This window comes from Canibacter zhuwentaonis, from assembly GCF_018531145.1.
Classification (GTDB): domain Bacteria; phylum Actinomycetota; class Actinomycetes; order Actinomycetales; family Microbacteriaceae; genus Canibacter; species Canibacter zhuwentaonis.
The window spans coordinates 1-57399 of record NZ_JAHDSZ010000005.1; the positions used below are offsets into that span (position 1 = coordinate 1).

59 protein-coding genes and 1 riboswitch (1 of these 60 only partly in view) are annotated in these 57399 nt (G+C 53.6%); of the genes, 45 read left to right on the top strand and 14 right to left on the bottom strand.

Translation table 11 applies throughout. The annotated features are described in order from the left end of the window. The 4 genes from KJY78_RS03780 to tatA all read left to right on the top strand — a co-directional run. A partial coding sequence (locus tag KJY78_RS03780) for a DUF5979 domain-containing protein (RefSeq protein ID WP_214337283.1) occupies positions 1-1174 on the top strand: 1174 nt, incomplete at its 5' end. A 212-nt stretch (positions 1175-1386) separates the two neighbouring features. Then, on the top strand, positions 1387-1779 hold the full coding sequence (locus tag KJY78_RS03785) for a sterol carrier family protein (RefSeq protein WP_214337284.1): 393 nt from the start codon (positions 1387-1389) through the stop codon (positions 1777-1779). 16 nt (positions 1780-1795) lie between these two features. Next, the gene (locus tag KJY78_RS03790; protein WP_214337285.1) at positions 1796-2275 is read left to right on the top strand and encodes a hypothetical protein; all 480 of its coding nucleotides are present in this window, start codon (positions 1796-1798) and stop codon (positions 2273-2275) included. Positions 2276-2303: 28 nt separating this feature from the next. Further along, a complete protein-coding gene (gene tatA, locus KJY78_RS03795) occupies positions 2304-2549 on the top strand; it encodes a twin-arginine translocase TatA/TatE family subunit (protein WP_214337286.1) in 246 nt (81 codons plus the stop codon). A 124-nt stretch (positions 2550-2673) separates the two neighbouring features. Here tatA and purF read toward each other — a convergent pair whose 3' ends face one another. After that, on the bottom strand, positions 2674-4137 hold the full coding sequence (gene purF / locus KJY78_RS03800; RefSeq protein WP_214337287.1) for an amidophosphoribosyltransferase: 1464 nt from the start codon (positions 4135-4137) through the stop codon (positions 2674-2676). Between the two features lie 209 nt (positions 4138-4346). Between purF and purM the strand changes: the two genes are divergently transcribed. Next, positions 4347-5450 (top strand): phosphoribosylformylglycinamidine cyclo-ligase, encoded by a 1104-nt coding sequence (gene purM / locus KJY78_RS03805; protein ID WP_214337288.1) that lies wholly within the window; start codon positions 4347-4349, stop codon positions 5448-5450. A 68-nt stretch (positions 5451-5518) separates the two neighbouring features. On the opposite strand, the gene KJY78_RS03810 is transcribed toward purM, so the two are convergent. After that, positions 5519-5746, bottom strand: coding sequence for a DUF3073 domain-containing protein (locus tag KJY78_RS03810; protein ID WP_214337289.1), 228 nt, complete (start codon positions 5744-5746; stop codon positions 5519-5521). A gap of 599 nt (positions 5747-6345) precedes the next feature. On the opposite strand from KJY78_RS03810, the gene KJY78_RS03815 reads away from it, so the two are divergent. Beyond that, entirely contained in the window at positions 6346-8340 is a 1995-nt protein-coding gene (locus KJY78_RS03815) for a DEAD/DEAH box helicase (RefSeq protein WP_214337290.1), read from the top strand. Positions 8341-8535: 195 nt separating this feature from the next. Continuing rightward, the gene (gene pip / locus KJY78_RS03820; protein ID WP_214337291.1) at positions 8536-9507 is read left to right on the top strand and encodes a prolyl aminopeptidase; all 972 of its coding nucleotides are present in this window, start codon (positions 8536-8538) and stop codon (positions 9505-9507) included. A gap of 3 nt (positions 9508-9510) precedes the next feature. Here the strand turns inward: pip and KJY78_RS03825 are convergent, their stop codons facing one another. Then, positions 9511-9729, bottom strand: a complete 219-nt coding sequence (locus tag KJY78_RS03825) for a hypothetical protein (protein ID WP_214337292.1) — start codon at positions 9727-9729, stop codon at positions 9511-9513. Between the two features lie 16 nt (positions 9730-9745). After that, on the bottom strand, positions 9746-10468 hold the full coding sequence (locus tag KJY78_RS03830; RefSeq protein WP_214337293.1) for a VIT1/CCC1 transporter family protein: 723 nt from the start codon (positions 10466-10468) through the stop codon (positions 9746-9748). Between the two features lie 417 nt (positions 10469-10885). Here KJY78_RS03830 and KJY78_RS03835 point away from each other — a divergent pair, with 417 nt between their 5' ends. From KJY78_RS03835 to KJY78_RS03855, 5 genes are all read left to right on the top strand, one after another. Further along, on the top strand, positions 10886-12466 hold the full coding sequence (locus tag KJY78_RS03835; RefSeq protein ID WP_214337294.1) for a four-carbon acid sugar kinase family protein: 1581 nt from the start codon (positions 10886-10888) through the stop codon (positions 12464-12466). Between the two features lie 14 nt (positions 12467-12480). Then, positions 12481-13362, top strand: a complete 882-nt coding sequence (locus KJY78_RS03840) for an NAD(P)-dependent oxidoreductase (protein ID WP_214337295.1) — start codon at positions 12481-12483, stop codon at positions 13360-13362. A gap of 20 nt (positions 13363-13382) precedes the next feature. Continuing rightward, entirely contained in the window at positions 13383-14777 is a 1395-nt protein-coding gene (locus KJY78_RS03845) for a GntP family transporter (protein ID WP_250544165.1), read from the top strand. A 116-nt stretch (positions 14778-14893) separates the two neighbouring features. Next, positions 14894-16366, top strand: a complete 1473-nt coding sequence (gene mqo, locus KJY78_RS03850) for a malate dehydrogenase (quinone) (RefSeq protein ID WP_348771187.1) — start codon at positions 14894-14896, stop codon at positions 16364-16366. 3 nt (positions 16367-16369) lie between these two features. Further along, positions 16370-17296 (top strand): lytic transglycosylase domain-containing protein, encoded by a 927-nt coding sequence (locus tag KJY78_RS03855; RefSeq protein WP_214337296.1) that lies wholly within the window; start codon positions 16370-16372, stop codon positions 17294-17296. 117 nt (positions 17297-17413) lie between these two features. On the opposite strand, the gene KJY78_RS03860 is transcribed toward KJY78_RS03855, so the two are convergent. Beyond that, complete coding sequence (locus tag KJY78_RS03860; RefSeq protein ID WP_214337297.1) at positions 17414-17686, bottom strand: hypothetical protein; 273 nt, start codon at positions 17684-17686, stop codon at positions 17414-17416. Next, the gene (locus KJY78_RS03865) at positions 17686-18681 is read right to left on the bottom strand and encodes a serine hydrolase domain-containing protein (protein ID WP_214337298.1); all 996 of its coding nucleotides are present in this window, start codon (positions 18679-18681) and stop codon (positions 17686-17688) included. The genes KJY78_RS03860 and KJY78_RS03865 overlap by 1 nt, the downstream gene beginning before the upstream one ends. A gap of 324 nt (positions 18682-19005) precedes the next feature. Here KJY78_RS03865 and KJY78_RS03870 point away from each other — a divergent pair, with 324 nt between their 5' ends. From KJY78_RS03870 to KJY78_RS03890, 5 genes are all read left to right on the top strand, one after another. Beyond that, positions 19006-19239, top strand: a complete 234-nt coding sequence (locus KJY78_RS03870; RefSeq protein WP_214337299.1) for a hypothetical protein — start codon at positions 19006-19008, stop codon at positions 19237-19239. A gap of 20 nt (positions 19240-19259) precedes the next feature. Further along, positions 19260-21011, top strand: coding sequence for a site-specific DNA-methyltransferase (locus KJY78_RS03875; RefSeq protein ID WP_214337300.1), 1752 nt, complete (start codon positions 19260-19262; stop codon positions 21009-21011). After that, positions 21011-23758, top strand: coding sequence for a DEAD/DEAH box helicase (locus tag KJY78_RS03880; RefSeq protein ID WP_214337301.1), 2748 nt, complete (start codon positions 21011-21013; stop codon positions 23756-23758). Before KJY78_RS03875 ends, KJY78_RS03880 begins: the two co-directional genes overlap by 1 nt. 247 nt (positions 23759-24005) lie before the next feature. Continuing rightward, complete coding sequence (locus KJY78_RS03885; protein WP_214337302.1) at positions 24006-25931, top strand: site-specific DNA-methyltransferase; 1926 nt, start codon at positions 24006-24008, stop codon at positions 25929-25931. A gap of 3 nt (positions 25932-25934) precedes the next feature. After that, entirely contained in the window at positions 25935-28910 is a 2976-nt protein-coding gene (locus KJY78_RS03890; RefSeq protein WP_214337303.1) for a type III restriction-modification system endonuclease, read from the top strand. 131 nt (positions 28911-29041) lie between these two features. Here the strand turns inward: KJY78_RS03890 and KJY78_RS03895 are convergent, their stop codons facing one another. Continuing rightward, entirely contained in the window at positions 29042-29350 is a 309-nt protein-coding gene (locus KJY78_RS03895; RefSeq protein ID WP_214337304.1) for a hypothetical protein, read from the bottom strand. A gap of 514 nt (positions 29351-29864) precedes the next feature. On the opposite strand from KJY78_RS03895, the gene rpsL reads away from it, so the two are divergent. The 5 genes from rpsL (at position 29865) to KJY78_RS03920 (ending at position 37168) form a co-directional block, all read left to right on the top strand. Beyond that, positions 29865-30239 (top strand): 30S ribosomal protein S12, encoded by a 375-nt coding sequence (gene rpsL / locus KJY78_RS03900; protein WP_214337305.1) that lies wholly within the window; start codon positions 29865-29867, stop codon positions 30237-30239. Next, complete coding sequence (gene rpsG, locus KJY78_RS03905) at positions 30239-30709, top strand: 30S ribosomal protein S7 (protein WP_214337306.1); 471 nt, start codon at positions 30239-30241, stop codon at positions 30707-30709. The genes rpsL and rpsG overlap by 1 nt, the downstream gene beginning before the upstream one ends. An 83-nt stretch (positions 30710-30792) precedes the next feature. Further along, entirely contained in the window at positions 30793-32907 is a 2115-nt protein-coding gene (gene fusA / locus KJY78_RS03910; RefSeq protein ID WP_214337307.1) for an elongation factor G, read from the top strand. 158 nt (positions 32908-33065) lie between these two features. Continuing rightward, complete coding sequence (tuf, locus tag KJY78_RS03915; RefSeq protein ID WP_214337308.1) at positions 33066-34259, top strand: elongation factor Tu; 1194 nt, start codon at positions 33066-33068, stop codon at positions 34257-34259. Positions 34260-35239: 980 nt separating this feature from the next. Beyond that, the gene (locus tag KJY78_RS03920; protein ID WP_214337309.1) at positions 35240-37168 is read left to right on the top strand and encodes a hypothetical protein; all 1929 of its coding nucleotides are present in this window, start codon (positions 35240-35242) and stop codon (positions 37166-37168) included. Positions 37169-37243: 75 nt separating this feature from the next. On the opposite strand, the gene KJY78_RS03925 is transcribed toward KJY78_RS03920, so the two are convergent. The 4 genes from KJY78_RS03925 to KJY78_RS03940 all read right to left on the bottom strand — a co-directional run bounded on the left by KJY78_RS03925 (position 37244) and on the right by KJY78_RS03940 (position 41129). Then, positions 37244-37585 (bottom strand): cupin domain-containing protein, encoded by a 342-nt coding sequence (locus tag KJY78_RS03925; protein ID WP_214337310.1) that lies wholly within the window; start codon positions 37583-37585, stop codon positions 37244-37246. A 9-nt stretch (positions 37586-37594) separates the two neighbouring features. Then, the gene (locus tag KJY78_RS03930) at positions 37595-38182 is read right to left on the bottom strand and encodes a hypothetical protein (RefSeq protein WP_214337311.1); all 588 of its coding nucleotides are present in this window, start codon (positions 38180-38182) and stop codon (positions 37595-37597) included. A 25-nt stretch (positions 38183-38207) separates the two neighbouring features. Continuing rightward, a complete protein-coding gene (locus KJY78_RS03935) occupies positions 38208-40655 on the bottom strand; it encodes a leucine-rich repeat domain-containing protein (RefSeq protein WP_214337312.1) in 2448 nt (815 codons plus the stop codon). Between the two features lie 240 nt (positions 40656-40895). Next, positions 40896-41129: an Rv0909 family putative TA system antitoxin gene (locus KJY78_RS03940; RefSeq protein ID WP_214337313.1), complete on the bottom strand. Its 234-nt coding sequence runs from the start codon at positions 41127-41129 to the stop codon at positions 40896-40898. Positions 41130-41330: 201 nt separating this feature from the next. Between KJY78_RS03940 and KJY78_RS03945 the strand changes: the two genes are divergently transcribed. From KJY78_RS03945 to rplO, 22 genes are all read left to right on the top strand, one after another. Next, the gene (locus tag KJY78_RS03945) at positions 41331-43121 is read left to right on the top strand and encodes a polysaccharide biosynthesis protein (protein WP_214337314.1); all 1791 of its coding nucleotides are present in this window, start codon (positions 41331-41333) and stop codon (positions 43119-43121) included. A 3-nt stretch (positions 43122-43124) separates the two neighbouring features. Then, positions 43125-44174, top strand: a complete 1050-nt coding sequence (locus KJY78_RS03950) for an MraY family glycosyltransferase (RefSeq protein WP_214337315.1) — start codon at positions 43125-43127, stop codon at positions 44172-44174. A gap of 254 nt (positions 44175-44428) precedes the next feature. After that, complete coding sequence (gene rpsJ, locus KJY78_RS03955; RefSeq protein ID WP_214337316.1) at positions 44429-44737, top strand: 30S ribosomal protein S10; 309 nt, start codon at positions 44429-44431, stop codon at positions 44735-44737. Positions 44738-44744: 7 nt separating this feature from the next. Beyond that, positions 44745-45401, top strand: coding sequence for a 50S ribosomal protein L3 (gene rplC / locus KJY78_RS03960; protein WP_214337317.1), 657 nt, complete (start codon positions 44745-44747; stop codon positions 45399-45401). Between the two features lie 3 nt (positions 45402-45404). Next, a complete protein-coding gene (gene rplD / locus KJY78_RS03965) occupies positions 45405-46058 on the top strand; it encodes a 50S ribosomal protein L4 (protein ID WP_214337318.1) in 654 nt (217 codons plus the stop codon). Beyond that, positions 46058-46357: a 50S ribosomal protein L23 gene (gene rplW, locus KJY78_RS03970; protein WP_214337319.1), complete on the top strand. Its 300-nt coding sequence runs from the start codon at positions 46058-46060 to the stop codon at positions 46355-46357. The genes rplD and rplW overlap by 1 nt, the downstream gene beginning before the upstream one ends. 22 nt (positions 46358-46379) lie before the next feature. Further along, entirely contained in the window at positions 46380-47216 is an 837-nt protein-coding gene (gene rplB, locus KJY78_RS03975; protein WP_214337320.1) for a 50S ribosomal protein L2, read from the top strand. Between the two features lie 20 nt (positions 47217-47236). Further along, positions 47237-47518, top strand: a complete 282-nt coding sequence (rpsS, locus tag KJY78_RS03980) for a 30S ribosomal protein S19 (RefSeq protein WP_214337321.1) — start codon at positions 47237-47239, stop codon at positions 47516-47518. Positions 47519-47546: 28 nt separating this feature from the next. After that, a complete protein-coding gene (rplV, locus tag KJY78_RS03985; RefSeq protein WP_214337322.1) occupies positions 47547-47930 on the top strand; it encodes a 50S ribosomal protein L22 in 384 nt (127 codons plus the stop codon). Next, on the top strand, positions 47931-48698 hold the full coding sequence (rpsC, locus tag KJY78_RS03990; RefSeq protein ID WP_214337323.1) for a 30S ribosomal protein S3: 768 nt from the start codon (positions 47931-47933) through the stop codon (positions 48696-48698). It begins immediately after the preceding gene. Next, positions 48699-49118, top strand: a complete 420-nt coding sequence (rplP, locus tag KJY78_RS03995) for a 50S ribosomal protein L16 (protein WP_214337324.1) — start codon at positions 48699-48701, stop codon at positions 49116-49118. It abuts the gene before it with no gap. Beyond that, positions 49118-49411, top strand: coding sequence for a 50S ribosomal protein L29 (rpmC, locus tag KJY78_RS04000; RefSeq protein WP_214337325.1), 294 nt, complete (start codon positions 49118-49120; stop codon positions 49409-49411). Before rplP ends, rpmC begins: the two co-directional genes overlap by 1 nt. A 2-nt stretch (positions 49412-49413) precedes the next feature. Next, complete coding sequence (gene rpsQ, locus KJY78_RS04005) at positions 49414-49686, top strand: 30S ribosomal protein S17 (RefSeq protein WP_214337326.1); 273 nt, start codon at positions 49414-49416, stop codon at positions 49684-49686. Positions 49687-49715: 29 nt separating this feature from the next. Then, positions 49716-50084 (top strand): 50S ribosomal protein L14, encoded by a 369-nt coding sequence (gene rplN, locus KJY78_RS04010; RefSeq protein WP_214337327.1) that lies wholly within the window; start codon positions 49716-49718, stop codon positions 50082-50084. Positions 50085-50087: 3 nt separating this feature from the next. After that, positions 50088-50462, top strand: a complete 375-nt coding sequence (gene rplX, locus KJY78_RS04015; RefSeq protein WP_214337328.1) for a 50S ribosomal protein L24 — start codon at positions 50088-50090, stop codon at positions 50460-50462. Next, the gene (rplE, locus tag KJY78_RS04020) at positions 50452-51036 is read left to right on the top strand and encodes a 50S ribosomal protein L5 (protein ID WP_214337329.1); all 585 of its coding nucleotides are present in this window, start codon (positions 50452-50454) and stop codon (positions 51034-51036) included. The genes rplX and rplE overlap by 11 nt, the downstream gene beginning before the upstream one ends. A 147-nt stretch (positions 51037-51183) precedes the next feature. Further along, positions 51184-51582, top strand: a complete 399-nt coding sequence (gene rpsH / locus KJY78_RS04025) for a 30S ribosomal protein S8 (protein ID WP_214337330.1) — start codon at positions 51184-51186, stop codon at positions 51580-51582. Positions 51583-51587: 5 nt separating this feature from the next. Beyond that, positions 51588-52124: a 50S ribosomal protein L6 gene (gene rplF / locus KJY78_RS04030; RefSeq protein ID WP_214337331.1), complete on the top strand. Its 537-nt coding sequence runs from the start codon at positions 51588-51590 to the stop codon at positions 52122-52124. 3 nt (positions 52125-52127) lie between these two features. Then, positions 52128-52502 carry a 50S ribosomal protein L18 gene (gene rplR / locus KJY78_RS04035; protein ID WP_214337332.1) on the top strand — a complete coding sequence of 125 codons (375 nt, stop codon included), beginning with the start codon at positions 52128-52130 and terminating at the stop codon, positions 52500-52502. Positions 52503-52525: 23 nt separating this feature from the next. After that, positions 52526-53218, top strand: coding sequence for a 30S ribosomal protein S5 (gene rpsE, locus KJY78_RS06720; protein ID WP_214337333.1), 693 nt, complete (start codon positions 52526-52528; stop codon positions 53216-53218). A gap of 2 nt (positions 53219-53220) precedes the next feature. Then, positions 53221-53409: a 50S ribosomal protein L30 gene (gene rpmD, locus KJY78_RS04045; protein ID WP_214337334.1), complete on the top strand. Its 189-nt coding sequence runs from the start codon at positions 53221-53223 to the stop codon at positions 53407-53409. Beyond that, a complete protein-coding gene (gene rplO, locus KJY78_RS04050) occupies positions 53409-53864 on the top strand; it encodes a 50S ribosomal protein L15 (RefSeq protein WP_214337335.1) in 456 nt (151 codons plus the stop codon). The genes rpmD and rplO overlap by 1 nt, the downstream gene beginning before the upstream one ends. 243 nt (positions 53865-54107) lie before the next feature. On the opposite strand, the gene KJY78_RS04055 is transcribed toward rplO, so the two are convergent. From KJY78_RS04055 to KJY78_RS04065, 3 genes are read right to left on the bottom strand one after another with little or no spacing between them, the layout of a single operon-like run. Continuing rightward, positions 54108-55136: an EamA family transporter gene (locus tag KJY78_RS04055; RefSeq protein ID WP_214337336.1), complete on the bottom strand. Its 1029-nt coding sequence runs from the start codon at positions 55134-55136 to the stop codon at positions 54108-54110. A 7-nt stretch (positions 55137-55143) separates the two neighbouring features. Continuing rightward, positions 55144-55599: a GNAT family N-acetyltransferase gene (locus tag KJY78_RS04060; protein WP_214337337.1), complete on the bottom strand. Its 456-nt coding sequence runs from the start codon at positions 55597-55599 to the stop codon at positions 55144-55146. Positions 55600-55639: 40 nt separating this feature from the next. Further along, a complete protein-coding gene (locus tag KJY78_RS04065) occupies positions 55640-56008 on the bottom strand; it encodes a DUF2568 domain-containing protein (RefSeq protein ID WP_214337338.1) in 369 nt (122 codons plus the stop codon). A 383-nt stretch (positions 56009-56391) separates the two neighbouring features. After that, positions 56392-56473: riboswitch (ZMP/ZTP riboswitch) on the top strand. Between the two features lie 43 nt (positions 56474-56516). On the opposite strand from KJY78_RS04065, the gene glyA reads away from it, so the two are divergent. Next, positions 56517-57399, top strand: the 5' portion of a protein-coding gene (glyA, locus tag KJY78_RS04070) for a serine hydroxymethyltransferase (protein ID WP_214337339.1). Its footprint extends 398 nt past the window's final position; the window shows 883 of its 1281 coding nt (coding positions 1-883); the start codon lies at positions 56517-56519; the stop codon falls past the right edge of the window.

Below are 57399 nucleotides of genomic sequence, written 5' to 3' on the forward strand. Positions count from 1 at the left end.
TGTTCCTAATACGGTTGTTGTTGTGGTGACAGGTGATGTTACGTGTACTGTTCGTGGGCAACAGACTAAGCGTAATATTATGTTTACTCTGAAATACAGTGAACGGGTAAACGGTAAATGGGATCGAGTGTTAAACAACATGGTTGATGTGGGTAGTAATTGTGTGATAACTCTTAACAAGGGTATGGTTTCTGCTGGTTGGAGATGGAAAACGAATACACCTATTGTGGTAACAGAATCAAATATCATGTCTGAGCGTACTGTTCAAATACGGTTGGAGGTTGAAAAAATACCAATCGAAGTATCCACCGAAACAACTGCCACACCAACAGTAGCCGCAGGCCAACCAGTACAAGTAATATCAACAATCAAAGCCAGCGGAAACCCAGCGCTTAACGTACCCGTTACTATTCAACTACCAAAGGACGGGTTTGTAAACACCGCCGCCACAGTAAACTCGGCATGCCAGGCTACAGGGCGTGGTGCTATGTGTCCTGCCCGGTGGGTGTACAACGCAGCTAGTCACACGGTAACAGCAACCATACCGCAGATTCCAGCCGGAGGCAGCGTTAAAGTAACCGTTACAGGCAAAGCAGGGTTCTTTGATGCTAACAGGCGTAGTTTCACTGCAACCACTAGCGCGACGTTTACAGACGCTAACCAAAACAATAACACTTCAAGAGCAAGTTTTAATGTCACAAACAAAAGGGTCACAGTCTCACTTGTTGTCAGACCCGAAGGGGAACGCCCTGCTAGTGGTGTTGTGACCGTGACGGGTAGTATCGACTGCGTAACACCGTTTCAACATAACAATACTTTCACGTACAGGCTCAACTATGCTCGGCTTGTTAACGGCGCAGGAGCGCCCCAAGTTATACATAAAATAGTATGGGCTGGAAGCAACTGCACAGTAACAGTACGCAACACAACAGCCCCTGATGGCTGGGAGTTCACCAGCCAAACCCCGTCGGTGTATCAACTGCAACAGGTTATGATGGACGAAACAGTTCAACACACAGTTCGTTTACAACGCAAATTCATGGCCGTAGCACCACCACTACCACTCACCGGAGGTGTCGCGTCCGACTGGCTATACCTAACAGGAGCAGGTGTACTGATAGTTGGTGTTGCGGCCGGGATTGTGGCACGCCGACGGCTACAGGCTCGCGTGTAACACCCACAAGCAGAAGCAACAGGCGGGTGGTTTGACCGCTCGGGTGTCAGCCCCCTGCAGGCTGGCTAACACCGGCGGGTGGTGTTGTGTTAACGCTGTCCGCGCCAGTTAAAGCACACCAACCGCGCCAGTTAAGACACACCACCCCATGCGCCAGCTGCACTTTCGCTTTAGTTGCGTCCTTACGCCGTGGGGGCTATAGTAGAGGCAGGATGGCACGAAGAAAAATAAGCGAAACGGGCGGATTCGCCGCGCTTCGAGCATTTCTGCAAAACAGCGGCATCAGCCCGCAAACGCTCGCAACAGCGGTGCGGTTTTCGCTACAAGAGTTATCCGCCATAGCGCCTGGCGAGGCGGTTGAAGTGCGTGTTCCGCCGTACGGCGCGACCCAGTGCCTGCAGGGTGGTCAGCACCGACGGGGCACACCACCAAACGTGGTCGAAACAGACGCGCTAACCTGGCTCGCTCTGAGCTGTGGCAAAACCACCTGGGAGCGGGCGGTACGCGACGGCAAAATCCTTGCGTCTGGATCCAAAGCGGAGGATCTCGCGACCGTGCTACCCGTGTTCTCTACGAGTTTTTGTGCAAGACTTAGCGCAGAATGAGATAATTAATACAGCTATGAGCGATTCAAACAGCACGCAAAACTCGCATCCGAGAGGTGAGAGCAGCAGGAATACCCCGCAGAATAGGAGTCTCCTGGGCGGTGGCAATGCTTCGACCCCGAGCGTTTCGAATAGTGGAGGCGAAGCGAGTAACACGGGCGGAAATCTAGGCGCAAGTAATCCAGGCGGCACGGGCGAACAGAGTAACAAAAATACTCCAAACACCCCGGTCATGGTACGGGTGCAGCGTGCTGTGCATATTAAACGGCTGCTGCTTATTGGTGTGGTCATGGGCGCGATGTGCGGCGCAGGCGTGGCGTTGCTGTTCGACGTGAAGCCCGAGGGTTTCTACACGCTCGGGCAAATCGTGGGCTTTACTGCTGTGCTCGGAGGAGCCGTAGGACTGTTGCTGGCGGCCATGCTCGCCCTGTTGCTGTCGCTCGCGGTTAAGCGCAAAAACGGCATGGCAACGGCTGTTCAGGCTAGTGTGAAATAATAGAGAGAACTAGGAACGGAGACACACTATGTTTGGAAACGCTTTAAGCGGCACACACCTGATTATTCTATTAGTTGTTGTGCTGCTCTTGTTTGGTGCTCCAAAACTCCCCGGGCTGGCTAAAAGCATCGGGCAGTCCATGAAGATTCTAAAAAAAGAGGTTAGTGATCTGAGCGACGACAAGCGCCCGGCTAGCCCGCCAGCAGGGCAGGCTGCGCCGAGCAAGCAGCTAAATAACGCGAATCTCGCCAATGGTGAGCAGCCTGATAAATAGCTAAAGCAAGCACACAACAGACGCCCCAGTCGCGGCAGTAGCTTTTTTGCACGCGATCCACCAGGGCGCGTGCTGTGCTATATAACCTCCGCAGCCTGTATTTTTAGCGGATCAAAACTATGAACTAGCTCTCTTGATTGGTAGCAACCCAGCTGAGATACTCGTCGCTCACATTACCGGCAATATATTCCCCGGTAAAACAGCTCTGCTCAAGCTGCGTAATCTCCTGTTGCCCGGCGAGAATAGCAGTGTTCATTCCCTTAACTGTCTGGTACACAACCCGATCCGCCCCGATTGCCTCCGCAACCTCAGCAGCAGAACGATTGTGCGCGATCAGCTCGCTCTGCGTCGGCATATTAATACCGTAAACGTGCGGATACATAACCGGCGGCGCTGCGCTCGCAAAAATCACCTTTTTAGCGCCCGCAGTGCGTGCCATCTCAACTATCTCTTTAGAGGTTGTGCCGCGCACGATCGAATCATCAACAATCAAAACCGTTTTGTCGGCGAACTCCGAGCTGAGCGCGTTCAGCTTCTGCCGCACACTGCGCTTGCGCTCCTTCTGCCCGGGCATAATAAAAGTGCGTCCTACATAGCGGTTCTTATAAAAACCCTCGCGGTAGCTCAGTTGCAGGTTAGCCGCAACCTGCATTGCGCTCGGCCGTGACGAGTCAGGAATCGGCATCACCACGTCGATTTCGCTAATATCGAGCTGCTTTTTAATCTCCTCGGCGAGCATATTTCCCAGCCGTAGCCGCGCCTCGTAAACAGAAATACCGTTTACAATTGAGTCGGGGCGGGCCAAATACACGTACTCAAACGCGCACGGTATGTACGGCACCGCGTCGGGCGAGCACAGCTGTGAGCGCAACTGTCCGTCAGAGGTGATAAAAACCGCCTCGCCCGGCGCAATATCGCGCACTAGCCGGTAGCCGCCAGACTCGAGCACGAGTGATTCTGACGCGATAATCCACTCGTCGCACCGGGCTTCGCTCAAGCGATGCCCGAGTACCAGCGGGCGAATCCCGTTAGGGTCACGAAACGCGAGCATACCGTAGCCGGCAATCAGTGCGATTGCCGCGTATGACCCGGCAACTCGCTGGTGCAGTTTGGCGACGGTGTCAAACGCGATTTCGGCGGTGAGGTCGGTGTCTTTTGTGCGATGCCACAGTTCGTTGGCCAGCACGTTGAGCAGTAGCTCGGTGTCGCTGTTGGTGTTGAGGTGGCGGTGATCCGCCCCCGACATTTGTGCGGTCAGCTCGCGAGTGTTCACAAGATTGCCGTTGTGCACAAGAATTATGCCGTACGGCGCGTTCACGTAGAAGGGCTGCGCCTCGGTGACAGTTTGCGCGTTGCCGCGGGTGGCGTAGCGCACGTGCCCGAGCCCGATATTGCCGAGCAGGTCGCGCATATCGCGGGTGCGGTAGGCTTCGCGCACCTGACCCTGCTTTTTAACTGTGTGTAGGCGAGTGCCGTCGGCGGTTGCGATGCCGGTTGAGTCTTGACCGCGGTGTTGCAACAGTAGCAGGCTGTCGTAAATTTGCTGGTTTACCGGATCTTGAGAGACTATGCCAACAATTCCGCACATACGCTGGTGCTCCTGTTTTGTTTGTGAACGATATAAATACCCATTGTAAGTCTCTCACTTTTTAGCTGAGTAATCAATTTAGCGGTGCGGATACGACGGCGGGCTGTGCTTGATTGCGCAGTGGTCTTAGCGGTGCTGGCGCGCGCATTTTTTAAGCTGTGCGGTTAGTTTATCGGCGCAAGCTTGCTTGTTTGCAGTATCGTTGTAGTGTGAATAAGAATAATCCTTATGCAAACTCCGGTGTTGACACCAAGGCTGGAGATCTCGCTGTTGAGCTTATGCGTAAAGCGGTTTCCCGCACTCATGGCGCTGAGGTTCTGGGTGGTGTTGGTGGGTTTGCCGGGCTTTACGATGCGTCGGAGCTGCTGCGCTACAAGCGCCCGCTGCTTGCGAGCGCAACAGACGGGGTTGGCACGAAGGTTGCCATCGCGCAGGCTATGGATAAGCACGACACTATCGGGCAGGATCTGGTCGCGATGATTGTTGACGATATTGTTGTGGTTGGCGCGAAACCGCTCGCGATGACTGATTACATCGCATGCGGCAAGGTTGTGCCCGAGCGTATCGCGAGCATTGTTGCAGGCATTGCAAACGCCTGCGCGGCCACCGGAACAGCGCTTGTCGGGGGAGAAACAGCCGAGCATCCGGGGTTGCTGGGCGAGCACGAGTACGATGTGGCGGGCGCGGCTTTTGGGGTTGTTGAGGCGGATCAGCTGCTCGGGCCCGACAGGGTGCGTGACGGTGACGCAGTTATCGCGTTGGCCGCGTCGGGGCTGCACTCTAACGGTTTTTCGCTGGTGCGTAAAATTATGGCGGATCGCGCCCTGCAGTACACCGCTCACGCAGCAGAGTTGGGCACCAGCTATGGCGAGGTGCTGCTCACGCCAACCGCGCTTTATGCGGGGGAGCTGTTGCGGGTGTTTGCGGCGCTGCCGGAGGCTGTGCACGCGCTAAGCCACGTTACGGGCGGGGGAATAGCTGCTAATCTTGCGCGCGTGCTGCCGCGCGGTAGTTGGTGTGAGGTGGATCGCGCCAGCTGGCGTCCGCTGCCTGTGTTTGAGCATCTGGCTGAGCTGGGCGGATACGAGCTGCCGCAGCTCGAGGGCGCGTGGAACATGGGAATTGGCATGACAGCCGTTGTTGCGGCGGATAAAACCGCGCAGGTTTTAGAGATGCTTGAGTGCCAGCAGCTGACGGCGTGGCAGGTTGGTAACGTGAGTTTTGGTGCGCGCGATCTCGCCGGGTTTGACACCGAGGCTAAGGGTGTTAAGGGCGGCGCTGTGCGACTCGTCGGGGAGTATTCTGCGGCATAAGTGATGAAACCGTGACCGGCGGCGGTTTAACGCGCGCGAATCAACACCGAATGGCTGCGAGGTGTGTTTTAGCTCTCGTTATCTTCTGGATAGTTGGAATCGTCAATCGCGTTGTATTTTTCGGCGTACTCTTCCCACGGGTCGCTCTCAGCTGCTTGTTCAGCCTCTTTTTCTACCGCGAGCGCGTTTTTAGCTGCCAGCTCGCGCTCTAGCTCTGACAGGTCAGTTGTGGGAGTTGAATATTTAAGTTGCCTTGCAACTTTTGTGTGCTTTGCTTTTTGACGGCCACGCCCCATGCGAGCCCCCCTTAACACTCTAGGCTGCTTGTGTTTGCAGCAAAATATCTTACATAATTGACGTATCCGTCTATAATACCATGCTAGCGGCGGGTTTTCTAGTCTTTTTATGCGGTGCGCGGATCTGCCAGGGCTGTGTAGTTGGTGCTCGAGAGCTGTGCGGTAAGGGGTTACGGGTGATGTGTTTGTGGCGCGCCTGTGCTCCTCTACGGTCGACCAATCTGCGGGGGCGCGAATCCAGCCCGCAGGGGGTCTGGATCTAACCCGGGTGGGACAAGGATTCAACCTACGCTGTGCGTGGATTCAACCGTGACATGCCTGTGCCCTTCAATAGGTGACCAACCTGCGGGGGTGCGAATCCGTTTAAAAAACAAGCGCGAGCAAGTTTTGTGCGGCGCACATCCGCCCTCTCAAAATAAGTGTGCTATACTCGTTATGTTGGCTGCAGCGGTAGCAAGGTGAAACGCAAGCGGTCAGATGCCCTTAACAGGGCAGGTTATTTAGTAACCGTCGTATTTGATTCATCTAGCTACAGGCGCAGCGGCAATTTTTGTTGCTTGTTTTGTGGCGTTTTCAAACAAGAAAAGCGAGAGCACACAATGTCACGCAGTCCTAAACGCGGGTTTAAGACTCCTAAAAATTACGCTCCTAAAAAGGGCAAAAAATCTAAACACGGTAATCGCGGTCACGATCAAGATTTTCGAGAAGGATTCAAAAACAGCCGCAACCAGCAGGGTTTCGGCGTAGGCGGCGGAGAAGATTTCGTCCCGAGACACAGTACTTATAGCAGAAAAAGTGGTGCCAGAGTGCATATATTCGATGACGGTGCAGCACGCGATTTCCGCGGCGACCGTAAAAACTTTAAACAGCACGACCGTGATTTTGGTCGCGGCGATCGTGCCGAACGCGGCGGATCGGTTCGCTTTGAGCGTGATGCAAGTGAGGTTCGCTTTGAGCGTGGTGACAAGCGTGACCGTTTTGAGCGCGGCGCGGGCGGCGGTCGTTTTGACCGCAGTGATAGGCGCGGTGGTTTTAACCGTACAGGCAGAGGCGGTGATCGTTTTGACCGTGGTAATCGCTATGATGGTGCAGAGCGTGGCGAGCGCGCACCGCGCGCCGAGGGAGCTGCGCGCGGTTTTGACTGCGGCGGCGGTAGGTTTGATCGTGGCGATAGGCGCGATCGTTTTGAGCGTGCGGGCAGAGGCGGTGATCGTTTTGAGCGTCGCGGCGGCGATCGCTTCACAGGTCGGGGCGAGCGTGCAGATCGCGGTCCAAAACGCGGCTACGATTCGCGCGCAGAGGGTTTCAGCTCGCAGGGCGGATACACCCCCCGCGAAGACACAGTGCTTGACAAGTTAGAAGCGCAAATCACTAGCGCGGCAGATGTTGCCGAGCTAACTTTCGCCGATCTCGGGCTTGGCGAAAGGCTCTGCGCTGAGCTGCACAAAATGGGCGCAACAGCTCCTTTTGCAATTCAGGCAGCAACTATTCCAGATGTGCTTTCGGGCAGCGATGTGCTCGGCAGGGGTCGCACCGGCTCTGGTAAAACCATCGCCTTTGGCGCCTCACTCGTAGAGCGTTTGCTCCGGCTTAAAGCCGAGGGCGCGTTTGAGGCCGATCCGCCGCAACCAAAGCGGGAGCGGGGTCGTCGCCGCAACGAAACACCGGGGCGCGCTCCGAAAGCTCTGATTATGGCGCCAACTCGCGAGCTGGCTTTGCAAATTGATCGCACAGTGCAGCCGCTGGCGCGCGCGGTTGGTCTGTTTACAACCCAGCTTGTTGGCGGCGCGCCGATTGAGCGCCAAAAGCTGGCGCTGCGGCGCGGTATTGACATTGCGATTGGCACGCCCGGGCGGATTGAAGATCTTATTGAGCGTGGCGAGCTGCACACAGGGCAGGTTGTAATCGCGGTGCTCGACGAGGCCGATCACATGGCTGAGCTGGGTTTTATTGAGCCGGTGCAAAGAATCTGGCGGTCACTGGCTCCGGGCGCGCAAAAGCTGCTGTTTTCGGCAACTCTTGACTCGCAGGTTGCAAAAGTTGTGAAAGAGTTTTTGGTTGAGCCGGCTGTTCACGAAGTAGCGGATGCGCAGCAGGGCAACACCGACCATCACGTGCTCGTGGTGATGCGCGAAGATAAAAACGAGGTGCTCACAGAGCTGATCACCGGCGCGCAGGGTCCGACCATTATGTTTACTCGCACCCGTGCATACGCTGAGACGCTCAGTGAAATGTGCGAAGACGCGGGTATTAGCGCGGTTGATCTGCACGGCAACCTAAATCAGGCCAAGCGCGAGCGCAACCTGAAACGGTTTACGCAGGGCAAAGCCCAGGTGTTGGTTGCAACCGATGTTGCTGCCCGCGGTATTCACGTTGACGATGTGGCGCTTGTTGTGCAGGCTGATCCGCCTGACGATTACAAGAGCTACCTGCACCGTGCCGGTCGTACGGGTCGCGCCGGTAATGACGGGGTTGTTGTGACGGTGATTCCGCGCAACAGGCAGAAGCGCACGCGGCAGCTGTTTGACAATGCGCAGCTTAAGCCGGTTTATTTCGGTAATTTCGAGCCGGGAGCGGCGCAGCCCTGGAATTAATCCAGCCGCGCAGCTTCCGTGGCTGGCACGGAGAATCACCCTGAGGCTAGCCACGGTGTGACTCTGGGTTAGCCCGGTTGGTGCAGCCCGGAGTTGTTCCGGTCGAGCTACTCCGGAGTCAATCTGGCGGCGCGGAAATCTTGTGCTCGCTTGCAGCTGATACTACGCTCATAAAAACAGCGTACGATATTAACCATGAGTGAGCACAAAGATTTTTACCCTGAGATTGAGCCGTACGACAGCGGAATGCTCGCTGTCGGTGACGGTCAAGAAATCTACTACGAGCAGGTTGGTAACCCGGCAGGCAAGCCCGTTGTTTGTCTGCACGGCGGACCCGGTGGCGGGTGCACAACCGATATGCGCAGGTTTTTCGATCCGCAAAAATACAGAGTTGTGCTGTTTGACCAGCGCGGCGCTGGGCGATCACTGCCGCACGCCAGCGAGCCGACTGCCGATATGAGCGTAAACACAACCTGGCACCTGGTTAGCGATATTGAGAAAATACGCGAGCATCTGGGCATTGCCGCGTGGCAGGTTTTTGGCGGATCGTGGGGATCCACGCTCGCGCTCGCGTACGCGCAAACCCACCCCGAGCGGGTGACGGAGCTTGTTTTGCGCGGCATTTTCACACTGCGCAAGAGCGAAATTGACTGGTTTTACCAGGGCGGCGCGGCGCACGTTTTTCCCGAGATTTGGCAGGAGTATCTGGATGCGATCCCTGTGGGCGAGCGCGATGATCTGGTGGCGGCTTACCACCGGCGTCTAAACGACCCGGATCCTGCTGTGCACACTCCGGCAGGGGTTGCGTGGAGCGTATGGGAGAGTGCGACCGTGCGGCTTTACCCGGACGCGCAAGATATCGCCGCAACCCGCGCCGATAAAAAATGGTCGGTTGCTTTTGCGCGCATCGAAAATCACTATTTTAAGCACGGCGGCTGGTTTGAAGAGGGGCAGTTGATCGCCAATGCCCACAAGCTCAGCGAGATTCCGACCGTGATTGTGCAGGGGCGCTACGATATATGCACCCCGGCGCGCACCGCCTGGGATCTTTACCAGCAGATGCCGCACGCGGAATTCGTGATCGTGCCGGATGCTGGCCACGCATCGGGCGAGCCGGGTATTAAAAGCGCTCTGATTCGCGCCACCGATAAGTTTGCCGGGCGTTAGTTTTTAGCGGATCTGCCCGCGCGAGCTTTGCGAGCCGGGCAGTTTTGCTAGCCGGGCGCGGTGTGGGTGTTGTGCGGCGGTGTGGGTGTTGGCGCTCGTGGCGCTGGCACTGCGGGCGCAAGCGGTGGCGCTGCTGCGTGCTGCTGTGCTGGCGTCGTGGCGGGCTGCGCTAGCGGTGGCAACTACGTTGGTATCGGCGCTGGAGGCACTCGGGGCGGACACCTGGTGCGGCAATTTGTTACCCCATTTCGGAGATGCCAAAAAGATTACCAATAAAATATGTTGCGCCAACGGCAATACCGCCTAAAACCAGCTGCCTGAGCGCGCCACGAATAAAGTTTTTGCGGGTGAAATACGCGGCAACACCGCCGGTGAGCAGCAGCCCTGCAGCGCCAAAACCGAGCGCCCAAAAGAGCGTTTTAAGCCCGATTATATAAGGAATCAGTGGAATTATTGCGCCCGTAGAGAAGGCAGCTATTGAGGATAAAGCCGCTGTCCACGGCGACGGGTGCTTATCCACAGACAATCCCATTTCTGTGGAGAGGTGGATTTTCAGTGCCGCACTGGGGTTCTGGTGTACTTCATATGCGGCCTGCGCCGCGGTTGCCGGGGTCATACCCAGATTTGTGAACTCGCGGGCGAGCTCGAGCTGCTCGCCGCGGGGATTGCGCGCGAGGGCGGCGGTTTCCACAGCGATTTCGGAGTCGAGCTGCTCGTTAGCCGACTTTACAGAGGTGTACTCGCCGAGCGCCATAGAAAGCGCCCCTGCGCACAGCCCAGAAACGCCGGTGGCAAGAATTATTGCGGGGTTTGCTCCTGCCGCAGCAATGCCGGTGATCAGCCCGATGTTAGAAACTAGTCCGTCCATCGCCCCAAAAACTGCCGCGCGTAGCCAGCCTGAATTAACGTTGGCGTGCACGTGGTCGTATTTGTGGGGGCTTGAGGGGTCAATTGCTATCATCTGTGTTTTCTGCGACGCTGCGACTCGTCGGCTGTTTCTTGTTTATCGCAGCACTTATAAATTATAGCTCTGCGGCGCGCGCGGCGGTGTGGATCGGCTAACAGCGAGGTGTGCTGAATAACGCGGGGGCGGCGGATCAAAGAGCAGCGAGGTGTGCTGGATCGCGCGGTGCGTATTCAGCACGTGCCGCTAGGTGGACTTAGCTCCTGCAGCGGCGGCGGCAGTGCACAGCGCCCTGCGCTGCGCCCTGCACAGTACCCCGCGCCCTGCGCGGCGCACCGTTTCAAAATGCGGGTGCAACACACCGCAGCAGCTGATCCGCCCCTAAATTGTGAACAAAATGTGACGAAACTTAAAATATTGGATACACTGATTAATTGAATACGGTTAAACACTTAGGAGCTGAATAAGGAGGTTTTGTTGGGCTATAAGCTCCAAGAAATACTCGCGAACTCGTCAGAGGCGTGCAATATTTCAGCGGATGCGGTGCTCCGGGCAAACAGAGCACACGCCGCGCCGGTGCTGGTGGTGCTTGATGACGACCCCACCGGCACGCAGTCTATTGCTAATCTGCCAGTGCTCACATCGTGGAGTGTCGCAGATTTTGAGTGGGCATTTCAGCTGGGAGCGCCCGCCGTTTACGTGCTCACTAATTCGCGTTCGCTCGCGCCAGCTGAGGCGGCGCAGATAAACCGCGAGGTTGTGCGTGCCGCGTACAGCGCTGCGGGCAGTACGAAAATAAGCTTTGTGTCGCGTGGCGATTCTACGCTGCGCGGGCATTTTCCGCTTGAGCCAGAGACGCTCGCGGGCGCTGTGCGAGAGCATACCGGAACAGAAATTGACGCAACTGTGATCGTGCCAGCTTTCCCAGATGCTGGTAGAATAACGGTTAATAGCGTGCACTATGCCGCCAACAAGGCGGGCGAGTTCGTGCCCGTTGGTGAGACCGACTATGCACAAGACGCGACTTTCGGATACGAAAACAGCGATCTTGCCGCCTGGGTTGCCGAGAAAACCCGGGGCAAAGTTGCCGCAGCGGATGTTATCCGCATTCAGCTCAGCGAGCTGCGGCACGCCGGCGGCGCGGCGGTGCTCGAGCTGTTGCGCGGTGCCCAGCGCGGCGCGGTTATTGTTGCCGACTGCGTCACCGAGAGCGATTTAAGAAGTCTCGCGCTGGCGCTCAACACGGCAGAAAAAGAGGGTAAGAACTTTATTTACCGGGTCGGGCCGCCATTTGTGCGGGCGCGTTTGGGGATGGATCCACCCCCGCCCTGTGATGCCGCGCAACTGCGGGCAATTTTTGACGCGCAGTCGCAAGCACTGCCGCACGGGTTAATCGTTGTTGGTTCGCACGTTGAGCTTACGAGCAGGCAGCTTGCGCACCTGCAAAACTCGTGCGATTTGGCGCGGTTTGAGCTAGATGTGCGCCGGGTGCTGGGCGTGGGCAGGGATGAGTATCTTGTACAGTTGGCGACGAGCGTGTCTGACGCGCTGCGGCATGGGGAAGCTGTTATCGCAACGAGTCGCGAGCTTGTGCGCGGAACAGATGGGCAGAGTAGCCTTGAGATTGCGCGTAGGGTATCCGCCGCCATGGTCGAGGTTGTGAACAAGATTGTGCACCGGAATCCGCCGAAATTTGTGATCGCTAAGGGCGGTATTACCTCGTCTGACACCGCTTCGCTGGGGCTTGAGATCAGGCGCGCGCAGGTTATAGGGCCGATGCTGCCGGGGCTTGTTTCGCTCTGGGTTAGTGCGAGTGGAGTTGCCGCGAACGTACCGTATATCGTATTCGCGGGCAATGTTGGCGACGAAAGCTCGCTCAGCGAGGTTGTTGCTAAGTTGCAGGATGCTGCGGGCGGCGCGGTGGCGGATGCGGCGGGCACTGCGTCAGCGGCAGTGGTTGCAACTGCCGCGACCGCAATTGGCACGGTTGCATCCGCAACAAATCCCGCTGGCGCAGCATATCCCGTGGCAGATTCAACAGGTTCAGTAAGTTAGAAAAGGAGACAAATATGATTACTGCAGTTATTGGGCTCGGCGCTATGGGGCTGCCGATGGCGTCCAATCTCGCCAAAACCTTTGAGGTGCGCGGCTACGACATAGCGCCCGAGCGGGTGCGGCTTGCTATTGAAAATGGGATTGTTGCCGCAGAATCGGCAGCCGCGGCGGTCAGCGGCGCTGACACGGTGCTGCTCGCGGTGCGCAACCAGGCGCAGCTCGAGCAGGTGTTAACCGGAGCAGATCCGATCCTGCCGCAAATGGAGTCGGGCGCAACACTGATTCTAATTTCAACGGTCGGTGACGAAGCCATCGCCTGGGCCGATCCGCTGCTCGCCGAAAAGGGTGTGCACCTTGTTGATGCGCCGGTTTCTGGCGGTCCGGTGCGGGCTGGTAACGGAGATTTACTGACGGTTGTGGGAGCGAGTGATGCCGCGTGGGAGCGGGCGTATCCGGTGCTCGACGCGATGAGCAGTACCCTGGTGCGCGTTGGTGACACACCAGGCAAGGGGCAGGCGATGAAAACGGTAAACCAGCTGCTCTGTGGTGTGCACATCGCGGCCGCGGGTGAAGCGCTCGCGCTCGCCAATAAGCTCGGGCTCGATCAGGAGCAGGCACTGCAGGCGCTAATGGCCGGCGCGGCTTCGTCCTTTATGCTGGGTGATCGGGGTGAGCGGATGCTGCACGCCTACGATGAAACAGCTCCCGAGGTGAAATCGCGGCTCGATATTTTCGTGAAGGACATGGGAATAGTGCTTTCCGCCGCGCAGCGAGCACAGCTCGCAACCCCGCTGGCGGCAGCCGCGGCACAGTCTTACTTACTGGGTGAAGCGCAGGGGCTTGGCGCGCAGGATGACTCGGCTGTTATCCGCGTGGTTGCCCCGCGCAAAAACTAAACTACTATAAAAAGGAGAAGATGATGCCCGTTGAGGTGTTATTAGGAATTGCTATCGGTGCCGTTGCGCTGCTGTTGCTGCTTGTTATTAAGCTAAAAGTTCCGGCGTATTTGGCGCTGTTAATCGTTGCGCTCGGCACGGCTCTTGTGACACCGATTCCGCTCGCAGAAACGGTGCCAACGCTGATTGAGGGCATGGGTAAAACCCTCGGCTCGGTGATGATTATTGTGGGCTTGGGAGCGATGCTCGGTCGTGCAATTGAGGTTGCGCGTGGCGCAGAATCGCTGGCAACATTTTTCACCGGCAAATTCGGTGTTAAAAGGGTTGTTAGCGCGGTTACCGTAGCGGCTTTTGTGCTGGGAATACCCGTATTTTTTGACGTTGGGTTTTTGATTTTTGCGCCGATTATTTTCGGATTCGCGCTGGTTGCAAAAATTAATCCGCTAAAAATCGGGCTGCCAGTTGCCTCGGTGCTGATTATTGTGCACGTTGCGCTACCACCGCACCCGGGACCCGTTGCGGCCGCTGAAATTTTGGGAGTTGACTCAGGGTTCATGCTCATAGTGGCGCTGCCTCTGTGCGCGGTAACCTGTGTGCTCGGGTATTTGGCCGTGCGTAAATTCAAGCTCGAGGGCATCGAGATGCTTGATTCGCCAGCCGCGCGGGCCGTTAAGGCAAATGGCGCGCAGCCTAAAATCGGTTCAGGCGCTGTTGTGGGAGTGGATCCTAAAGCCCCTTCAGCAGGGCTTGTTTCTGTTTTGATTCTGCTGCCTATTGCTTTGATTATGGCAGGTACGGTGGGCACAATGCTTATTGCAAAAGAATCTATTGCGAACACGGTTTCGGGAATTATCGGTTCTTCCTCCGTGGCGCTGCTAATCGCGGTTATTTTTGCCTATATTGTGCTATCACGGCAGCAGGGGTGGAACGCGCAAAAACGTTCTGAAATATTTGAGGGCGCTTTGCCGTTGGTTGCAATTATCGTGTTTGTAACCGGCGCGGGCGGTGTTTTTGCGAACGTGCTCGTTAAATCGGGAATTGGCAGTGCGCTGTCGAACGCGCTAATTGCGAGCAATATGCCGGTTATTCTTGCGGCGTTTGTAATTGCCGCAGCGCTGCGAATTTCGCAGGGATCGGCAACCGTGGCGATTCTAACAACCGCCGGGCTGATTACCGCACCGGTTGCGGCCGCCGGGTACACACCTCTGCAGGCCTGCCTGGTTACGATTGCGATGTGCTTTGGCGCGGCTGGCTTCTCGCACGTTAATGACTCAGGATACTGGATCGTAACCCGTTATCTGGGGCTTTCGGTGAAAGACGGTTTGCGCACCTGGACGCTCTACTCGACTATTTTCGGAGTTATTGGGTTCCTGTTAACCTGGGCAACGTTCGGAATTGTTACAGCAACCATGTAGCACGGCAATAAAAAGTGGTCGGAGAAATTCTCCGACCACTTTTGTTTTCTTGTTGTATATAGAGCCGGTAATATACATAGTTAATAAGTATCATCAAACAGGAGTAACATTAAACCGTGAAGAATATCCTTGACGTAGCTCTTATTGGCGGCGGTATTATGAGCGCGACTCTCGGCACTATGTTGCAAGAGTTTGAACCCGAATGGAAGATCGGGGTTATCGAATCTCAGACCGACCCTGCAACAGAAAGCAGTAATGCCTGGAATAACGCTGGCACAGGGCACGCGGCTCTGTGCGAGCTGAACTATATGCCAGAGGGGCCGGCGGGCAGGCTCTCGGCTGAAAAAGCGATCAGCATCAACGAGCAGTTTCAAATGTCGCGCCAGTGGTGGTCAAAAAAAGTTGCTGACGGGGTGCTCACCAACCCCGAAACCTTTATTAATACGATGCCGCACATAACCTTTGTTAACACCCCGGAAAATATTTCCTATCTTAAACGCCGCTATGAAATACTGAAATCTGAGCCGCTCTTTGCCGATATGGAATACAGCGAAGATCCGTTAGAAATTGCGGATTGGGCGCCGCTGCTAATAGATCGGCGCGATAAATCACAGCGCGTTGCCGCCACCAGATCAGCGGCGGGCACTGACGTTAATTTTGGCGAAATAACCCGGCAGCTGCTCGCGAAAATGATCGCAAACGGCGCTGTTGCGCGCTATAACACCTTCGTTACAAAAATTGAGCGGCTAGGTGGCGTGTGGCAGTTGACGCTCAAAAACAAGCAGGGCACGTGCCGTGAAACAGTGCGCGCAAAGTTTGTTTTTGTGGGCGCGGGAGGCGGCGCGCTGGAGCTGCTGCAGAGCGCGAGAATCCCCGAGATTAAAGGCTATGGCGGGTTTCCCATAAGCGGTAAATTTTTGCGCTGTACCAATCCCGAGGTTGTGAAACACCACCACGCCAAGGTTTACGGCAAAGCCAAGGTTGGTGCGCCGCCGATGTCGGTGCCGCACCTCGACACGCGCATTATCAACGGCAAACAGGAGCTGTTGTTTGGTCCGTACGCCGGGTTTAGCACTAATTTTTTGAAATACGGCTCACCGCTGGCGCTGTTCAAATCGATCCGACCGCACAATATCGGCACGCTGCTCAAGGTGGGTCTCACGCAGTGGCAGCTCGAGAAGTACCTGCTTTCTGAGTTGCTGGCGGATCGCGACAAGCAGATTGCAACCCTGCGCGACTATTTTCCCGCGGCGGATGCCGACGACTGGGAAATGATCACCGCGGGGCAGCGCGTGCAAATTATGAAAAAAGACCCTGAAAAAGGCGCTGTTTTACAGTTTGGCACGGAGATTATTGTGAGCGAAGACCGCAGCATCGCCGGGCTTTTGGGTGCGTCACCCGGTGCTTCGGTGGCGGTTTACGCGATGCTCAACGTTTTGAAGCAGTGTTTCCCCGAGAGCTTCGGTAAAAAATGGAGCAGGGCGATTAATGATGCTGTGCCGTCTTACAAGCTCGGTTTAAACTACAGCGCGCCGGTTACGGCCGAGGCAATGCGCACCACGGCTGAGGCTCTGGGGCTTGAGTCTTAGCGGATGACTGTTTTGCGCAATGATAAAAACCGTGACGGGGTCGGGCTTGAAACCTCTGAGATAGAGACGCACCTCGGGGTGCAGTTTAAAACCGAGCCGATATCGACCGGGTTTAATTTTGAGCGCCCGCCTAAAGAGTCAATTATTACCCCTGCGGTGCGCAAGATGATTACGGTTTGCGTTGTGGGGCTTGCGCTGCTTGTAATAGTCGTGGGTGTTATAACCCTCGTTAATATTGCGCAGTTGCGGGCGGAAAAAGCCGCGCAAGAAGAGGCGGCAAAGGCCTCTGAAGAGGTTAAAATATTGCCCGAGCCGGTGGGGCCGGCAGAGTCCTTACCCAAATCTGAACTCGCTGCGGCGGATGTTAAAAAAGCCGATGCCGACTGGGTGCGCGCAACTGCCGCATCCGCTAATATTTCGGTGACAGCGCTTGAAGCTTACGCCTCTGCCGCGCTCACGCTCGAGCACGAGAAGCCAAACTGCGGCATCGGGTGGAACACGCTCGCGGCGATCGGGCAGGTTGAGACCGCGCACGGCACAATTGACGGCGCGCAGCTTGACAGCACGGGGCGGGCGTATCCGCGTATTATTGGCGTGGCGCTTGATGGCAGCCGTTTTACTGCAACGCCCGACACTGACGCGGGGCGCTACGACAACGACCGGGTGTGGGATCGCGCGGTAGGGCCGATGCAGTTTACGCCTGAAACCTGGGAAAAATACAAGCGAGACAGTAACGGCGACGGCAAAATCGACATTGACAATATTTATGACCAGTCGCTGGCTGCGGCGACTCTGCTGTGCACAATCGGGGGTGATTTGCGTGAGGGCGGTAACTGGATTCGGGCGATCGCCGCGTATAATCCGAGCGTCGCATACAATAACAGTGTTGCGGAGGTGGCGGATCGCTACGCGGCTATTGCTGCGGGCTGATACGACCGATTGTGGCTGGCTAGCGGTGGCAGCGGGCTGACGCGATCGACTGCGGCGGGCTAGTGGTAGTTGCGGGCTGACGGAAGTGCCGGCGTAAGTTATTTTGCGCTTAGACTTTTATTCCGCGCCGCGAGTTTGCCGGCGACGCCCGAGGTTAAAAGCGGTCGCTGCCGCGTGCGCTGCGGTGGCTGCGACAAGCAGATACCACCAGGCAATATGCACCGAGACATACCAGGGGGTTAATATTCCAGTAAGCGCAGTAATTGCAAGCGTTACTGCCAGGTTAAAAAGCTGTGTTGCGGCGCTTTTTGTTGAGCGGCACGATTTCCACGCAGACCATGCGGTGAGCGCGATGAATATAACAACCAGTATTAACGATAAATTAGGCATTATTGCAGCTCTTTTTTTAAGGTGCGGGCGAGGGGCTCTACGCCGATGCGGGTGTCGTTACTGACAAAGACGGCCTGCCTGTTTTCGGGGTTGATTATCAGCATTGTGGAGTAGCCGTAGGTGCCGCCGTTGTGCCAGTATCCGCCGCCGTCTTCGGGTGAATTAGCAAGCCAGCCGTAAGAAAAATCGCCGTTATCCATCATCCAGCGCGCAAATTTAGATATATCGTGCGCGTTTGAGCGGATGCCGCCAGCGGGTGCGTATCCGCTCATTTCCCAAGGATCGGCAGCCCCGCCGCGCACGAGGCGTCCACGTGGGGCATCTGCGGGCACAGAACCCGGAGTCATAACGTATGTTTCGGTCATGTTGGCGGGAGAAAAAATGCGTTCTCGAACAAGCTCAGCGTAGGGCTTACCGGTGGATCGCTCCAGCAGGTGGCCTAAGAGGGCGTAGCCCAGGTTGGAATAGCTGCGTTCGCCGCGGCCTGTGAGATTGGATTGTGTAGCTGCCCGAACAATATCTGCCACGGTTTCTCCCTGATAGGGGTTTGAGCTTGTGAAGGCACTGGTCACGCCAGCGAACGGGTTGTTGTTGGCTAGGCGGGGTAGACCTGAGGTGTGATCCATGAGCTCGCGCAGTGTTACTGCAGAAACGGGTGTATTGCCAGCCTCGATAAGCTCACCCACCGTGGTGTTTAGCCGCAGGTTTCCGCTCTTAATTTCCTGGTGGAGCAGCTCTGCGGTGAACATTTTGCTTACTGAGCCGATTTCAACTTCTGTGTTTTTGTCACTGCCCAGCCCGGCGAAGGTTGTTTGGTCGCCGCTGATTGTAAACGCGGTGAGGTTGTGCTGCCCGGCTTTGTGATTGCGGATGAGAGCCGCTGTCAGTGTGGCATCTCCGGTGGCGGGCGTGCCAGGTTGAATGTGCTTGGGGCCTAACGCTAAGAGCCCTGCGGCAACGATGATTGCGGCTATACTTGCGGAGCAGAACTTCATCAGTGTTTATTTCTTGCGGGGATATCTGCGGTAAGGGTTCTCTGAGAGTCGGAGCTTGTTCAGTGTTTTGGCGTGTTCTTCTAGCGCCAAGGGACGCGACTCCAGATTGACGTTATTCACACAATCTAGAATTCCAGAGTTTTATAAATTCAGCAACCCGGGTGTGGAATCTTTCAATAAATTATCGCCCAGGCAGCAGAAAGCCTCGCGGCTACGCCGTGCCGTTTCGTGAGGTGCTAGTTTGCGCGGTAATTAGGCGCTGATTTTATGGTATATTTTGTAGAATACACAATTCATATTCCACCCTGGGGAGGCACTAAGTAGATGGCGGCGCAACGCTTGCAGCTCACCTGGTATAACAAAGACAAGGCGCTTATTCCCACTGAAAAGGGTAAGTACGGTTATACCTGGGTTGATCCGTCTGATCCGCGCTACTGTGAAACCCACACGCTGGTTTACGATGAATTTGTACGGGGGGGGGGGGGCAAACTCCAAAGTCTGATGAGTTTGCGTACTCCGAGCGCGCGGATCTTGAACCGCAAGACGATAATCTACTGATTTTAGGGGAATCCGGTGATGTGCTTGAAGCTCTCACCAGGGTTCCGGAGCTGGCTGATAAATATGTTGGCAAAATTAAATTAATATATATTGACCCGCCGTTTAACACGGCGCAGACTTTTGCCTCTTACGAAGATAATCTCGAGCATTCAATCTGGCTTACGATGATGCGCGACCGGCTGACGCACATGAAAAAACTGCTCGCCGATAACGGGTCGATTTGGGTGCATCTTGACTACGCAGAAAATCATCGGATGCGTTTGCTGCTGGATGAGGTTTTTGGTGCGGTAAATTTTGTTGCAGAAATTGTTTGGGAAAAGGTTTATGCGCCTCAATCCCACGCTCAACGTGTTTCGGTTGATCAAGACGTGATTCTCTGCTACGCGGCAAGCAAAGCAACCCGGTTGCACAGGATGCCGAGAACCGCAGCCGAAAACGCGCGCTACAGTAACCCGGATAATGATGTCCTGGGAATTTGGAAGTCTGGCGATTTATCAGCACCGGGAAACCTCAGTGGTAAGCGGCAAGGCCCGAGTCTTTTCGGGATTCAGCACCCAATCTCCGGTGCGGTGCATTTTCCAGTCAGGGGCGGCCAGTGGAGGTTTAAGACCTCACGGCTTTTGGAGTCGCTGTCTGAATTTGGGCACTACGTTTTTGCTGAGCCTGATCTTAAGGCGCGTGCTCAGCAAAGCGGTCTTAAGACGGACCAGCTGCGGCAGGATATTCCAGACCTGCTTATCGACCCTGAGCTTGCCGCAGAATCTCGCGCTATGGCCGAGCGGCGCATTCAGCGGGGAGCCTGGCCCGAGTTTTTTGTTAAGGAGCGCGGTTTTGGGCGGAAAGTTTATTTGCCACCGGTTGGTCAGCCCGCGCGATCGTGGTGGTCCAACGATCAGGTTGGGCACAATCACGAGGCGAAGTCTGAGATCAAGGCGCTTTTTCCCGACCAAGCGGTTTTTTCAACTCCCAAGCCTGAGCGCCTGCTGGAGCGGATTATTCACATCGGCTCCAACCCCGGCGATACTGTGCTCGATGTTTTCGCAGGCTCTGGCACCACCGCCGCGGTGGCACAAAAAATGGGGCGGCGTTGGGTTACGTGCGAGCTTTTAGCAGCCACTTTTACCCGGGTTACCCGGCCGCGGTTAGAAAAGGTCATTAACGACGAAGATCCCGGCGGCATAACTCGCACAAAAGGCGAGCGCGTCGCCGCCGATAATGCGCAATTTCCCGAGGGGGTCAGCCCCGATGACGCGGCGAAATTTACGAGTGTTTTAAATAAGCTTATCGCCGATGATGCCGCAGCGAAGCGCGATCCGCTTGTAAAAGCGCTAAAAAATGCGGCTAAAACTAAGCGCACCAAAGAAGTGCTTAACTGGCGTGGCGGCGGCGGTTTTCAGGTTGCGCACCTGTCGCCCGCCTGTTTTGACTACGACCCTGAGCTGGGCAGGGTGCTGTTAACCCCGGAGGCGACCGGGCAGGTGTTAATTGAATCGGTTGCGGCCAACCTCGGCTTTACCCTGTTGCACGCGGATGACGACCACGTTTTTGACGCCCGGCGCGGCAGTGCCCTGTTAAAGGTTATTGAGGGCGTTGCCACGACTGAAATTACAGACTGGCTGGCAGCGCACGTGCGGCCCGGTGAGACGATCACGCTCGCCGCCACAGGCGTTGCAGACGGGGTGCGGGAGTATCTGCGGCGCACGGTTAAAGGATCGCGAGTGGTGGCGCTGCCGGATGACCTGTTTAACTACTCAGAGGATGGCGAGCTGTAATGACAACTCGATTAAACATTAGTTTTGATTCTGATATGCTCGAAGCAATCAGCTCCGAGTTTGAGCTGCGCGCCCCCAATAAAGCAGCGCTGCGCCAGCTGATTTTTACCCTCGACGGGGGATATGAGCCATCCGTTATGCAGGTGCTCAACCTCGCCACCGGTGTCGGTAAAACCTATTTAATGGTCGCGTTCGTGGAGTATCTACGCCGCCAGGGTGTGGGCAACGTGGTGATTGTTACCCCTGGTAAAACTGTGCAGGCGAAGACGGTACAGAACTTCACCCCGGGTTCGCCGCGCTATATTAGCGGATCTGTTGTGCCGCCCGAGGTGGTCACCCCGCAGGATTATTCAGCGTGGGTGACCCGGCAAAACGGTTTAGCGCCGCTTGTATACGGCCGTGAAGTGCCGCTGCTGGCGTTTATTTTTAATATTCAACAGCTGATCGCGCCCAAAGATGCCGAGGGCGAAACCCGCGGTAATACTCAGGAGGCGATGCGGCGCAAACCCCGCCGCTTTGACGAGAGCGCGGGTGTGCTGTTTGACTACTTAAAAGAGCTCGACGATCTTGTTGTGATTGCTGACGAGTCGCACCTGTACAGCTCAAGCGCGGTGGCGTTTAACGCGGCGTTAAAAGAGCTTGATCCGGCGGCGGTGGTCGGTTTAACCGCGTCGGCGGATAAAAAAGTTGACCGTGTTATTTACGAGTATCCGCTCTACCGTGCGATTCAGGATAAGTATGTGAAAGCTCCGGTGTTGGCGTTTCGTAAAGCCGGATACGGTATTGACGAGACCTCTGAAGAGCAGCAATTGCGGGATGCCTTGCAGTTGCGCGCCATCAAGCAGCGCCACTATGACGCATACGCCACTAGCAAAAACTGCGCCCGTGTTAACGCCGTTGTGTTTGTGGTTTGCGCTGATGTTGAACACGCCACCCAGGTCGCTAACCTGCTGCGCACCCCGGAGTATTTCGGCACAGACGAGGCCGTGCTGCAGGTGGATTCGAAACACGAGGATGAACTGACGCAGCATCGCCTTGATACACTCGATGCCCCGGAATCTGCTGTGCTTGCCGTAGTCAGCGTTAATAAACTTAAAGAGGGCTGGGATGTAAAGAATATCGCGGTTGTTGTGACCCTCCGGGCGATGGCTTCTGAGGTGTTAACGCAGCAGACGATGGGGCGCGGGCTGCGTCTGCCGTTCGGAAAATATACCGGGGTTTGGCAGATCGATCAGCTCGACATCATCGCGCACCAGTCTTTTACTGAGCTGCTGCGTGCTGAAAACGTGTTGCAACAGTTCGGCTTAGAAGAAGCCGTTTCAGAGCAGAATAAGGTCGTGGTTGCGGATGCGATCCGCGCGGCAGCTGCGCCAACAGGTGACGGCGTGGGCTCGGCACCGAGCTGTGGTGCTTTGCCGGCAGCTGCGCCAACAGGTGACGGCGTGGGCTCGGCACCGAGCTGTGGTGCTTTGCCGGCAGCTGCGCCAACAGGTGACGGCGTGGGCTCGGCACCGAGCTGTGGTGCTTTACATGCTAACTCGACCGGTGGTGTCTTGTTGGGTACTGCGAGTGGAGCTGCTTTACCAGCTGGTGCGAGCGGAGCTGCTGAGCTGTATGCGACAGCGGATGCCGCCGCCGTGGGCGCGCAATCTGGGGCGGTTTTTGTTGGCGGCGATACCGCGCCCGGAGTGGGAATTTGCGAGCTTAACGATCGCGAGCTGAGCGCTGCCGCAGAGTCAGCTGCAGATCCGGTTTTTATTGAACGCAACCCGGTTTTTGCCGATGTTACATACTATTTTCCGGTAACGACGGTGACTATGCGGCCGCCAGTGGTGCAGCTGGCTAAGATTGATGACGCGCAGGTGGAGCAGGCCGCGCGCCGAGTCACCTCAACAGGGGAAATGCTGCATCGCAAGGAGATTGTCGCCGTGCTCGGTAAAAAGCTGCGGGCAGAGGATCGCGAGAGCGCTGAGGTCGACTCTGTTTATGTGAGCGATGATAAGGCTCAGAATGCGCTGGTGCAGCTGGTGATGAATCTGCCGCTGGTGCCTAAAACCGAACAGATTGCCCGTTACGTAAAAACGTTTTTAGTACCGAAGTTTATGCAATCTGTGACGTTTGCCGGGTGGAGTGTAAAATCCCTTGATTCTGCGCGTGCCGAGCTGGCAGATCTTGTGCGGGCTCACGTGAAAAATGCGGAGCGTCAGATTCCCGAGATTCCTGTTATCCGCCCCGTGGCCATGCCCGGTGACGGGTATACGCTGCCGCTGGGAGCGAGGGTGCACGCGCAGATCGAGTCGCGCGCGCAGTTTGTGAGGGGTCGAGTGTATGGCGGATGGGCTAAGTCACTGTTTGAAGCTGAGTCTTTTGACTCTTACAGCGGCGAGTACAAGCTGGCGCAGCTGCTAAACACCGACCCTAGAATTAAATGGTGGCACCGGCTACATCCGCAGGATAAAGCCGCTGTTTATTACAACGCGAAAGATCGCTATTTTCCAGACTTTGTTGCGCAGGACACTGAGGGCGTGTACTGGATTATTGAGGGTAAATCGGAGCGGGGGCGTGATGATGCTCAGGTTAATGCTAAGCGTAAGGTTGCTGAGGCTCTGGTGCGTCAGCTTATTACTGAAGACGCTTATGAGGGGCAGCACTGGGGTTATCTAATCGCCTACGAAAAGGATGTTGCCAAGGCTGAATCTTGGGAAGATCTCAAAACTTTTGCACACCCCGTTAGCAGTGCGCTTTAGCCGTACGGCTCGGGTCTCGAGCCGTGAGTCACGAACCTCGAGCCTTGCCGAGGCGGCGCTTAAACACATAGGCGGTTGGGTTTTCTCCGGGGGGGGGGTGTGAGCGGCAATTTGTGCGGTGATTAAACGCTGTATTTTGTGGTATATTTTGTAGAATATACAATTTACAATCCACTCCGGAGAGGTACGAACTGTGCGGCATCGCTGATATTTGCGAGGTCGTCCCGAATGAACAGGAGATCGCGCAATGATCCGTGATGCACGCGAACATAACGAAGCCGTTACTCCCAATGAATTTAAGCTCGAGCGACTGTGTGCAGCACTACCAGAGTATTTCGATAAAAATGGGGCATTCATGCTTGACCGGTTTCAAGAGAGCCTTAAGGAAGGTGATGTGAGCATCACCAAGGAAGGCTACGAGCTTAAATTCCTCGGCAAATCGTATGCTAAATACCTCACCTCCACCGAGACTGAAACCGTTGTAGTTCCAGATCTTGAACATAATAACCAGCCGCAGAACAAGGAATCAGAGAACCTCTATATTGTTGGCGATAACCTTGACGCGCTCAAGCATCTGCTCGGCTCGTATGCGGGGAAAGTTAAGTGTATTTACATAGACCCGCCATATAACACCGGTTCCGATGGGTTCGTCTACAACGATGACTTTGGCTTCACTCCTGCGCAGCTGGTCGACAAAATTGGACTAAGCGAAGATGAAGCGGCACGTGTCCTCGACCTTCAAGGTAAGTCTTCGCATTCTGCGTGGCTGACGTTTTTATACCCTAGGTTACAGCTTGCCAAAGAGCTGCTTTTAGATGATGGTGTCATTTTCATCAGTATCGATGATAACGAACAGGCGAATCTACGCCTGTTGTGCGATGAGGTGTTTGGTGAGCAAAATTATGTCGCCTGTGCGCCTAGAAAAACAGGTGCCGGATCTGCCGCGTCGAGATCCGAAGCGGTATTGCGTAAACTGAACGATTATGTATTGATTTATACCAGAGGTGAAGGTGCATCCTTAAGCCGTCTCGTAAAGGGGAAAAAAGTTTATCCCTACAGAGACGATCATGGTGATTATCGACTCGGTCAATTTCACGCCAGTGGCTCAGATGCCACCAGGGTGGCGCGACCTAATATGTGGTATCCAATATTTGTCACTCCGGACGGGACGCTTTCTCTTGAGAAATCTGATAATGCCGTAGAGGTGGTTCCTCCGCTATCAAACGGGATGGAAGGTAGGTGGCTTTGGAGACCTGAAAAGTTCAACTCCGAGGCCTCTCGCTATCTTGTCTTTGATGGTTCAAAAATTCAACGCAAGATTTATTTAAATCCTGTGGAAGATCAGACCGAGTACCAAGTCGATAGAGCGTGGTTTGACGAATATACAAACGCAGCAGGATCAAAAGAATTTGACTCGTTATTCGACCGAAAGAAAATCTTTGATCATCCGAAATCGACTGCGCTTTTGCGACGGTTATTCAATCTGATTGATAAGCCTGGTGCAGTAATTTTAGACTTTTTCTCGGGATCAGCGTCAAGTGCTGAAGCTGTTCTCCGAATGAATGCGCATGACCAGGGGAATCGCAAATTCATAATGGTTCAGCTTCCTGAATTAGTGGAAAAAGGTAAACCAGCAAGTCAGGCTGGTTACCGCACTATTGACGAGATTGGCCGTGAGCGTATCAAGCGTGCGGCTGCGAAGATTAAGGATGAAACCGGTGCGGATATTGATTACGGGTTCAAGCTGTATCGCCTGGAGGAGCCGTCTGGTAGGGTGCTTGAGGACCTGGAAAAATTCAACCCAAACGATGCTGATGCTCTTTTTACCGGTGATTATGTGGAGAAGTTTTCCCTTAGGGGCACGCCTGGGCATGACACCGTGTTGGCAACATGGCTGGTGAAGGACGGCTACGGGCTTACAATATTGGCAGAGAGAGTGAAACTGGCCGGTTATGAGCTTGATGTGTGCGGTGACTCTGGCTATGTCATTAACACCGGGTTGACCAGTGATGATGTGGTTAAGCTTGTCCAAATGTTGGAGACTGGTGAGCTGGGATTGTCTCGTGTTGTGGTGTTTGGTTACTCGGTTGAGTTCTCGGTGATGCACGAGTTGAAGAAAAATTTGGCTGTGTTAAAGTCGGGTAAAACCGTTGATGTTATCGAAAGATTCTAGCTTATGCAGATCAGGCTTCAAACTCTCGATCATCAACAGCGAGCGTTGATCGCGGCGGCTGGCGTGTTCGCGGGTGTTGATCTTAGTTTCTCGTCTGCCACGGAAGCGAATCCGGTTTTTGACGTGAGCAATCCACAGCTCAAGCATAATATTGCGCAACTGCAGGCTGGAGCTGTTGACGGTGTGGCTGCTGTGCCGCGCGCGTGGCGTACTCGTACTGACGACGGTGTGTTGGGTGTGGACATTAAGATGGAGACTGGTACTGGCAAAACCCTGGTGTACACGCAGTTGATGTTCGAGCTGAACCGGCTTTACGGGTTTCATAAGTTTATCATCTTGGTGCCTTCGACTCCTATTAAGGAAGGTACCCGATCGTTCATGAAAGCGGACTATGCGCAACAGTATTTTGATGACACCTATGGCGGTCGTTTCAAGCTGGATCTTGACGTGCTCGATCCACAGCAGCGCTCGAAGGGGCGTAAAATGTTTCCTGCTGCGATAGCGAATTTCGTGCAGGCCTCCAGATTGGTGAAAGGCCGGATCAGGGCGTTGTTGATGACCGATGGGATGCTGCAGTCGAAAACGACGATGGCAACGGTGTACGATCAGTCGGTGTTGGGGATGTCGAGTCAACCGTATGAGGCGTTGGCGATGACTCGCCCGGTGGTGATCATTGACGAACCTCATCGATTCCGACGCGAGAATAAGGCTTATCAAGTCCTACTCGAGCAGGTTAAGCCGCAAGCTGTTTTCCGTTTCGGGGCAACCTTTCCGAAATTTGAAAAGTCCGGGGTTACAGATTACAACAATCTCGTGTTTAATCTCGGCCCTGTTGAAGCATTTAATGAGCAGCTTGTTAAGGGCGTGACGATACAATATCCCCAAGACGACGGTAGCGAATCTGTGCGGTTGAAACTGACTGGTATGTCACGTTCGAAACCTAAGAGCGCTACGTTTAACAACCTCGATACCGGCAAATCCATAACGTTGCGGGTTGGTGAATCTTTGGGCGATCTGGACGGTGATTTTGCCGGTCTTGCGGTTGAGAGTGTGGGCAAGACCGAGAACGTGCTGATCAAATCCGGTGTTACGTTATCGAACGGGCAGATTCTTACCACGGGCGATATTTTGGCTAGCCGCGTGTATTCGGAGACTTACCAGAGCTTAATGATGAAGCAAGCTCTGGATAATCATTTTGAGACTGAGTGGGAGAACTTCCGGCGCTCCACCAAAGTCAAAACACTCACGCTGTTTTTCATCGACTCGATCGAATCCTATCGCGGTGAGGACGGGCCGGGGCATCTGCGTGCATGTTTCCACGAACTTCTTGCAGCCAAACTGGGTGAGCAAATCACCGAGCGCAAAAACGACACATCAGTAGTCGGTCAGGAGTACCTTGCTTATCTGCGTGCGTCACTGGCGGATGTGGCTGCGACGAATGGCGGCTATTTCTCTGCGGATAATTCCTCGAGCGATGATGCTATCCAAGCTGAGGTTGATCAGATTTTACGTGACAAAGAGTCTCTGCTTTCGTTCGTGAGTTCGGATGGCACGCCCAATACGATGCGGTTTATTTTCTCGAAGTGGACGTTGCGTGAGGGGTGGGATAACCCGAATGTATTCCAGATCGTGAAGCTACGCTCATCCGGTTCAGAAATCTCGAAGCTGCAAGAAGTTGGGCGAGGTCTTCGCTTGCCCGTAGACGTTAGCGGTGCACGGCTTGCGCACGAGCAGTTTTACCTCACTTACTTGATTGATTACACCGAGAAGTCGTTCGCTAATAGACTGATTGGCGAGATTAACTCTGATGTTGCGGTGGCAGCACCGTCTGTGAAGGAACTTTTGCCCAGGGTGGCTGCAGAGCTAGGAATGAGTGAGGATGATTTGTTCTTCGACTTGTGGCATGCACATAAATTTGTAGATCGTGATTGCAACATTTTGGAAGGCAAGGAACAAGAGCTGTTTAACCATTATCCACAGTTCAACGTGGGCAAGCTCAAGCCTGACAAGGTCGTCACGAACAAATCCAAAACCAAGGTGGGGATTCGCCCTGGGCGGTATGCTGAGCTTAAAGAGTTGTGGGAGGCTGTTAACGCCAAATATTATCTGCGACTCGAAGACCTCAGTGAACAAGAAATTGAAACTTGTGTCGACGGCATTTTGGATTCGAAGATCTACACCGCTCAGACTGGGCGATTTACGCAAGAGACGATTGGGCGCGGTGACAATGGCGAGCTGATCGCGGAGACATCAACTAAGTCCGTGTTCTTCGTCGATGACACTCTCACTTATGCTGACTGGCTCAAAGGAGTCTATCTGCAAACCTATCTGCCGATCCAGGCGATCAACGCTGGTCTTGTGCGATACAACGCGAAGCATCCGTTGCCAGAGGGGTTCTTCAACAGGGCCACGCTCAGTCGATTCGTCGCACAGTTTTACGAGTGGATGAAATACGAGTTTATTAATCGTTTTTCATACACCCGTATCGATGCACCGCTAGGAGCCACAGCGCTTACTGAACCAAGCGGAGAACCTTTGCGTGATATTGTCCAGGGAAACATCGGTATTTATCGTGATGCCAGCGTTAACGTGCCTGATAAGTTTCTCTACGATGCGTTTGTCTACGATTCGCCGAAAGAAAAGGACAACATCCAAGACTCCGACGTGCTCGATGAGGTCGTTGTCTACGGCAAGATCCCGAGGCGTTCCATTCGCGTTCCTGTTTACTTCGGTGGCAGCACAAGCCCGGACTTCATGTACGTGTTGAAAGGTGCAGACGGCAAAATGTCACTGAACTTTATCATCGAAACCAAGGATGTTGAAGCACAGTCGGATCTGCGCGAGTTAGAGAAGCTACGGTTCAAGGCAGCTAGGAGGTTCTTCGATTCCATCAGTGACGAGAACATCAAGGTTCAGTTCTCCCCGCAGCTTAAGCACGACGACATCATCGTGCTCATCAAGCAAGTTGTGTCACAGTGATTAGTTAGAATGACATTCACAGCAATCTGCCATAGCCACGAGCCTCACCGGGTGGCGCGCAAAGTATAAAGGCGGTCGCTTTCACACATTGCGTGCCGAGAATAACCGCCTATGCCGTTACGGTAACGGGGTTACCTTCTAAAACGCAGGCTTTCGGAAAGGCTTTTGCGCGGTTTGCGCCACGTCATAACAAAGTAAATTATTGCAATAGTGCTGATCACAATTAGTATTCTGATGTATTCCGGCTCGAAAAGCAGGACGCGCTGTCCCTCTTCTAGTGCAAACCAGGCTTTAATAATCCCGGGAAAATAAATTATGCTGTCGGTTAGATGCGCGATTCCAAAAACCGCGAATACAGTAAGGAACAGGATGCTCCATCCCAGAAACAGCCCCAAAACTGCGGTGTTAATGATGTTTCCGATCCTTGTGAAAAGTTTCATTTTTATCCTTCCGGTGCTTCCCGAACGTGAATTGAAACAGTTGCTGCATAGTCCACGCAGCAGCTATTCTTAGTCGCGATTATAACACAATCCCCCCCTCCTCCTACGCAAAAGCCTTAAAAATTTGAGGGGAGGGATTCGACGCGATCCGCCGACTCAAACGTGCAATACTAGCGCGGGCACAGTCAGGGACAGGCAGGAGCAGTCAGGCTCAGTCAAGCACAGTCAAGCGGCAGGCGTGAGGCGCGATCCGCCGCCTTCCCGGAGTTATTTCCTAAGCACGGTTTGCATCCCGTAACGCCACAGCGTAATATAGGTTAGAAGTGTTTCACCTTGTGGCTTGCCATAAAAAGAACACTCAGGGTCCCTGGGCGTGCGCCCATTACCCCCACGGCATACCTGCACCAGTTACCGCACCGGCGGTTGCGGCAGGTTGCTACCGCCTCAGGTAGCAAGTGCTGATTAATTATTCCAGCATTGCTGTCACCGTGCAGCATCTAACAAGGAGAATAAGTTGCCTACAATTCAGCAGCTAGTTCGCAAGGGTCGCTCACCTAAAGTTTCTAAAACTAAGGCACCGGCTCTTAAAGCGAACCCACAGCAGCGTGGCGTGTGTACCCGTGTGTACACAACCACACCAAAGAAGCCAAACTCTGCGATGCGCAAAGTGGCTCGTGTGAAACTGTCTAACGGAACAGAGGTTACCGCCTACATTCCGGGCGAGGGTCACAACCTGCAGGAGCACTCAATGGTGCTCGTGCGTGGCGGTCGTGTTAAAGATCTACCTGGCGTGCGTTACCGTATCGTGCGTGGCGCGCTTGACACCCAGGCAGTAAAAGGCCGGCAACAGGCTCGTAGCCACTACGGTGCAAAGAAGGAGAAGAAGTAATGCCGCGTAAAGGTCCTGCTCCTAAGCGCCCAGTTGTTGCGGATCCGGTTTACGGATCACCCGTTGTAAGCCAGCTGGTTAATAAAATCCTGCTCGATGGCAAAAAAGGTCTTGCCGAGCGTATTGTTTACGGCGCACTTGAAAAGGTTGCCGAAAAAACAGGTGAAGACGCAGTTGCAGTGCTGAAAAAAGCGCTTGACAACGTGCGCCCAACCCTTGAGGTGCGTTCTCGTCGCGTTGGCGGCAGCACCTATCAGGTGCCTGTTGAGGTGCGTCCGCACCGCGCAAACACGCTCGCACTGCGCTGGCTCACCAGCTACGCAAAAGATCGTCGCGAGCATACTATGACAGATCGCCTCACAAACGAGATTCTTGATGCTTCTAACGGTCTTGGTGCTGCTGTGAAACGTCGCGAAGACACTCACAAGATGGCGGAGTCAAACCGAGCATTCGCTCACTACCGCTGGTAAAGTGCACTGTGTGCGGGCGTGTTTTTACGCTCGCACACTCTTGCAAACAGCTAGATTTAAAAACTTCGTAAAAAGGAGAACTTGTGGCACAAGACGTGCTCACCGACCTGAATAAGGTTCGTAACATAGGCATTATGGCGCACATCGATGCTGGTAAAACCACCACAACCGAACGCATTCTGTTTTACACGGGTGTGAATCACAAACTCGGTGAAACACACGATGGAGCCTCAACAACAGACTGGATGGAACAGGAGAAAGAACGCGGTATTACAATTACCAGCGCGGCGGTAACCTGCTTCTGGAACAACAACCAGATCAACATCATCGACACCCCCGGTCACGTTGACTTTACCGTTGAGGTTGAGCGCTCACTGCGCGTGCTCGACGGTGCTGTTGCTGTTTTTGACGGCAAAGAGGGTGTTGAGCCCCAGTCTGAAACAGTATGGCGACAGGCGGATAAATACGAAGTGCCACGCATCTGTTTTGTTAACAAGATGGATAAAATGGGCGCTGACTTCTACTTCACAGTAGACACAATCGTGAGCCGTCTGGGTGCAAAGCCGCTGGTTATGCAGTTGCCAATCGGTGCTGAAAACGACTTTATCGGCGTTATCGACCTGCTCACAATGCAGGCGTTTGTGTGGCCCGGTGACGCAAAGGGCGATGTGACCCTTGGCGCGCAGTATGAGATCCGCGAGATCCCTGCCGAGCTACAGGCAAAAGCCGAAGAGTATCGGGCAAAGCTCGTAGAAACCGTTGCTGAAAGCGACGACGCGCTGCTCGAAAAGTTCTTTGAGGGCGACGAAATCAGCAACGACGAAATTAAAGCGGCTCTCCGCAAGCTCGTTGTTAAAAACGAAATCTTCCCGGTATTCTGCGGCTCTGCGTTCAAAAACCGTGGTATCCAGCCAATGCTTGACGCGGTTGTTGATTTCCTCCCTAACCCGCTAGATATCGGCGCTATTAAAGCTCACGATCCGTCAGACGAAGAGAAGATAATCGAGCGCAAGCCTACAGCTGGCGATCCGTTCTCGGCTCTCGCGTTCAAGGTTGCGGTGCACCCGTTCTTCGGTCGCCTCACCTACGTGCGCGTGTATTCTGGTAAGGCTGCAACCGGTGCGCAGGTTATTAACTCCACTAAGAGCAAAAAAGAGCGGATCGGTAAAATCTTCCAGATGCACGCCAACAAAGAAAACCCTGTTGACGAGCTCACAGCCGGTAACATCTACGCGGTTATCGGCCTGAAAGACACCACAACCGGTGACACCCTGTGCGACCCTGCAAACCAGGTTGTGCTCGAGGCTATGACCTTCCCTGAGCCGGTTATCGAGGTTGCGGTTGAGCCTAAGACCAAGGGCGATCAGGAAAAAATGTCGACCGCTATTCAGAAACTTGCTGAAGAGGATCCAACATTCAGGGTGAGTTTAAACCCTGAAACGGGGCAAACGGTTATCGCCGGTATGGGCGAGCTGCACCTTGATATTATCGTGGATCGTATGAAGCGCGAGTTCAAGGTTGAGGCTAACGTTGGTAAGCCGCAGGTCGCATACCGCGAAACAATCCGCCGCACGGTTGAAAAGCACGATTACACGCACAAGAAGCAGACCGGTGGATCTGGTCAGTTCGCGAAAGTGCAGATCGCTATTGAGCCGCTTCAGGTTGAGGGCGATGCAATCTACGAGTTCTCAGACAAGGTGACCGGCGGTCGTGTGCCGCGCGAGTACATCCCGTCAGTTGATGCCGGTATTCAGGATGCGATGCAGTACGGTATCCTCGCTGGATTCCCGGTTGTTGGTGTGAAAGCTACTCTGCTTGACGGGCAGTATCACGATGTTGACTCATCTGAGATGGCGTTTAAGATCGCTGGCTCGATGGCGTTTAAGGAGGCGGCTCGCCTAGCGCAGCCGGTGCTGCTTGAGCCTGTTATGGCCGTTGAGGTGCGCACCCCTGAAGAATACATGGGTGATGTAATCGGCGACCTTAACTCACGCCGTGGTCAGGTACAAGCAATGGACGACGCTTCGGGCGTTAAAGTTGTGAGCGCACTTGTGCCACTGTCTGAAATGTTTGGTTATATCGGCGATCTGCGTTCTAAGACTAGCGGACGCGCTGTGTTCACCATGCAGTTTGACTCATACGCTGAAGTTCCTAAGGCTGTGGCTGATGAGATCATTCAGAAAGCTCAGGGTGCTTAATTAATTAGATGCCCTGCTGGAGCCGTTTAGGCGGTATTCAGCAAAACCTATTGTGCTTTAGGGCATAATGGAATAAGTAATCTACAATCCGAAACCTGTGTTACTTCCTCAGAAATTGGGTGCAAGCAACACACACTACAACGTCCCAGGAGGATGAATTGGCTAAAGCAAAGTTTGAGCGGAGCAAACCGCACGTAAACATTGGTACCATTGGTCACGTTGACCACGGTAAGACGACCCTTACCGCTGCTATTTCGAAGGTTCTTGCAGAAAAATTCCCTTCAGAGACCAATGTGCGGCGCGATTTTAACACAATTGACTCAGCTCCGGAGGAGCGCCAGCGCGGTATTACCATTAACATCTCACACGTTGAGTATGAGACGCCAAAACGTCACTACGCGCACGTTGATGCTCCAGGTCACGCTGACTACATTAAGAATATGATCACCGGTGCTGCTCAGATGGACGGCGCGATTCTTGTTGTTGCTGCAACTGACGGTCTTATGGCACAGTCTAAAGAGCACATCCTGCTCGCAAAGCAGGTTGGCGTTCCTTATCTGCTAGTTGCGCTTAACAAGTGCGACATGGTTGATGATGAAGACATTCTCGAACTCGTTGAGATGGAGGTTCGTGAAGAGCTTTCTAAGAACGGTTTCGATGGTGATAACGCACCTGTTGTTCGCGTATCAGGCTTCCAGGCACTTGAGGGTGACGCAAAATGGACTGACTCTATTGTTGAGCTTATGGAAGCTGTTGACGAGTCAATTCCAGACCCGGTACGCGACAAAGACAAGCCGTTTTTGATGCCGATTGAAGACGTGTTCACCATCACCGGTCGTGGCACCGTTGTAACAGGTCGCGCTGAGCGTGGTACTCTTGCGATCAACTCTGAGGTTGAGATCGTAGGTCTGCGCCCGACTCAGAAAACAACCGTTACCGGTATTGAAATGTTCTACAAGCAGCTTGATGAGGCATGGGCTGGCGAGAACTGTGGTCTGCTGCTTCGCGGCACCAAGCGTGAAGACGTAGAGCGCGGTCAGGTTGTTGTTGCTCCAGGTTCAATTACCCCCCACACCAAGTTTGAGGGCAACGCATACATTCTGAAGAAAGAAGAGGGTGGACGTCACAACCCATTCTTCACCAACTACCGCCCTCAGTTCTACTTCCGTACCACTGACGTAACCGGTGTTATCTCACTTCCAGAAGGCACTGAAATGGTTATGCCCGGAGACACCACTGAGATGACCGTTGAGCTCATCCAGCCAATCGCTATGGAAGAGGGTCTTGGTTTCGCTATTCGTGAGGGTGGTCGCACCGTTGGCGCTGGTACCGTTACCAAAGTTATAGAGTAACCTCCTTACTACTCACAGCTAATAGAGCCTGGCTTTTGCCGGGCTCTATTTTTATTTGTGCGGGTGTGCAGATGTGTTGTGTGCGGGATCTGCTGTGGGGGGGGGGGGGGCTTGTGGATGGAACATATAGGCGCGCTGGTTCTGTGGGAAACTGCTGGAATGGTGCTGGCGTTCCGCGCGGGTGTGTGATGTCTGTGCTGGTTTGTCTGAGTGTTTCGCGTGTGAACGCCTCGCGTACACCGGATTTTCTGAATACAACAGGCACTAGCGGGATTGTATGCGCATAAATTTTCTGCTGTGCGAGTGATAATTTATTGGAAGATTCCACACTCGGGTTGCTGAATTTATAAAATTCTGGAATTCTAGATTGTGCGAATAGCGTCAATCTGGAGTCGCGTCCCTTGGCATTAGAAAAACACGTCAAAGCGTTAAAAAGCTCCGCCACTTAAAGAACCCTTACCGCAGATATCCCCGCAAGAAATAAACACTGATGAAGTTCTGCTTCGCAATTATAGCCGCAATCATCGTCACGGGAGGGCTTCTAGCGCTAGGGCTCAAGCACATTCAATCTGGCACGCCCGCCACCGGGGAGGCCGCACTGGTAGCTGCCTCAACGTAAATTAGCTGCTCTCTTTTTTTGAGGATGGCTAATTCACATTGTTATTGATGCGATAGTTTTGCTACGCAATTTGATTTTTTCGGGGGGGGGGGGGGTAGTTTTAATAGTGGTTTATTTTCACGTTTAAAACTTGAAACTTTCCAAAAGTTTCTCCGAATGTTTATAGGTGGTTGCTGTGAATGGCATAGTTTCACTATTGTTACGGGTGCGTGGCATACTCGCGAGCATACTCACTCTAGTGTTATCGGCTAGTGTTCTGGTTGCACCGCAAAACGCGGAGTCCGCGGTGAATGTTTCAAGCTTGGAACAGGTGGAAACTGTTAGCGTGCAGACAGCAGTGCCTAACTTGGCGGTGCCGGCTGTGGCTTCTAATCCATTGCCGGGTAATAGTGTTACTGCTGTTGCGAGTGTTTTAGGACGGGGTGCTGGTGGCAGTGTTAAGACGGAAGCGTCGACTGTGGATGCAGTAAACGTAGATGAGACTTATACGTGTGCTAAAAGTAACATCATCCAACCAGGTGTTGTGACCCTAGGCTCAGATTGCCTGGTTGTAAGCAGCACGAAAACTGATAAACAAGAATACTTGTCAGGCGAAAATGTGACCATAAAAGTAAAACTGATTGAGATCAAGGATGTAGCGCAAACGGATTTTTATAATAATGATCTAGAGTCGATTCAAGTTAAAGTTCGTGTGACTATTAAATTGCCTAAAGGGTTTGCTGTAACGACTGAAACATTTAAAAACTGTATTTTTCAGGACTGTAATTCTATCACTTGGCAATACAATCAGGATTCACACTCAGTAGAGGCTAGTCTCGACATGAGTTATATAGACCGTGACAGTAATTTAAATCGACTGAAAAGAGAAGAGAATATTACTATAACGGGTGTTGCTGCTGGTGCGATTGGCGTGTCTAATAAGGTGACAACAACTGTTGAAAGCAATTTACTGCAGGATTATCGCGATAAGGATCGGGTGGGTTTACCTATTGACCCTTTCGGTAGTGATGACAGAATCAATTTATTTTTCTATAAACATGTTTCTGAGGTCACATTCCGGGTTGCTCCTGCAACAACCTCGCTATCAGCCTTGTTCACTTCTACAGGTGCTGCCCCTAATACGGGTGTTGCTGGCGTGAACGGTAGTATTTCCTGCACCGTCGCTGGTGGGATGCCGCATAGGAGTGATTTCACGTTTAATCTAGATTATGCTCAGCGTTCGAGTAGTGGCCTCGCTTCTAAACTATTGTCTAATCAGGTTCAAGTTGGTGCGAACTGTGAAATAACTGTTAATAAGGGTATGGTTCCGGCCGGGTGGCGATGGAAGGACAATAATCCTATTGTGTTGCATGAGCGGAATATTCGCGACCAGCGCACTGCTACTATACCGTTAGAATTAGAGCGTGTACCGGTTGATGTTGCTGTTGAAACGAGTTTTACATCAGCGAGTGTTAAAGCCAGCGATAATGTGGGTGTAGTGTCTAAAATTAATGCGCTTGGTAACGAGGCACGTAATGTGCCTGTCACTATCCAGCTGCCACGGGACGGGTTTGCTGCAACTACTGCCACCAGTAAACCGGATTGTCAGGTTACTGGTGGTGCTGCTTGTCCTACCGTGTGGATGTATGATAAGGCATCTCATTCTCTGACTGGGACGATACCGTTGATTCCCGTTGACGGTAGTGTTACTGTTACTACTAGTGGTGTGGCTGGGGTTTTTGATTCGATGAGCAGGAATTTCACGGCCACAACCAGTGTCATGTATAACGATGCTAACCAGGCAAACAACACTAATACTGCTAGTTTGACGGTTACGAACACTAAAGTGAGTGTTTCTGGTGTATTTAAGCCTGTGGGGGATTATCCTGCTGATGGTGCTGTAACTGTTACTAGTGATGTTGAGTGTGTTCGACCTATTAAACATAAAGCTTTTTTCACGCATACGCTTAATTATGCTGATGTTGCAAACGGTAGTTTTCCTGTTAAAGTGTTACATGAGGGCGTTTGGAAGGGTAGTAACTGTGTTGTGACTATTAGGAAGGTTACAGCTCCTGACGGGTGGGAGTTTACGGATAGTGATGTTTTCACGAGTCAGTTTCGAAATATAGCTGGTTCGGTTCGTGTGGAGTATAGCGTTGCTGTGCAGCGCAAGTTTGCGGCTGTTGCACCACCACTACCACTAACCGGCGGAATCGCGTCCGACTGGCTGTATTTAACCGGAGCAGGCGTGCTTGCAGTAGGTGTTGCGGCCGGGATTGTGGCACGCCGACGGTTACAGGCTCGCGTGTAACACCCACAGGCAGAAGCAACAACCGAGCAGGTGGGTTGACCGTTCTGCTGTCAGCCCCCTGCCCGTTGAAAAAGGCTAATCCCTAGTCAGTCGCGCTATATCCGCCGCAAAACGCGGGTGAGAACGCAACAAGTGGGCGCGTTCAGCAAGCGTAAACTGTTCCCAAGAAAAAGGCGGCGCCATGGTTGTGCCAAGCAAAGTCCACGCGCCGAGCGGGCGTGAACCATGAAAACACCCGCCAGGAACAACCACCTGCGGCACCTCACCACCCAAAACATCCTGCCCAAGAATAATGTTCTCACCGCTCCCGTCAGCCGTGTCTGCAACAAGAGTGCCGTTGATGGAATCTGTTGCTATAGTGGGCGCACTCCCGACGGAATCCGCCGCCGTATCCGACAACATAGCAGACGCAGACACTAGGTTATTTTAGATTCTGTGAGATGTTTTCTGCGTCGCGGTTGCATCGACATTACAATCAGTGCAGCAAGAATTACAGTGTAGGGGATAGAGTCTGTCAGTTGCTGTGGCAGCCCCAGGGTCTGCAAACGGAAACCGAAAGCATCGGTAAACCCAAAGATAGACCGCAAGCGCTGTCACTGGAATATTAGCGGATGCGGCAGCGGCACGCACCCAATCAACATCGGCTTTTTTAACATCCGCCGTAGTGAGTTCAGATTTGGGCGCGGGCGCTGTATGCTCAACCGGCTCGGGCGATATTTTAACCTCTTCGGATGCCTTTGCGGTCTCTTCCTGCGCGGCTTTTTCCGCCCGCAACTGCGCAATATTAACGAGGGTTATAACACCCACGATTATCACAAGCAGCGCAAGCCCCACAACGCAAACCGTAATCAGGTTACGCACCGCCGGGGTGATAATCGATTCTTTAGGCGGATGCTCGAAATTAAATCCGGTTGATATCGGCTCGGTTATAAACTGCACCCCGAGGTGCGTCTCAATCTCGGAGGTTACAAAACCTATCTCAGCGCAGTATAGTGGGCGTGCGAAAACGCACACCCACCTTTTTTGTTACAGTTGTAAGTTACTGTTTTGTGCCCCTGCGGCGGTCGAACATGATTACAATGCCCGCACTAACAAGCGCAAGCGCGCCCAGCAGAGCGGTGGTTATATTCGCAATCTCAAAACCTCCCGTGTTGGCGAGCTGTTTTTTCACATCCGCTTTAGCTTCTTTTTGCTTAGCTGCATCAGCAGGAGCGATTCCGGAGATCGCCCCTAGGGTCGCGTCAGCGCCAGTATCCGCGCTTGGTGTGGTGTTAGGCGGCACCGTAAGAATTGGCAGATCCGGACGTGTTGGTGCGGTTTCAGGAACAGCGTGTACCCTTGCTGGCACGCTAAACTTCACCGAGCCTGATCCGCTATTTGCAGACAGGCTCAAAAGGTGTTCTGCGCCAGCAAATGATACCGGTATCGGCCAGCCGTCGAGTTTGGCAACTCCTGCGGTATCAGACTGCACAGATGCAATTTCAGCGCCGTCAACGGTTACTTTAACCTTCTCAGCGGGCAGGAATCCGCTTGCAACAAAGCTTAGTTGCTGCGCGGTTAGTTTGCCGTCAGCTGTGAGATCCGCTACCTTAATAGTGGGAGCCGGACGCTGTGTGGCAACAGCCGTGTAGGTAGCCTTGTGAATGTTTCCGGCCGGAGTGTGCAGCGCCACAGTCACGCTCGCAGAGCCAACCGCAATGCCGGACGGATTGAACGTCACGACGCCGTCCGAGTCAATGGTGAAAACACCGCGGTCTGGCACGGTGACGCTGCCATCTGCCGCAGCGTTTTCGAGCAGCAGTTTAGATCCCTCAGGAATATTGCTGAACAGCGCTGTCGGGGCGGCGTCGACCGCGCCGCCAGCGTCCGTTGATTTCTGCGCTTCGCCCGCTGGCGCGGTGCTTGTCAGATCCGCTGTTATCACAGGATTATCCTGCTCTGCGTGCAGCGCATCGAGCTTTTCGTCAGCTAAGGCGAGCTCCTCCAGGGTCTTGGGGTTCTGCGCGGGTGCGCTGTTGTCGCGGGGCTTGTCGATGCCCTTAACATCCGCAACGGGCGCCCAATCGCTAAACTTATTGTAGTTCAGCCGCACGTACTCGAGCGGAATAAACCGACTGCTCCAGCGCTCATCGAGCGGCGCGGGGTCGGTTATGAAGTTGTTGCGAAGATCGACCTTTGTCACAACCCGCAGATTTTTGAGCGGATTAACATCCGTGATGCGATTGTGGCGCAGGTTAATAACCCGCAGGTAAGGTGATTTGGCAATTCCGGTGATGTCGCTGATGCGGTTACTTTCCGCGCTGAACTGGATCAGATCCTCTGGCAGGTCGTTAAGGTGAGTCAGTTTGTTGTTGTCGAGCTGCAGTTTTTCGATCCGCTCGGTGTGTCCTTTAAGCCCTGAAATGTCGCTGATGCGGTTATTTTCCGCGCTGATGCTGGTGAGCGCTGGCAGGTGCTTGGCGATGTCCAGATTTGTGAGCTTGTTGTCAGAAACATCGAGCGACTGCAGCTTGGTTGCACCCTTGAGCGGCGACAGGTCGGTCAGCTCGTTGTTGTTAACACGCAGGCTCACAAGATTCTTGGCGTGCTCTAGCCCGGTTAAATCTTTCACTTTGCCGTTACCATTGCCGTTAATGCAGTTCATTGACTGCACCTGTTGCAGCACTTTGTTTACGATCGGGGTTTTCTCGTTGAGGTCTAGCTCCCACAGAATGCAGGCGCGCAGGCTTGTATCGGGCACCTCCACCGACTCGGTCACCTCGTCGGGGTCGATTAGCTTGTCTTTTTCAAACGGGTTTACGTATTTTTCTGGGAACAGTTCCCAAAGCACAGGCGCGGGTGCTGTTGCATCGGTTCCTGTCACTTTGGCGGTTGCCACCAAAGGAGCGCCTTTTTCGCCCTCGTAGAAGCCAACGAGATCAGATGACATACTGGTGAAAACGGGGCTGTGTGACCAGGCTTTGAAAACACCCTCTTTAACCTCCCACTGCAGATCAGGCAGGTTTAAGAGCGCGCGCTGCTGCCACGCGGCGGCTGGTTTGCCAGAAAGTGTGCCCGCAGTTTTAGCGTCCACAAGCAGCTGTTTGCGTTGGAAATCAATTGTCGGATTTGCAATATCAACATTGAGGATGCCATCGTATTTTTCCCAGTTGACTTTACCTAGAAACTTTAGCGGCTCGGGTGTTTGAGAGTCAAATGTTTGCCCGGGCGCTAGCTGCCAGGCAAGATCTTCTCTGGTTTCGGGCACGGTTTTCAGTGGTTCTGTGCGCGTTTCATTGCTTGTGCCCACGTAGTCGCGGAAGCTGTCGCGGAAATTCCAGTTGGCAGTTCCCTGCTCCAGCGCGACTGCCTCTGAACTATCGGGGTCAACGGCGGGCATAACACCCGCAACACCGCTCACAGCGAGCGCAGAGGGGCTGGTCATTACGCCAGTCAACCCTATAATCAGAGCGGTTGTCGCGCTTAGCGCAACTCTGCTCCCGGACATTTTTTTATGCTCCATACGGCTAAAGCCTTTCCGAAAACGAACTCATTTTTATCAAGCGGATTGGCGGCGGATCATAGACACACCGCAACATCTAACCCACAGCAACAAGATTACCTTACATCTGATCTTTAGGCAACGGGGGAATATGTGGTCGGTGCTGGTGGATTCGCTGCAAAATGGCGCAAAAAGGGCCCGCACCTGCTAGTGCGAGCCCCCGATAACAGCGTTGTAGCTAGATGCTTAGGCGGTGAAGTTGTCGCGTGCTGCGTCGAGCTTTTCGCTTGCGGTCTCTTTGAGCTCAGCTACCTTGTCGGCGTGCTTACCGTCGGTTATCTTGTTTGCAAGAGAGGCGGCTTTGTCAAGCACGCCGTCGCGCATCTCTGCTGCTTTTTCGCTGTTAAGAGCATTGTCTATCTGCTCTTTGTTGTCGTTGATTAGATCTGCTGCTTTTTTCTTGAGATCTTCTAGTGACATTGTTGTTCCTTTCCTAAACAGCCTTGTGGCGGCTGATTATCACAATTATCTCTTAGCACGCTTGTGTATTGGCTTAAAAAACGTGCACCGGTAAAGATGTTACAGAGATGCAATAAGCTACTGCGGTTTTCCACATTAAAAATTAATTTAGAGCAATTCAGGGTAACATTTAGAGGGTATATTTTGTTTGGAAAGGTAGCTATGCAAGATTGGCGTAAACATCGCTTAACTGGCGAACGTGCACGCCCGATAACCCTGATTTTAGTCGACGGGGTGAGCTGGCTGCTCGCAATTTTTGCCGGTTTAATGCTGCGCTTTGATTTCAGCATATTTAGAATACAGGTGCTTAGCACTGTGCAGGTGGCGCTGGTTGTGCTGGTATCGCAGCTGATTTTCGGCTATCTGCTGTGGCTTTATCGCTCGCGCTATAAAACGGGTAGCTTTGACGAGGTGAAAACCATGGTCGCAGTTGTCACAGCAGTGCTTGTGCCCTCCTGGTTTGCCGGGTTGTACATTGGCTACGGGCATGGCATCCCGCGCACCGCGCTAATAATTGCCGCTCCTATAGCGTTTAGCATAATGGGATTTGCCCGCTATATTTGGCGGATCAAGCACGAGCGCAAACTCAAACCGGGCAAGAGCGCAACGCGCACCCTTATTTACGGCGCGGGCTATGCCGGAGAGCAAACTGTGAACCACCTGCTAACAGATGCGGCGGCGGATTCACTGCCCGTCGGGTTTATTGATGATGATCCGCGTGCTCGCAATCGTACGGTGCGCGGTGTGAAAGTGCTTGGCACTATTGAGCAGTTGCGTGAGATTGCGGCAGAAACTGACGCGCGCAGCTTGATGGTTTGTATTGGCGATGCGGATGCTGCGCTGCTGCGCCGGGTTAGCGATCTGGCGAGCGCGGCGGGGCTGAAAGTTATGGTTATGCCAACGCTGTCGCAGATTCTTTCTGGTGCGTCGAAAATCTCTGACCTACGCGAAATTTCTATAGAAGATCTGATCGGGCGTGTTCCTGTGCGGCTTGATGCTGGCTCTATTAAGGGGTATCTGGCCGGTAAGCGCGTGCTTGTGACGGGCGCTGGCGGGTCTATCGGGGCAGAACTGTGCAGGCAGCTCACCAAGTTCGGAGTTGGCGAGCTGATTATGCTCGATCGCGACGAGACTGCTCTGCAGGATGTGCAAATTTCCATTCACGGAAACGGGCTTTTAGAAACCCGCGACATAGTGCTTGCTGACATTCGCGATCCGCAAGCCCTTGCGAGCGTATTTGCGCAGCGCCGGCCCGAAGTGGTGTTTCACGCGGCGGCGCTAAAGCACGTTTCAACCCTTGAAAAATATCCTGAAGAGGCGTGGAAAACCAATGTGCTGGGCACGCTTAACGTGTTGCAGGCGGCGCAGGCGCACAATATTGAGACCTTTGTTAATATCTCAACCGACAAGGCAGCCAACCCCACGAGTGCGCTGGGGCACTCCAAGCGTGTCGCCGAAAAACTAACCGCTTTTACCGGTGCAAACTCGCAGATGCGCTGTATTTCTGTGCGATTTGGTAATGTGCTAGGGTCGCGCGGTTCAATGCTCCCGACTTTCAACAAGCTCATCGCCGCAGGGCTTCCGCTCACAATTACGCATCCCGAAGCGACCCGATTTTTTATGACTATTCCCGAGGCGTGTCAGCTGGTGATGCAGGCGGGCGCAATCGGTCAGTCTGGCGAGGTGCTGATTCTCGACATGGGAGAACCGGTTAAGATTATTGATATTGCGCGGCGGATGATAGCGCAGTCTGGCAAAAATATTGAGCTTGTTTACACCGGTCTGAGGCAGGGAGAAAAATTACACGAGGAGCTAATTGGCACGGGTGAGAGCAACGAGAGACCCTATCACCCTAAGATTTCGCACGCCCGAGTTGATGTTTTAGACCCTGTTAATTTAGATCACGACGAGTGGTTTGAGCGCTTGCGTGCTCACTCGGTTGAGGTCGTATAGGTTATGTTGGTGCTCGCTCTGGCCGCTGTGGCAATTGCTATTTCGGGGATAGCCCCGCTTATTTTGCGACCGCTGCTGATTAAGCGCGGCGTGCTCGATGTTGCAACCGCGCGCTCCACGCACACGGGAACCGCGGTGCGTGGGCTAGGTATCGGGGTGTGGATAGCCGCAGATGTGGTCTGGCTGCTCGCGCTTGTGCGGGTGTTTCAGGCGCAGGATTGGATCTCGCTAAGCTACGGCGCGGTGCTGTTTTTGGTGGTTAACGCCGCCGCTGGCATTGGCATGATAGAAGATGTGCGTGGTATGAGCGTGCGGTTGCGCTCGGTTGCGCAGCTTGCAATAGCTGTGCTGACCGTGTGGGGGTTCACTGCGGCGGAGCTGGAGTTTGGCGCGGGCAGCCTGCCAGCAATTAGCGGATCGGTGCCCGTTTTTATTGCGGTTTGCGTGTTCGCGATTTTCTATATTTCAAGCTATATAAACGTTGCTAATTTTATGGACGGTATTAACGGGATCAGCGCGATCCACGCAATTATTGCGGGTCTGACCTTTACTTGTGTGGGCTTTCTGGTTGCGACTCCCTGGATTGCAATTGCCGGGATTATCATGGCGAGCAGTTTTGCCGCGTTCTTGCCATGGAATCTTGGCGGATACGGTTTTCTGGGCGATGTCGGCAGCTACCTGCTGGGCGGTTCCGTTGTCAGCCTGAGTTTTGGGGTCTTGTTCTTTTACCCAGAGCTGTGGCTGATCGCGATTAGCCCCACCGTCATCTACTTTGGTGACGTGGGGTGGACGCTCTTGCGCAGGGTTCGCGCCGGAGAAAAATGGTATACGCCCCATAAAGAACACGTGTATCAAAAGCTGCAGCAGAGCGGATTTAGTCATCTGCAGGTTGCTGTTATAGTTGGTGGTATGACAATGCTCGCGGTAGGGCTTAGTTTCTTAAGTTTACTGATTGTCAGCTGGTGGTGGTACGCAATTTTATTAGCGCTCGGATTCGGCGTTGTTGTGCTCTATATGAACCTCCCCAGAATCCTTAAAAAGCGCGCAGCGTGACGCGACACGCCCGAGTTGCAAATGTATCTTTGTCCGTGCGATAATTATTTGTCTAGTACTTTACGCAGATTTATTTCTGCGCTTAAATCACTGCTGGTTGTGTGAAATATCTTTTCACCGCTAGCAGCAGACTCGGGCTTATCCCGAGAGTTGCTCTGGCAACACTGTAAGTAGGCAGCAGCGCTTAATAAGCAAAGCTGTGTAAGCACGTCCAATGCCGCCCAGCGTGGTATGACGCAACGGAAAGAGAGTAAATGGCGGGACAAAAAATCCGCATCCGGCTGAAGTCGTATGACCACGAGGTTATTGACAGCTCGGCTCGTAAAATCGTTGACACGGTAACACGAGCTGGGGCGACTGTAATCGGCCCGGTGCCGCTTCCAACAGACAAAACGGTGATCGCAGTTATTCGGTCGCCACACAAATATAAAGACAGTCGTGAGCACTTTGAAAAGCGCACACACAAGCGTTTGATCGACATTGTTGATCCAACGCCCAAGGCGGTTGATTCGCTAATGCGTCTTGACCTGCCAGCTGATGTAAATATCGAGATCAAGCTTTAGGGAAATCATGTCTGCAGCAAATAAGACTGTTAAGGGTCTGCTGGGCACGAAGCTTGGCATGACTCAGGTATGGGATGAAAACGGCGCGGTTGTGCCGGTAACCGTTGTTCAGGTTGCTCCTAACGTGGTAACACAGATTCGCACCGCAGAGGTTGATGGCTATAACGCCGTGCAAATCGCAGCAGGCTACATCGATCCTCGTAAGGTTACTCGCCCACTAGCGGGTCACTTTGAAAAAGCCGGTGTAACGCCACGTCGTCACCTAACCGAGGTGCGCACCGCGAACGCGGCTGAGTACTCACTCGGACAAGAATTAACCGCCGGTGAAACCTTTGCCGCGGGTGAAAAAATCGACGTTGTGGGCACTTCAAAAGGTAAAGGCTTTGCCGGCACCATGAAACGCCACAACTTTAAAGGCGTTGGTGCTTCACACGGTCAGCACCGTAACCATCGTAAACCCGGTTCGATCGGTGGCGCATCGTTCCCAGGTCGTGTATTCAAAGGGCAGCGGATGGCTGGTCGCATGGGTGGCGAGCGGGTAACCGTGCAAAATCTAACCGTGCACGCGGTTGATGCTGAGCGTGGTCTGCTGCTTATTAAGGGCGCAGTTCCGGGCGCTAAGGGTCGTTTAGTATTCGTTCGTAACGCTGTGAAGGGGGCCTAGCATATGGCAACCGTAGCTAAGCTATCCGTTCTTGACGCAGCGGGCAAAAAAACTGGTGAGGTTGAACTTCCAGCAAGCCTGTTTGCAGTTGAGACAAATGTTCCACTTATCCACCAGGTTGTGACCGCGCAGCTAGCTGCTGCACGTCAGGGCACACACAAAACCAAAAACCGTGGTGAAGTTTCTGGATCGGGAGTAAAACCGTTCAAGCAGAAGGGCACCGGTCGCGCCCGTCAGGGGTCGATCCGCCAGCCTGAGCACCGTGGTGGTGGAGTTGTGCACGGTCCAGTGCCGCGTGACTACTCACAGCGCACTCCTAAAAAGATGATTGCTGCTGCGATTCGTGGTTTGCTGTCTGACCGTGCTCGTGCTAGCCGTATTCACGTTGTTGAGAGCTTTGGTCTTGCAGATAAACCAAGCACAAAAGCTGCTCGCCAGGTGCTTGAAGCAATTACGCTGGGTCGGCGAGTGCTTGTAGTTATTGCTCGTACTGATGAGCTAACACTGCTTTCAGTGCGTAATTTGCCGGGCGTGCACGTGCTTATGGCAGATCAGCTTAACGCTTACGACATCGTAGTGAGCGACGACCTCGTGTTCACTCGCGCCGCATTTGATGTATATGTTGCTAAGCGCACCGAAAAGGAGTCAGCTAACTAATGAATCTAAGCAATAACTCACACGACGTAATTATTCGTCCGATTGTTTCTGAGAAGAGCTACGCCCTGATCGACACCAACGGTCAGTACACATTTGAGGTTGCGCTAAAGGCAAATAAAACAGAAATTAAACTGGCTATTGAAGCTATCTTTGATGTTAAAGTTGCCAAGGTAAACACTCTTGTGCGTAAGGGTAAAACTCGCCGCACCCGCTTCGGGCTTGGAAAGCGCAAAACAACAAAACGCGCTATCGTAACCTTGAAGAGCGGTTCTATTGATATTTTCTCGGCAGCGGTATAGGTCGAAAGCGAAGGAATAAACTATGGCTATTCGTAAGTACAAGCCGACGACCCCGGGTCGTCGTGGCTCGAGCGTTGCCGATTTCGCTGAGATCACACGCTCTACGCCTGAGAAATCACTTTTGCGTCCGCTTCCTAAAACGGGTGGTCGTAATAACCAGGGTCGTATCACAACCCGCCATATTGGTGGTGGTCACAAGCGCCAATATCGTGTAATCGACTTCCGTCGTCATGATAAAGACGGTGTTGACGCCCGCGTTGCGCACATTGAGTACGATCCAAACCGCACCGCGCGTATTGCGCTGCTGCACTACTTTGACGGTACTAAGCGTTACATTATTGCCCCCAACAAGCTAAAACAGGGCGATATTGTTGAGGCGGGTCCTAAGGCCGATATTAAGCCAGGCAACAACCTGCCACTGCGTAATATCCCAACGGGTACTGTGGTTCACGCTATTGAGCTACGCCCGGGCGGCGGTGCTAAGCTTGCCCGCTCAGCTGGATCATCAGTGCGTCTGGTTGCTAAAGAAGGACCTTATGCGCAGCTTCGCCTGCCATCGGGCGAGATCCGTAACGTTGACGCACGCTGCCGCGCTACTGTCGGCGAGGTAGGAAATGCCGAGCAGTCTAACATCAACTGGGGTAAAGCCGGTCGGATGCGCTGGAAAGGCGTGCGCCCGACCGTCCGCGGTGTTGTTATGAACCCTGTTGATCACCCGCACGGTGGTGGTGAAGGTCGCACCTCTGGTGGTCGTCACCCGGTTAGCCCGTGGGGTCAGAAAGAGGGTCGCACTCGCCGTCCAAATAAAGAGAGCGATAAGTACATTGTACGTCGTCGCCAAACTGGTAAGAAACGTTAATCGGTAGGTAGGAGAACAAGATGCCTCGTAGTCTTAAAAAAGGCCCCTTCGTTGATAACCACCTGCTTGATAAGGTGACTGCTCAAAACGAAGCTGGCACAAACAATGTAATTAAAACCTGGTCACGTCGCTCAATGATTATTCCCGCAATGCTAGGACATACGATCGCTGTGCACGACGGACGCAAGCACATTCCAGTGTTTGTTACAGAAACCATGGTTGGGCACAAGCTCGGAGAGTTTGCGCCGACACGGACTTTCCGTGGTCACGTGAAAGACGACAAGAAGGGTCGCCGCCGCTAACGCGGTAGCGAGAAGGAGAAATATAAAGATGGTGGAATCGATCGCACGTGTGCGTCATATCCGCATTACGCCTCAAAAAGCCCGTCGCGTCGTGAACCTGGTTCGTGGTAAAAATGCGCAGGAAGCGCTTGCCATTCTCAAGTTCGCTCCGCAGGCGGCAGCTGAGCCTATTTATAAGCTGGTTGCTTCAGCTATTGCCAACGCGCGGGTTAAAGCTGATAGTGAAAACCTACGACTTAATGAAGATGAGCTAGTTATCTCTCGTATTTTCGTGGACGAGGGCACAACGCTAAAGCGTTTTCGCCCGCGCGCGCAGGGTCGTGCGTTCAGTATTAAAAAGCGCACAAGCCATATTACGGTTGCAGTTGCTACGCCAGACGTGGTTGCAGAAGCCAAGAAGGGAGCCAAATAAATGGGCCAGAAGATTCATCCTTACGGCTTTCGTCTGGGAATAACCACTGACCACCTGTCACGCTGGTTTTCGGACTCAACTAAGCCGGGTCAGCGCTACGCTGATTACCTTGCTGAAGATGCTCGCATCCGCGAATATCTAGGTCGGGTGCTTGATCGTGCTGGTATCAGCAAGATTCAGATTGAGCGTACCCGTGATCGTGTGCGTGTGGATATTTTCTCTGCACGTCCGGGTATCGTTATCGGTCGCCGTGGCGCTGAGGCGGATCGTGTGCGCGGTGAGCTTGAAAAACTCACCGGCAAGCAGATCCAGCTGAACATCCTCGAGGTTAAAAATCCGGAAGCGGATGCGCAGCTTGTGGCACAGGGAATCGCAGAGCAGCTTGCTGCTCGTGTGGCTTTCCGCCGCGCAATGCGTAAAGGTCTGCAGGGCGCTCAGCGTGCTGGCGCAAAGGGTATTAGAATCCAGGTTTCAGGTCGTCTTGGCGGCGCTGAAATGAGCCGATCAGAGTTCTACCGCGAGGGTCGCGTGCCACTACACACCCTGCGCGCGAACATTGACTACGGATTCTATGAAGCTAAAACAACCTTTGGTCGTATCGGCGTGAAGGTTTGGATTTATAAGGGCGATATCACCAACAAAGAGCTCGCTCGTGAAGAGGCTGCTAAGAAGCCTGGTCGCGGTGAGCGCGTTGATCGCCGTCGCGGTGGCTCACGCCGTGAGACTGCAAAAGACGCTGCGCCTGTCGCAGCAGGAGCGGAGAAGTAAATGCTAATTCCCCGTAGAGTTAAGTATCGTAAACAGCATCACCCGAAGCGTTCGGGTATGGCTAAAGGCGGAACCAAAGTTAATTTCGGTGAACTCGGTATCCAGGCTCTAACGCCTGCTTACGTGACTAACCGCCAGATCGAGTCTGCGCGTATCGCAATGACTCGCCACATCAAGCGTGGTGGTAAAGTTTGGATCAATATCTATCCAGACCAGCCACTCACCAAAAAACCTGCTGAAACTCGTATGGGTAGCGGTAAAGGTTCACCTGAGTGGTGGGTTGCTAATGTGAAGCCGGGTCGTGTGCTTTTTGAGGTTGCTGGTGTTGAAGAGGAGCTGGCGCGTGAAGCGCTAACTCGCGCAATCCACAAACTGCCGCTGAAAGCACGCATTATTAAGCGTGAGGAGGGCGACGCGTAATGGCTATTGGAAGTAAAGAACTCGCTATTAGTGAGCTGGACACCTTTGAGAACGAGCGTCTCATTGAGGAACTGAAAAAGGCTAAAGCTGAGCTTTTCAATCTGCGTTTCCAGTCCGCCACAGGACAGCTAGAGCACCACGGTCGGGTAACTCAGGTTAAACGTGACATTGCACGTATTTATACTGTGCTTAACGAGCGTAAGCTCGGGATTCGCGTGACTCCTGAATCTGCTGCACCGGCTAAAAAAGCAAAAAAACCGGCGGATGATGCCGCTGAGACGAAGGAGGCCTAAAGATGGCTGAGGCCACCCAAGAACAGCGCCCGTACCGGAAGTCACTTCGCGGTTATGTGGTTAGCGATAAAATGGATAAGACCATTGTGGTTGAGGTTGAATACCGTAAAAAGCACCCGCTGTACGGCAAAGTTATGCGCGTTACCAAAAAGGTAAAAGCACACGATGCAGAGAATACTGCGGGTATCGGTGATTATGTGCTAATCCACGAAACCCGTCCGCTCAGCGCCACTAAAAACTGGCGTTTGGTTGAGATCCTCGAAAAGGCTAAGTAAGCCCGGCTTACTTGTAAAGGAGTAACAAAGTGATTCAACAGGAATCCCGACTTAGGGTAGCCGATAACACAGGCGCCAAAGAGTTGCTCACCATCCGCGTGCTCGGGGGATCAAGCCGCCGCTACGCAGGACTTGGCGACACCATCGTTGCAACTGTTAAAGATGCAATCCCCGGTGGTAACGTCAAAAAAGGTGAAGTTGTAAAAGCTGTTGTGGTGCGTACTAAAAAAGCTACGCGTCGCGCAGACGGTTCATACATTAGTTTCGATGAAAACGCAGCCGTGATCCTAAAGAATGACGGAGAGCCACGCGGCACCCGCATCTTTGGTCCGGTTGGTCGTGAGCTTCGTGACAAAAAATTCATGAAGATCGTGTCACTGGCACCGGAGGTGATTTAATCCATGGGAAGTAAAATCCGCAAGGGCGATCTGGTTCAGATTATTTCAGGTCAGTCACAGGAGCGCGGCGGTGATCGCGGCAAACAGGGTCGCGTGATCGAGGTGCTAAAAGAATCTAACCGTGTTGTTGTAGAGGGTTTGAACATCGTAACTAAGCACGTGCGTGTTGGGCAGAGCGACCGTGGCACCAAACAGGGTGGCATCGAACATCGCGAGGCACCGATCCACGTTTCTAATGTTGCGGTTGTAGACCCAGCAACTAAGAAGCCTACTCGTGTAGGATTTCGTGAAGAAGTAGTTGAAAAGAACGGTGTTACAAAGACTGTTCGTATTCGCTACGCTAAGAAGTCTGGAAAGGACATCCCGAATGAGCACTAATACTGCTGCGCCAGCTGGCAAAATCCAGCCGCGTCTAAAGCAGCAATACCGTGGCGAAATTATCGCTGCGCTCACCGAAAAGTTTGGCTATGCTAACCCAAACCAGGTTCCTGGTCTGGTTAAGGTAGTTGTTAACACAGGTGTCGGTGAGGCTGCTCGTGACGGTAAAGTAATTGAGGGAGCAGTGCGCGACCTCACTAAAATTACCGGTCAGAAACCCGTTGTAAACAGGGCTCGCAAATCAATTGCGCAGTTCAAACTGCGTCAGGGGCAAGCAATTGGTGCTCACGTTACGCTGCGCGGTGACCGTGCATGGGAGTTCCTTGATCGTCTTATCAATCTTGCGTTGCCACGTATTCGTGACTTCCGCGGGCTAAGCCCAAAGCAGTTCGACGGTAACGGAAACTACACCTTTGGTCTTAGCGAACAGAGTGTGTTTCACGAAATCGATCAGGACAGCATCGATCGTGTGCGCGGTTTCGATATCACTATTGTGACCACCGCTAAAACGGATGATGAGGGCCGCGAATTACTGCGCGCTTTGGGATTCCCGTTTAAGTCTGACGCAAAATAATCCAAAAGTTTGAGCTGGGCGGGTGAGCACTCCTCACCCGCGTCTGCGTCAGCGATCCGCTTTCGCGGATTCCCGGCTTGAACTTATCCACCAAGGTCGCCGTTCCTGACCGAGCGCGCGAAACCAGGCGAGAAAGAAGATACAAATATGACAATGACAGATCCGGTCGCAGATATGCTGACCAGACTGCGCAACGCCAGTGCGGCGCATCATGACACAGTGTCTCTGCCAGGCTCTAAGCTAAAAGAGGGCATCGCAGAGATCCTAAAGCGTGAGGGCTACATTGCAGATTGGGAAGTTGCTGACGCGCGCGTTGGCACGACCATCACAATGAGCCTAAAATACGGTCCAAACCGCGAACGCTCTATTGAGGGCATTAAGCGCGTTTCTAAACCCGGTCTCCGAGTTTATGCGCGCTCAACCGAGCTGCCGCAGGTGCTCGGCGGTTTGGGTATTGCAATCCTGTCCACTTCCTCAGGTCTGCTTACAGACCGCGAGGCCGAGCAGAAGGGTGTAGGCGGCGAAGTGCTCGCCTACGTTTGGTAAATCGTATGTCACGTATTGGAAAACTTCCTATCACTGTTCCGGGTAGTGTGACCGTTACGCTTAACGGTCAGAGCGTTAGTGTAAAAGGTCCTAAGGGCGAACTGCAGCTAAACGCTCCTGAGCCGATTAAGGTTGCTCTGGAAGACGGGCAAATCCTTGTAACGCGCCCTAACGACGAGCGCGAGTCACGGGCTCTGCACGGTCTTACCAGGAGTTTGATCGCAAACAACATTATAGGTGTTACTGAGGGCTTCGCAAAGTCACTTGAGGTTGTTGGCACCGGCTATCGTGTGCAACAAAAAGGCACCGGTATTGAGCTTGCACTCGGCTTCTCTCACCCTGTTGTTTTTAACTCCCCAGAGGGTGTTACCGTAACGGTTGAGGGTAATAACAAAATTCACGTCAGTGGCATTGATAAGCAGGCTGTTGGCGAGGTAGCTGCAAATATCCGCAAGCTGAAGAAACCAGAGCCTTACAAGGGCAAGGGTATTCGTTACGCTGGCGAAGTTGTACTCCGTAAAGCAGGAAAGGCTGGTAAGTAACCCATGGCTGCATCAGTTAAACGCGCTGCGGGTCGCACTGCGGCACGTTTGCGCCGTCACGCCCGACTGCGCAAAAAAGTTGTTGGCACCGCTGAGCGTCCACGTATGTCTGTGACTCGTTCAAACCGTCACGTGTTTGTGCAGGTTATCGACGATGCTAGAGGGCACACTCTCGCATCGGCATCTACAATGGAAGCTGACATTCGCGCGCTTGAGGGAGACAAGTCTGCGCAGGCACGCAAGGTTGGCGAATTAGTGGCTGAGCGCGCAAAGAGCGAAGGCATTACCGCGGTTGTTTTTGACCGTGGCGGAAGCAAATACGTTGGTCGCGTAGCTGCTGTTGCCGATGGCGCTCGTGAGGCAGGGCTGAGCCTGTGAGTAAAGAAACAAAGGAGCAGCAAGTGTCAGCAGAAGAGTCAAAAACATCTGAAAACAGCGCGCGACAGGACGATCACCGGAGCGAACCTCGCGAGGCTCGTCACGGCAGCCGTGAGCGCGGGCAGCGCAATCAGCGCGGTGGGCGTGACGGTCGTGGCGCGGATCGTGCGGACAGCCAGTTTGTAGAGCGCGTTGTAACCATCAACCGCGTATCTAAAGTTGTTAAGGGCGGGCGTCGTTTCAGCTTTACAGCTCTGGTTGTTGTTGGTGACGAGAACGGCACCGTGGGTGTTGGTTACGGCAAGGCTAAAGAGGTACCTTTGGCAATCGCTAAGGGCGTTGAAGAGGCTAAAAAGAACTTCTTCCGCGTGCCACGTGTTGCAAAGAGTATCCCGCACCCCGTACAGGGTGAAGCCGCAGCGGGTGTAGTGCTACTGCGTCCTGCTAGCGCCGGCACCGGCGTTATCGCCGGTGGTCCTGTGCGTGCCGTGCTTGAATGCGCTGGCATCCACGATGTGCTGAGCAAATCACTCGGATCATCTAATACTATTAACATTGTGCACGCAACAGTTGCTGCGCTGCGCCAGCTTGAAGAGCCTCGCTCTGTCGCTGCGCGTCGCGGACTGGACTACGATAAGGTTGTGCCCGCTCGTATTTTGCGTGCTGAGGCAGAGGCTGCTGCCGCAGCTGCTGCCGCTAAGAAAGTTGGTGCGTAGTTATGGCTAAGGCTCTTAAAATTACTCAGCTGAAATCAAAAATCAGCGAGAAGCAAAATCATCGTGACACACTGCGTAGCCTGGGGCTGCGTAAAATTGGACAGTCCGTTGTGCGTGAAGATAATTCACAAAACCGCGGATACATCAATGCAGTGCGTCACCTGGTAAAGGTTGAGGAGGTTGATGCATAATGAGCGAGACCAAAGAAACACAGATTCTTAAGGCTCACCACCTGCGTCCAGCTCCCGGAGCTAAAAAAGCCAAAACTCGCGTGGGTCGTGGTGAAGGCTCTAAGGGTAAAACCGCTGGTCGCGGCACCAAAGGATCAAAAGCTCGTAATCAGATCCGTGCAGGATTTGAGGGTGGTCAGATGCCATTACATATGCGCACACCAAAACTGCGCGGCTTTAAAAATCCATTCCGTACCGAGTATCAGGTTGTTAATGTTGGTAAGCTCGCTGAGCTTTACCCACAGGGTGGCGAGGTTACTGTGGCGGATCTGGTTGCTAAGGGTGCTGTGCGCAAGAAGCAGCCGGTTAAGGTGCTTGGCAATGGCGACGTTAGCGTGAAGCTAATTGTTAGCGTTGATAAGGTATCAGGTTCTGCCGCAGAAAAAATTGCTGCGGCAGGCGGTGAGATTAAATAAGCTTCGATACCATAAAAACAAGCACGGCGAGCGGAAAACCCCGCTCGCCGTGCTTGTTTATGGTTTGCATTGCCTTTTACGGCTGCTCTGTTCTAGTGTTGCTCGGGTGGCGGCGCGGCTGGTAGCTAGTGGCTGCGACCGCGCGGATGCTGGAGGTTGTGCGGTTGCGGTTGTGTGATTGCTGGTAACGGTCTGCGGCGGTGCGCGGTTAATTCCGCCAACCTATAGTTTAGAGCACCCGATTTAAGGCAGCGAATCTTTATCGATATCCGCTTTCACAATTGGGATGCTGCCGGTTGAAGCGAACATGATCTGATCCTGCTCGCGCTGTTTTTCAGCGCGCGAGAGGCGGTGTCTGCCTCGAATTTTCTTGCTGCGCACCTTTTTGCGCAGGTTTGAAACGCTGCCCGCAACAACAATGCTAACTGCAATCCAAATGGCCAGATACGCTGGCATTTCACTGTACGCTATTGTTTCGCCGAGCAGTATCGCCGCGCCGAGCAGCAACAGTGGCTCCACGTATGAGAGCAGCCCAAACAGCGACAGCGGCATGAGCAGCGAAGACAGCACCCAGATTGTGAAAACAACCGTGGCGAATGCGCTGATTAGAAAAGCGTAGAGAAAAGCGATTGGTTTGGTTTCCAGCGCAACAGAGTTTGGCAGAGTGATTGCAAAAACAACTATTGTGGGCACGAGAATGCAGGCAAACTCCCAAAACATCCCAGACAGGGTTGCAAAGCCCATGATCCGCCGCAGCGCAAAATACAGCGGATACCCGAGCGAGATCCAAAGCGCCTCCCACGAGAAGCCGCCAAACCTGACGATCTCATAAACCACCCCAGCGGCGGCGAAGATAACAGCGAGCCAGTGCCACCAGAGCAGTTTATCTTTGAAAACAAACCGACCAACCAGCAGCAGGGTTATTGGCAGCATGAAATACCCGAGCGAAACCTGGATGCCGCGCCCAGAGAGTGGCCCGTAAGCGAAAATCCACAGTTGCGAGGCGAGCATCAACCCGCAGAATAGCAGGCTTATAAACCTGATTTTGCGATTCCAAATATAGCGCCAGGTTTTTAATAGCACCGGTGCTTGTTTGGTGAAAATAAACACGAGCAGCATTGCCGGTGTGGCGAGCATAATGCGAATGGCAGCGACTTCTAGCGCCGAAAGCGGCAGCGTGTAGGGTGTTATAAAAAACAGTACGCTAAAGCCAACCGAGCTTGCTAGCAGAAGCGCGGTTCCTTTACCAACGGAGGTCTGATGTTGATGCATTCTGTGTTCAGCCTGGGATGTCGTAAGCCCCGATAATTTCGCCGTATTCCGTTTCTCCCACGGGCTTAAAACCAACGTTCAGGAAGAACTTTTCAGGGCTTGACTCGCCACGCTCCCACAGCACGGTGACGCGATCAATACCGCGCCGCTGCGCCTCTGCCATGAGCTCTTTCACGATGTAGCTGCCGATACCGAGACCCTGCGCATCCGCCGCCACGTTGATACGCCAGAGAGCCGCGCGAAACTCCTCACGGGTGGCTTCCGGATCGAAATTAGCGTGAATAAACCCAACCACCTTGTTATCGCGCAAAACAACTCGCTGCCAAGACGTTTTGGGCTGTAAAACAGCCGCAGCGTACGAAGTGGGGGCAATAAACTGCTCCTGCCCGGGTTTTAGGCTCAGCGAGTTAACCTCAACGATTGTTGCGGCGGATAGTTCTGCTAGGCGGAGATAATCTGTCATACAGAGCAGACTACTATAAAGATCGCGCGATGCGCAAAGTCTAGTGTGGCAGGCGGTATGTTGTGGTGACCCAGGAGTCGAAATACGCGATAACGGCCACGGTCACAAATAGCGGCGCAATAATAACCCAACTCACGCCCGTGAGCGCGGCGGCAGCGAATCCGCCAGCATAGAACACCAGCGCGACTGCGGCGCGTGCGAACCTATCTGCGCGAAGCACGGGGCGAGCGGATAGGAACAGCGCCCACACTAGAGCAACTCCGAGACTGGCGCTGATCGCGATTAGCACGCCGGGCAAGGGGAGCGCGAAATTTGTGAGCGCCCAGGCGACGATTGCGGCGAGCGTGAGCACGTCGAACAGGCTGCGCACGAGGGCGAGAATAACTATTGCACGATTTTTCTTCTGCATTATTGATATTTTAGACTATTTGCCCCGGTTGTGGGTGGGGGGCACTACCGGGGCAGGCGCGACTTACTGCATCCGTTCCCAATTGCTGCAGTTGCTGCGCGGTCGCGTTGTGATTTACGCACACTACCTTCTGCTTGATATAGGATTCCTCGTCGAGATCGTTGATCGCAAAGTGCGCGGTTGTGTCAACTAGTTTAACTCTGTGTTGTGTTTCTGACAAGTGCCTCGCTAGCAGCGTTTACGATGCCCGGTTTGTCGTTGTATTTCAGTGTGAGCACTCATGTTTTGTTATGGATACAGATTTTAGTTGAGTTTTATGTAATTTAAGCCGAAATGCTTGCTGGCAGTTTTCTAAGTTTTTACGGTCTAGGTATCTACTAAACTGGATTTGTCGCAACTGGCGTCAAGATGGGTGACCATCGGGGAGCGACACACCTTGTAAGGCCGCTCGCCCGGGTCATGCAACCTCGTGTTGTAAGTTAAACAATCCATTAAAACGGAGGACAGAATGCTGCAAGAATCGTTTTTTAACCAGCCACTGGCACAGGTGGATTCTGAGATCGCGCGCGTTTTAGATGCTGAGCTTGATCGACAGCGCAACACTCTTGAGATGATTGCGAGCGAAAACTTTGTGCCACTTGCGGTTTTAGAAGCTGCCGGTAGTGTGCTCACAAACAAGTACGCTGAGGGTTATCCCGGGCGCCGCTACTATGGCGGATGTGAGGCCGTCGATGTTGCAGAAGAGCTCGCCAGAGAGCGGGCTAAAGAGTTGTTTGGCGCAAAATACGCAAACGTGCAACCGCACTCGGGCGCGAGCGCAAACGCTGCGGTGTTAAGTGCTCTAGCGGAGCCAGGAAATACGATTTTGGGGCTTGATCTCGCGCACGGCGGGCATTTAACGCACGGCATGAAACTTAATTTTTCAGGCAAGCTATACCGGGCTATTGCTTACGGAGTAGACCCTGAAACAATGCTGATTGATATGCAAAAAGTCCGTGAAATAGCGCTGCAGGAGCGCCCGCGGGTGATTATTGCCGGGTGGTCGGCGTATCCGCGCACCCTTGACTTTGCAGAGTTTAGGCGCATTGCCGACGAGGTTGGTGCGTATTTGTGGGTTGATATGGCGCATTTTGCGGGACTTGTTGCCGCCGGGTTGTATCCGTCACCGGTGCCGCACGCGCACGTTGTCAGCTCAACCGTGCATAAAACTATTGGCGGTCCGCGATCAGGATTTATTCTTACCAACGATTTAGAAATGCACAAGAAAATAAACAGTAACGTGTTCCCGGGGCAGCAGGGCGGCCCGCTGATGCACATTATCGCCGGTAAAGCGGTTGCTTTTAAGCTCGCCGCAACCGCAGAGTTTAAAGATCGTCAGGAGCGTACCCTGC

What these genes read in the sequence shown, in the direction of transcription:
- purF (WP_214337287.1), bottom strand. Translation starts at nt 4,137, where the DNA reads ATGTGCGGAATTGTTGGCATAGTCTCTCAAGATCCGGTAAACCAGCAA.
- rplD (WP_214337318.1), top strand. Translation starts at nt 45,405, where the DNA reads ATGGCAACCGTAGCTAAGCTATCCGTTCTTGACGCAGCGGGCAAAAAA.
- KJY78_RS03810 (WP_214337289.1), bottom strand. Translation starts at nt 5,746, where the DNA reads ATGGGGCGTGGCCGTCAAAAAGCAAAGCACACAAAAGTTGCAAGGCAA.
- KJY78_RS03945 (WP_214337314.1), top strand. Translation starts at nt 41,331, where the DNA reads ATGCAAGATTGGCGTAAACATCGCTTAACTGGCGAACGTGCACGCCCG.
- KJY78_RS04060 (WP_214337337.1), bottom strand. Translation starts at nt 55,599, where the DNA reads ATGACAGATTATCTCCGCCTAGCAGAACTATCCGCCGCAACAATCGTT.
- KJY78_RS03940 (WP_214337313.1), bottom strand. Translation starts at nt 41,129, where the DNA reads ATGTCACTAGAAGATCTCAAGAAAAAAGCAGCAGATCTAATCAACGAC.
- KJY78_RS03880 (WP_214337301.1), top strand. Translation starts at nt 21,011, where the DNA reads ATGACAACTCGATTAAACATTAGTTTTGATTCTGATATGCTCGAAGCA.
- KJY78_RS04065 (WP_214337338.1), bottom strand. Translation starts at nt 56,008, where the DNA reads ATGCAGAAGAAAAATCGTGCAATAGTTATTCTCGCCCTCGTGCGCAGC.
- rpsG (WP_214337306.1), top strand. Translation starts at nt 30,239, where the DNA reads ATGCCGCGTAAAGGTCCTGCTCCTAAGCGCCCAGTTGTTGCGGATCCG.
- rpsS (WP_214337321.1), top strand. Translation starts at nt 47,237, where the DNA reads ATGCCTCGTAGTCTTAAAAAAGGCCCCTTCGTTGATAACCACCTGCTT.
- rplW (WP_214337319.1), top strand. Translation starts at nt 46,058, where the DNA reads ATGAATCTAAGCAATAACTCACACGACGTAATTATTCGTCCGATTGTT.
- rpsC (WP_214337323.1), top strand. Translation starts at nt 47,931, where the DNA reads ATGGGCCAGAAGATTCATCCTTACGGCTTTCGTCTGGGAATAACCACT.
- KJY78_RS03840 (WP_214337295.1), top strand. Translation starts at nt 12,481, where the DNA reads ATGATTACTGCAGTTATTGGGCTCGGCGCTATGGGGCTGCCGATGGCG.
- KJY78_RS03785 (WP_214337284.1), top strand. Translation starts at nt 1,387, where the DNA reads ATGGCACGAAGAAAAATAAGCGAAACGGGCGGATTCGCCGCGCTTCGA.
- rpmD (WP_214337334.1), top strand. Translation starts at nt 53,221, where the DNA reads ATGGCTAAGGCTCTTAAAATTACTCAGCTGAAATCAAAAATCAGCGAG.
- rpsH (WP_214337330.1), top strand. Translation starts at nt 51,184, where the DNA reads ATGACAATGACAGATCCGGTCGCAGATATGCTGACCAGACTGCGCAAC.
- rpsJ (WP_214337316.1), top strand. Translation starts at nt 44,429, where the DNA reads ATGGCGGGACAAAAAATCCGCATCCGGCTGAAGTCGTATGACCACGAG.
- KJY78_RS04055 (WP_214337336.1), bottom strand. Translation starts at nt 55,136, where the DNA reads ATGCATCAACATCAGACCTCCGTTGGTAAAGGAACCGCGCTTCTGCTA.
- rpmC (WP_214337325.1), top strand. Translation starts at nt 49,118, where the DNA reads ATGGCTATTGGAAGTAAAGAACTCGCTATTAGTGAGCTGGACACCTTT.
- KJY78_RS03865 (WP_214337298.1), bottom strand. Translation starts at nt 18,681, where the DNA reads ATGAAGTTCTGCTCCGCAAGTATAGCCGCAATCATCGTTGCCGCAGGG.
- KJY78_RS03815 (WP_214337290.1), top strand. Translation starts at nt 6,346, where the DNA reads ATGTCACGCAGTCCTAAACGCGGGTTTAAGACTCCTAAAAATTACGCT.
- rplP (WP_214337324.1), top strand. Translation starts at nt 48,699, where the DNA reads ATGCTAATTCCCCGTAGAGTTAAGTATCGTAAACAGCATCACCCGAAG.
- pip (WP_214337291.1), top strand. Translation starts at nt 8,536, where the DNA reads ATGAGTGAGCACAAAGATTTTTACCCTGAGATTGAGCCGTACGACAGC.
- KJY78_RS03870 (WP_214337299.1), top strand. Translation starts at nt 19,006, where the DNA reads ATGGCGGCGCAACGCTTGCAGCTCACCTGGTATAACAAAGACAAGGCG.
- KJY78_RS03845 (WP_250544165.1), top strand. Translation starts at nt 13,383, where the DNA reads ATGATGCCCGTTGAGGTGTTATTAGGAATTGCTATCGGTGCCGTTGCG.
- KJY78_RS03830 (WP_214337293.1), bottom strand. Translation starts at nt 10,468, where the DNA reads ATGATAGCAATTGACCCCTCAAGCCCCCACAAATACGACCACGTGCAC.
- KJY78_RS03885 (WP_214337302.1), top strand. Translation starts at nt 24,006, where the DNA reads ATGATCCGTGATGCACGCGAACATAACGAAGCCGTTACTCCCAATGAA.
- KJY78_RS03935 (WP_214337312.1), bottom strand. Translation starts at nt 40,655, where the DNA reads ATGTCCGGGAGCAGAGTTGCGCTAAGCGCGACAACCGCTCTGATTATA.
- KJY78_RS03860 (WP_214337297.1), bottom strand. Translation starts at nt 17,686, where the DNA reads ATGCCTAATTTATCGTTAATACTGGTTGTTATATTCATCGCGCTCACC.
- rpsQ (WP_214337326.1), top strand. Translation starts at nt 49,414, where the DNA reads ATGGCTGAGGCCACCCAAGAACAGCGCCCGTACCGGAAGTCACTTCGC.
- rplC (WP_214337317.1), top strand. Translation starts at nt 44,745, where the DNA reads ATGTCTGCAGCAAATAAGACTGTTAAGGGTCTGCTGGGCACGAAGCTT.
- rplX (WP_214337328.1), top strand. Translation starts at nt 50,088, where the DNA reads ATGGGAAGTAAAATCCGCAAGGGCGATCTGGTTCAGATTATTTCAGGT.
- tatA (WP_214337286.1), top strand. Translation starts at nt 2,304, where the DNA reads ATGTTTGGAAACGCTTTAAGCGGCACACACCTGATTATTCTATTAGTT.
- rplV (WP_214337322.1), top strand. Translation starts at nt 47,547, where the DNA reads ATGGTGGAATCGATCGCACGTGTGCGTCATATCCGCATTACGCCTCAA.
- KJY78_RS03895 (WP_214337304.1), bottom strand. Translation starts at nt 29,350, where the DNA reads ATGAAACTTTTCACAAGGATCGGAAACATCATTAACACCGCAGTTTTG.
- KJY78_RS03890 (WP_214337303.1), top strand. Translation starts at nt 25,935, where the DNA reads ATGCAGATCAGGCTTCAAACTCTCGATCATCAACAGCGAGCGTTGATC.
- KJY78_RS03790 (WP_214337285.1), top strand. Translation starts at nt 1,796, where the DNA reads ATGAGCGATTCAAACAGCACGCAAAACTCGCATCCGAGAGGTGAGAGC.
- rplO (WP_214337335.1), top strand. Translation starts at nt 53,409, where the DNA reads ATGAGCGAGACCAAAGAAACACAGATTCTTAAGGCTCACCACCTGCGT.
- rplF (WP_214337331.1), top strand. Translation starts at nt 51,588, where the DNA reads ATGTCACGTATTGGAAAACTTCCTATCACTGTTCCGGGTAGTGTGACC.
- rplB (WP_214337320.1), top strand. Translation starts at nt 46,380, where the DNA reads ATGGCTATTCGTAAGTACAAGCCGACGACCCCGGGTCGTCGTGGCTCG.
- rplR (WP_214337332.1), top strand. Translation starts at nt 52,128, where the DNA reads ATGGCTGCATCAGTTAAACGCGCTGCGGGTCGCACTGCGGCACGTTTG.
- KJY78_RS03950 (WP_214337315.1), top strand. Translation starts at nt 43,125, where the DNA reads ATGTTGGTGCTCGCTCTGGCCGCTGTGGCAATTGCTATTTCGGGGATA.
- rplE (WP_214337329.1), top strand. Translation starts at nt 50,452, where the DNA reads ATGAGCACTAATACTGCTGCGCCAGCTGGCAAAATCCAGCCGCGTCTA.
- KJY78_RS03855 (WP_214337296.1), top strand. Translation starts at nt 16,370, where the DNA reads ATGACTGTTTTGCGCAATGATAAAAACCGTGACGGGGTCGGGCTTGAA.